Genomic DNA, 48949 nt, shown 5'->3' on the forward strand with positions numbered 1-48949 from the left:
AAGGACGAAACTACTATACTGTGAGGTGGAAAGGTGCTACTGGTACTATTCAAAAAGTTTCTGGGAAAGAAAGAGTCCCATGGAAAAAATGAACCGCAAGCCTCTACACTTGAGGTAACTATACATGAGATTCAAAAGGGAGACCTACGACTAAGGAATCAATTTATTGCTGATTATCAGCCCTATGTAGCTAAAGTAACAAGCAGGTTTTGCAAGAGATTTATTGATCCCGCAAGAGATGATGAATTTAGCATTGCCCTAGCGGCTTTTAATGAGGCTATTAATCAATACTCTTCGGTTATGGGCAGATCTTTTTTAGGTTTCGCAGAGACGGTTATCAGGCGAAGACTCATTGATTTTATTCGTAAGGAGCAACGCTTCAAAGGGCAAATCCCTTACAGCTCGTTTGATCAAGAAGATGATGAAGATAACTTAATGAATCCAATTGAGGTTCATCAAGCCATCGAAGCCTATGAGAAGCAGAAGGGTTTAGAAGAAAGGCGAAGTGAAATTATTGATTTTAATCGCTGCTTAAGTGATTTTGACATTAATTTCTCGGAATTAACGGATGCCGCCCCCAAGCATGACGACTCAAGGCAGATGCTTTTCGGTATCGGCCGCACACTTGCACAGGATTCAGAGCTTATGCGCACTCTGTTGACGAAACGACAGCTGCCAATTAAAGAGCTGCTCGAGCAAGTTCAAGTATCTAGAAAAACCTTGGAACGGAATCGTAAGTACATCATTGCCATTGCACTAATTTTTAACGGTCCATATCCGTATTTACGGGATTACTTACATATTCGCGATGAAGAAAGTTGAATGAAAGGAAGAACAGCGCATGAACAAGGGGATCGTAATGGAATTAAGCGAAAGCTCCATTATTGTAATGAATTCAAAGGGGCATTTTGATAAGTTACCAAGGGGGACGCGCAACTGTGAGTTAGGTGAAGAGATTCTCTACTCACCCGTGAAGCGTCGGTTACACGTTCCGCAAATGGCGGTCGTTTCAGCATTAGCTGCTGCTATTGTTGTGTGCTTTGTTCTCGTCACGACCTTGTCTGGTGGCGTGCCTGGCAATAGTGTTGTTGCGTACGTAACGATTGATATTAATCCAAGTGTTGAGATTGGCATCGATAATAATGAGATTGTTCGTGACCTGCATGGACTGAATACAGACGGTGAGAATTTGATTCAAGCGTTAGTGTTTGAAGGTAAATCTTTAGAAGATGTAACGTCTGATATTCTCGATAAAGCCGAACAAGGGGCATTGGCGAAGGGCGAAGGAGATATTATTATTTCCTCAACGGTTGTAGGAGCCAAAACAACGGTCAGTGACGAAGCTATTGCGACGAAGCTGAAGGCTCAGGTCAATAAACACATCGAAGACAGTCATCCGGACCAAGTGAAGAACTATGAAGTGCAAGCCTTCGCTGCGCCACAAGAAGTAAGGCAGGAAGCGAAAGCAAGTGGTGTATCTGCAGGGAAATATGCGATCTATCTAAATGCCATTGATAATGGTGCCAAAGTATCGCTGGATGACATCAAAACGACTTCTATTCATCAACTTGCCAAGGACAACGGTGGTATTCAAACGTTCGTAAAACCGGATAAACCGATTGATAAGTCTTCTTTGCAAAGGTTACTTGCTGACGAGAAGTCCGGTAAGCTTAGTGAACGAGCTGGGCAGACTTCCACTGCTGCCAAATCCGGTTCGGGTAATTCATCGAATAAAGATGACGATAATAACAGTAAAAATAACAATGGCAAAGGTAACAATGCAGGGAGTAATACCCCAGGCAAAGTAACGCATAAACCAACGCCGACACCATCATCGAAGAATGATCGTGACAAGAATGACAATAACGGTAGAAATAATAACAATAACAATGGTAAGAACAACGGAAATGATAAGAATAACGGCAACGATAAGAATGATAACGATAATAAGGATGATCGCAAACCGACCCCAAAGCCGGATCGTAAGGATGATGGCGACGATGGGAAGAAGCCTACGGTTACGAACAAACCAACTTCTACACCCAAGGCAACTCCAACTCCAACACCCAAGGCAACATCAACACCAAAGGCAACTGCGAAGCCAACAGTGAAACCAACAAGTTCAAGTAAACCTACGATGAACCCATTCCAGCAATCGAAGGATGACAACGGTAAATTCCCAGGTGTCAATTGGGGGGGCTGGGGTAACAACGATCGGAACGACAATGGGAGTCAAAATGAGGGAAGAAGATAAAGGAAGAGCACCTGAGGCATTTGTCTCAGGTGTTTTTGCATGTAAGTGACCTCGTTCACAGCATGGAAAGTAGAACGGACTTGTATTACAATATTGAAGTACAGAAGGAAGCTCTTGCGGGAGAGCATGAGGAAGAAGAGGAAGTAAATCTGGTAGTGTACCAGCAAACCTGAGGGGGAATAGGGCTTGAAATATTCAACATTTGGGAAGTCAGGCTATAAAGTGTCGTCATTAGGATTTGGCGCCATGAATTTGCCTAGCGTACCCTTGGAACAAGCGAGAGAAGCGCTTAATTATGCATTGGATCATGGCATTAATTACATAGATACTGCGGCAGCTTATAGGAATAGTGAGGAAATTATCGGGGAGTGCATCTCACACCGAAGAAAGGATTATTTCTTAGCAACGAAAACGGGAGCACGCGATTATGCTACTGCGAAAGCGGAAATTGAGCGAAGCTTGGTTCGGATGAAAACTGATCATGTTGATTTACTGCAAATTCACTATGTGAATAATGTAACGGAATATAAGAAAGCGATGGAAGTCGGTGGCGCCTACGAGGCTGCTCTTGAAGCTCAACGTGAGGGGAAAGTGCGATTTATCGGCATTTCTGGACATCGTCCAGATCTGCTTGTCAAATGGATCGCGAAAGAGCAATTCTCGCAAATATTATTTCATTTGAATTTGGCACAGCCGTTTGCTTTGGATGAGCTAATTCCCAAAGCAGCTGAGATGAATTTGATGCGTGTAGCGATGAAGCCTTTATCAGGTGGATTCATTCAACCAGTGGATCGGGCGATCCGCTATCCGTATAGCCAAGATGTGCATGTAACCATTTCAGGGATGGTTAGCGTCAAGGAAGTGCAAGAGAATTTGGATGCGCAACGGAAAGAGGTTGGCCCAGAGGAGCGCCGTGAACTAGAACAGCTTGCACTTGAGTTAGGTGAGCACGATTGCAGACGGTGCAACTATTGCTCCTGTCCGCTGGAAATCCCGATCCCTGACGTGATGATCGCGAGCAAGTTCAGGGAGAAATTCGGTTTGCTGCCGAAGGGGGATGGATTTTTCCAGCGTCATCAGGAAAAAATAACTAGCTGTGCAGACCATGATCCTTGTAAAGTGGTCCCGCTGTGTGAAGCGAAGTGTCCATACCAACTACCAATGTCATCGGTTGTGCAGAAGGCTGCTTCGTTTTATTAGGAGGAAGCTGCTATCTGGGACTCGGTAATGCTGCTGCATGACTACATGCGCGTCAGTTCAGGCCAATAACTGGAAAAAGTCCAGCTAATATTGACTAAAAACATCGATTTAGAGGAATAGATGGATGTTATGTAGTTAATGCAGCAGGATTGGCTTGGAATCGGCATATATGCAGAAAATAACTGGAGGTTTTCCAGTTAAATGGAATTTTCGGCGTGAAAGGAAGAAATTAACTGGAGTTTTTCCAGTTAGTTGGTGGCGCAATCGATAGGGAAGCAATACAGGGAAGCAATACAGGGAAGCAATACAGGAAATAGGTATCGCCTTGAGAGGCGAATAGTGGGAAGACTACAAGCAAGAATCGAAATATGGATGAGGGTAGGGATCATATCCTATGTTTACTAAAATAACAGACATTACAACGCGTGTGTACACCTCGTTGTTGGATAATACAGAAGGGGCAGACGCGATTCTTGTCTGCCTCACAGAAGCGGAGCTGCGCCAGGACGGCGTCCTCGGCCTGCCGCAGCTCGACCAAGCCCTTGAGCGCATGCGCGCAAAGGGCCTATTCACGGGCGCCTCAGGCGAGCTGGAGGCGCTGCCGACCCACGGGCTGCTGCCGTACGCGTACGTGCTGATTGCGGGGCTCGGCCCCGCAACCACGCGCGATACGCTGCGCGCAGCCGCGGTCTTTGCAGCGCGCATGATGCTCGCGCTGCAGTTCGAACGCTTGGCGCTGAAGCTGCCAAGCGGCTTCGACAGCCGGTCAGCCGCCTCGGCGCTGACCGAAGGGCTGCTCCTCGGTACGTACCGCATCGCGGCGTACCGCAAGAACGAGCCTGCGCGCGCGGAGCTGCGCCAGGCGGTGTTGCTCACAGAAGCGCCTGCGGATGCAGCGCTTCTGAAACAGATCGCAGCCGCCGAAGCGGTTGCGGAAGGCACGAACTATGCCCGGGATCTCACGAACCTCCCGGGCAACAAGCTTGTGCCGGCTTCCCTCGCAGAGGAAGCCATCAAACTCGCCCAGCACTATGGCTTCGCCATAGAAGTGCTGGATGAGCACGAAATCGCCGCCCGCGGGATGGGCGGCCTCACAGCGGTGGGCGCGGGCAGCGTCCACCCGCCCCGTATGATCACCCTGCGTTACACGGGTGATCCGGGCAATGCCGACGTGCTAGGCCTCGTAGGCAAGGGCGTGACCTTCGATACCGGGGGTATCTCGATGAAAAAGCCCGACGGCATGGAAGAAATGATCAGTGATATGGGCGGAGCCGCCACACTGCTCGGTGCTCTGCACGTCGTCGGTCAATTGAAACCGAAGGTGAATCTGGTTGTGGTCATTCCCGCAGCAGAGAATATGACGTCAGGTACGGCATACCGTCCAGGGGATATCGTCACGATGCTCAGCGGGCATTCCGTGGAGGTGCTGAATACCGATGCGGAGGGTCGTATTATTTTGGCAGAGGGGATCACCTACGCGAAAGCGCAAGGGGCGAACCGCTTGATCGATGTGGCGACATTAACGGGTGCGATTTTGATCTCCTTTGCAGATATCGCAACGGGGGCCGTTACGAATGACGATGAGTTCATAAAGCCATTTCTACAAGCAGCAGGAGATGCTGGCGAGAAAGTATGGCAGCTTCCGAACTATCCCGAATATCGTGCGATGCTGAAGAGTGACGTAGCAGATATCAAAAACGCGACATCCTCCGACCGCTGGGCAGGCGCGATTACAGCAGGTTTGTTTATCGGATACTTTGCTGAGGAAACGCCGTGGATCCATTTGGATACCGGTGGCACAGCTTGGCTGTGGTCGGCCAAAGGCATCGAGCCCAAAGGGGCAACCGGTGTTATGGTTCGTACGTTAGCTGCGTACTTGTGCGGCGAGCAGCTTACTTAATCTTTTTCAAATAAAAATCACCCACGATTGAGACTTCCTTACCTACTTGTTGCATGTAGGCTGAGATCTCAAGCGTTGGGTGATTTTATGTTTTGTGGCTATTAGGCGCCAACCTGTTGCCCCACAGAGGCAGGCTGTTTAAAGTTGGTTTGCAATAATTCTTGAATATCCGAAGTACGAATAAGTAGACGGTTTACTTCATTGGTTGTATAAGAGAGATGTTCGGTGCGCTGCTCGAGTTGGGCTAAGGAAATGCCAATCCAATTCTTCTTACGGCGATGCTTGAACAGGTCGTATTTGAGTACGGTAAGCGTTGCCGCAAATGGATCTGGCTTTACATACACATCTTTCATATTATCTGCTAAATTGAAGAAGAGCTGGCCGCCATTCCATTTGATATAACCTGGTTCAAAAAGGATCACGAGAAAATCAGTATCTCCGCCGTCCTTATTTTCCATGGAAATGAGGCGTACAGCGCCGTCCCCTTTGGGCTTAATATATTGATTCGAACGGATATCTGGTAAAAATGGCACGACAAGAATTGGGCAAACACTAGCGATATACAAATAAGTAGTTGACTCCAATTTCATAGAGAGTACAATGAAAATCAAAAAGAGCAACGAAGTTGCCAGCAAACCCCAATATTTAGGTTTCATAAGTTTACGATGATCCCGCCTGACATGATAGATTAGGTAGTCACTCCTATATTAACATAAGCGACCCATAGGTTGTAAACTATTAGATCCTGCTAACTTGCTAGACCGACAAAAGGAGGTTTATGACCTGTGAAATTATTCGATCCGAACGCGCGTAAGTCGAAGAAAAAAATGTCCACMTACCGTAAAAGCTTGCTAGTCGCAACATTTGAGGGCTTTCCAGCTGTTATTATTTTTCAACTGCTTGGCGGACCGTTCTTAACTGGTTACTTGATTTACTTGGGGGCAAGCTCGACCGAGATTGGCCTTATTCTAGCGATCACGACAGTCGTGAATATCGTGCAAATTGCGATGGCAGTTGTCATGCAGAAATTCCGAAATCGGAAGCGGATGCTGATTATTTTCGGATCCACGCATCGAATATTATGGGCTTGTGTAGGGTTAATCCCTTTTCTATTACCTCAAGAGTACTGGGTGATTACGTATATGATTCTGTACACGGCTGCGCATCTGGGGAATGCGGCTGGGGGAATTGTGTGGACTTCACTGATCAGTGATGCGGTACCTGGACCGATACGTGGGCGTTATTTTGGACTGCGTAATACCATTCTGGGCGGCGTGAGCTCGTTGGCGCTCTTCGTAGGCGGTCAGATTCTCGATAAATACCMGGGTGAGCAAGGCTTCAATTACATATTCATGATCGTAAGTGTTTGTGTAGTTCTTAATGTAATTGCTTACTTTTTGTACCCAAATCCACCTTTTGAGCCTTCAACGGCAACCAACCCAGTTGGAATGCTCCAGAAGCCATTAATGGACCGTGCGTTTCTTAAAGCGATTATTTTCCTAGCCGCCTTCCTCTTCGTGCAAGGATTGACCGTGCCTCTTTTCTCCTATGTCATGCTGAAGTTGATGAACATTTCCTACGGAACTGTTTCCTATATTACAGTGGTACATACCTTAGTCATGATGGCTAGCTATTATGTATGGGGAAATTTGAATGCGCGATTCTCAGCGCAAACCTTGCTATTATGGTCGTTACCGATCATTGCGTTAGCGTGTTTATTATGGGGAGCTATTGCTTTCATTCCTGCTGTTGTTGTGCTTTTCATGGTTCATATTGTGCTCGGGATTGGCTTGGGAGGCTTCAATCAAATGGTTTTCGCTTTTACAATTGGGGATACGCCAAAGAGTGAGCGTCCGATGTATATTGCGACATACTCGGCGATCACAGGCTTCGCGGCTTTCTTGGGACCTGTTGCAGGCGGGAAGATTTATGCCCTCATTGTGGATCAACCTGAGTGGGTGCAGGTGTATGGCGTATCCACGATAGTTGGCGCTATCTTGCTCATACTTGGCTTGTGGGTAGGACGTTATGTATTACGAACAGAGATAAGGAGTGGCGTTTAGGATGTCTAAAAAAAGAATCGGCCTCATCGGCCTAGGCGATATTGCACAAAAAGTATACTTACCGCTGCTTTCCGTCAATGAAAGGGTGGACCTTGTAGGGATTATGAGCTCTACCTCAGCGACTGTGGAGCGCATGAAGGCGAAATATAGGGTGCCTTTCGGGACGACGCAATTGGATGAATTGTTGGCGCTTGGGTTGGATGCTGTTTTCGTCCATAGTCCGACGTCGACACATTACGATATTGCGATGACATGTATGGCGCATGGTGTTGCGGTCTATGTAGATAAGCCGCTTTCGTATGCGTGGGCAGAGTCCGTGGAAATGGCTTCCTATGCGGAGCGCAAAGGTGTACTGCTTGCAGCGGGCTTCAATCGTCGCTACGCTCCCCTCTACATCGAGGCGAAGAATTGGTTGCAGGAAGCGGGCGGATTCGATATGGCCTCAGCCGTCAAACATCGTACCAAGCTGCAGGGACATAGCGCCAAAGAAACGCTGTATGATGATCTCATCCACATGCTGGATACGTTGCTTTGGTTAGGAGAAAGCTCTTACGAAGTGAGGGCCTCCCATCAACAGGTGGATGACAACGGTAAATTGTTGCATGCATCAGGAACGCTGGGCTTCGGTTCTGCAATAGGCTCCTATAGCATGGTCAGACTAGCTGGTGTTGATTTGGAGAAGGTAGAGCTGCACGGCAGCGGCAGATCCGTCGAGGTAACGAATTTGGAGTCAGCAGTCTTTTATGATAAAAATGCCGCTCCGCGCCTGCGCACCTTCGGCAGCTGGGATACGGTGCTGGAGCGCCGAGGCTTCGCTGGTGTCGTCCAGCATTTCTTGGACTCGCTGGATAATCCGAATGCTTGCGGCATTCGGGGGGATCTGGTGCTGGCTTCGCACGAGCTGGTGGAGAAACTGTCGGTGTAAGAGCAACTAGTGAAGCAGGAGAGTATGTTGGATTTTCGGAATAGAAATGCTGTATGCGTTACGTAGTTAGAAGCCCTCATCCTGTAGTTAGGGTGGGGGCTTTGATGTTAATAGAAGATTATGCCGATTACTTGTTACGGTAATTACGAGGGGTAATACCAGCAATTTTTTTGAAGGCGCGCCCAAAATACGAAAAACTATTGAAGCCGACAGCTTCCGAAATTTCGGTGATCGGCATTTTGGTGTTGGCAAGCAACCGCTTTGCGTGATGAATTCTTGTTTGGTTCAGAAAATCGGTTATCGTTAGGCCGATTGTTTTTTTGAACAAATGGCACAAGTAATACGGATTAATATACAAATCCTGGGCAAGCTTCTCGAGTGAAATATCCGAGGTGAAATTTTTGGATAAATACTTAACCGCTTCTTCAATTTTGGGATTAATCGTATTTCGTGCAATGGACTCCACTTCATGGTCTTCCCCGTTAAAAACAAGCCGGTGTATTTCCAAGAGCATTTCGTTGAGGTAAATCCGCATAGCCAGCAAGTCACCGGTATTCAGCCGCGCATATTCTTCGTGCAGCCGTTGGAGCAGATAGTCAAAATGGCGCAGTCGCTCGCCGCTCATCCGAATATGCCGATGCGAGTTGCTGCGATCAAATACACTGAGAAATCGTTCCCGGATTTCGGGTTCTAACAGTTCGGGCAAAAAGTGGATGGCAGAACGGGTACTAGGCGTTTGCAGCTTGGGTGAGCTCTTGTGAGACTCTAAGGAACTGATCAAGATCATGTCGTTTCCTTCAAGCGGATAAATATTTTCTTCAATTAGAAAGTAGCCGCTGCCTTCATGAAATAGATAAATTTCAAATCCAGCATGGGAATGAAAGTTCATATAGAAGTTTGTCTCGGTTTCCTTATATTTCATGTGAATGGGTAATTCTAGTAATTTATTGTTTACGAAAAAGTCGGTCGATTGATAGGTAGTATTCTCCATGTCCCAATCCCCTTGTGGTAGAATGCGCTCTCATTTATATTAATGGGTAAAAAACAATAAAGCAATATTGGTATGGTTTTACGCAATTGATCGAGAGATTTGCATCCGTTTTCATACTATACTTGGATTCAGAACCGCTAATAAGCGCCAATCGGAGGTGGCGACAGAGAGAAAGGCGGTATACAATCGAGGGAGCTGGACAGAGGATGGCTGTTGTAATGAAAGAACACATAAAAAATGCTGCAGATCGTGTGTATCGTTATATGACGGAAAGCAGATCGACCGACTGGGGTATGAACATTAATGAATGGGATTGGGTTCCAGGTGTAGGTACGATCGCACTGTTGCATTATTATGAGAAAACGGGCAATCAAGATGTGCTGGACTATTTAACCGGGTGGGTCAAACGAAATCAAGAAAAAGCAGGTCGTACAAAAGTTATCAATTCGATGGCACCATTTGCTATCTTTCCAAGACTGTATGAACTAACCAAAGAAACGTATTATCTGGATCAAGCCAAACAAATATCCCAGTGGATGGTGCAAGAGGCTCCACGTACACGCGAGGGAGCATTTGAGCATACTGTCACCGAGAAAGACAGCTTCCCTGAGCAAGTATGGGCAGATACAATATTTATGGCTGTTCTGCTGTTAGCTCGCACGGCGAAATTAACCAAGGATGCAGATCTTGCAGAACAGGTACTGGAGCAGGTCAGCTTGCATCTGCGTTTACTGCAAGATGAGGAGACAGGCGTTTTGTTCCACGGATGGAACTGTGTACAAGAGAACCATTTATCCGCAGCCAGATGGACGCGAGCGAATGCCTGGGTTTGTGTGGCGGTGCCTGAAATTTTGAAAGAAATTTCTGAACTCATCACCATACCGGCAGAGATCGGGGCAAGCTACAAGCGTATGATTGACGGTTTGATTGGTTATCAAAGCGGCAATGGTTTGTGGCACACCGTTATGGATCGTGCAGACTTTTACCAAGAGACGTCAGGTAGTGCGGGCATTGCTTGCGGAATTATACTGGCTATTCGCACTGGACTCCTGGATGAGACCTATCACACACACGTAACAAGCGCATTACACGGTGTATTGGGGAATATTAATACGGCCGGGGAAGTAAACAGCGTTTCCGGAGGCACACCGATTATGCCGACAATCGAGGCGTATCAAGGCATTGAGCGAATACCGACCTTGTATGGTCAAGGACTCGTTCTGATGCTGCTGGCAGAGTGCTTCGGTCTTGAGTAAATTTAAGTTATTTCTAGTTCTGGAGGGTTAGGCATGAATGTACAAACTTCCGCGTCATCTACGACCGGCCCCCGAAAACGCTCACTTCTGCGAAGCATGTACCGCTATCGCAGGTTATATGTGCTCGCGCTTCCCGGCATTATTTATTTTCTCTTATTTCACTACGTACCTATGTGGGGCGTGTTGATCGCGTTTCAAGACTACAGTCCTTTCCAAGGATTTCTCAAAAGCGATTGGGTCGGGTTCAAACATTTTGTGGACTTTTTCCAAGGGGACAATTTTCTAAGGCTCTTGGGAAATACGTTAATGATCAATTTAATGAAGCTTGTCTTTTTCTTCCCGGCACCGATTGTGTTGGCGCTTTTGCTCAATGAGTTGCGGAATGCACTGTACAAAAGGTTTGTGCAAACGATTGTCTATCTGCCTCACTTCTTGTCGTGGGTCATCGTCATCGGGATTTACTCGCTGATGTTCTCCTCAACCGGTTTTGTCAATGAACTTGTGGTTATGTTCGGAGGAACGGCTAAGAAATGGATGATGATGCCGGAGCTGTTTCAGATCACCATCGTGCTTCAAAACATCTGGAAGGAAACGGGCTGGGGTACAATCATTTTCCTTGCTGCGCTGAGCAGTGTATCGCCTGAGATGTATGAGGCTGCAGTGATGGATGGCGCGAGCCGTTGGCGCCAGCTGTGGAATATCACGCTTCCATCGATCCGTCCGACGATCATCATGCTGCTATTGCTGCAGTTGGGTCATATTCTTAACGTGGGCTTCGAGCAAATATTCTTGATGCTGAACCCGCTCGTACTGGATGTAGGGGACGTATTCGCCACTTATGTGTACCGGGAAGGTATTCTCCAAGGGGACTTCAGCTTTGCCTCGGCGGCCGGGTTGTTCAACTCTTTGGTAGGACTCATCCTGATTCTAAGTGCTAATAAACTAACCAAAAAACTAGGCGAAGAAGGGCTTTTCTAGAGAGGTGAAACCATGAGATTCAAACGAACATTTGGCGAGGTCCTATTTGACCGTTTCAACTATGTACTGCTTGCACTTGTATCGGCTGCCATGCTGCTGCCATTCGTCAATGTATTAGCTTCATCGCTCTCGAGCGGGGTCGAACTGAGCAGAGGCGGTTTAGTGCTCTGGCCACGCGGTTGGACGCTGGAAGCCTATCACTATATTTTCAAGCAAGGGGATTTAATCCAGGCATTAAGTATAACCGTGTTTATCACGGTTGTTGGAACAGCGTTAAACCTGGTCATCACGTTTACGCTTGCGTACGCATTATCCAAATCGCAGCTGCCATTTCGCAATCCGATTCTCATGCTCGTATTTTTTACGACGCTATTCAGCGGTGGGATGATTCCAACATTTATTCTAATCAAAAGCTTAGGTTTACTTGACAGCTTATGGTCGCTGATCATTCCTGGAGCGGCAAGCGCATTCAATGTCATCATCGTGAAATCGTTCATGCAGAACATTCCAGATAGTCTTGAGGAGTCGGCAACGATCGACGGCTGTACGGAGTACGGTACCTTCTTCCGCATCGTGCTGCCGGTGTCTATGCCTATCATCGCGACGATGATCCTGTTCTACGCAGTTGGCCATTGGAACGAATTTTTCCATGCCATTCTATATATCAATAACCCGGATAAATGGCCAATGCAAGTATTCCTGCGCCAGGTGCTCTTGGTCTTGAGTTCGTCGGAGCTCAATGCTTCCATGATCGATCAAAATGATATGATGCAGTTGGCAGAGCCAATCAAAATGGCTATGGTCATTGTCGCTACGCTGCCGATCGTGCTGGTGTACCCGTTCTTGCAGAAGTATTTTGTGAAGGGTGTCATGATCGGTTCCATCAAAGGTTAAGCATCACAAAGATAATCAAATTCGCGATCTATGCTAAGGGGGATTTTGAAAATGAAACAGCTATCTCAGAAAACGATTTATACTTGCTTTACCGTAATTATCGGGGGGGCCCTTATTCTTTCCGGGTGCGGCAAATCAGATACAGCTTCATCGAGCTCAGCTCCCACCAAGAATGCAACCACTACGCCAGCGAAGCCAGTACCGATTACGTTCTCGATGAATGTAAACACCGTGCCTGATGTTGATAACAATGATGGTATTAAATGGTTGAATGAAAAGTTTAACATGGACCTTAAATTTACACCGATTCCTAACTCGAACTTCCAGGAAAAGTTTAATGCGATGGTGGCATCGGGTGAGATGCCTGATGTGTTTACATATAACTATGATGCAACCGCAGTCAGGTTGATAAAGCAGGGAGCTGTAGCTCCGCTGGATGAGTACATTTCTAAATATCCGAACTTGAAGTATACGAAGCTTCACTATGACAATATCAGCTATAACGGCAAGGTGTACGGTATCCCGATTGCCCGTTCACTCCTGTCTGCGCCAAATGCACCGCTGATTCGCCAGGATTGGCTGGATAAGCTGAAAATGCCAGTGCCGAAGACATTGGATGAGCTTTATGCCACGATGCAGGCCATGACGAACAACGACCCTGATGGCAACGGCAAAAAGGATACGTACGGTCTTCAACTTGGTGAAATTACTGGACGTATCGGTGATTTCAACGGTCGGGAATTCTGGGGAGCGAGCGATTTGCTTTACAGCTTTGGTCTCGATGGCTCTGGTTGGGTGCTTAAGGACGGTCAACTTGCCATGAACGAAACACTCCCTGAGTACAAAACCTACCTGGACTGGCTGAAAAAAGCTGTTAGCGAAGGTCTAGTCGATCCGGATTTCGCCTTGAACAAAGCGAATCAGGCGCAGGATAAATTCTTCAAAAATGGTAAAGGCGGGATTACATTTGACTTCGTTTCGGTCATTCGTAACTTTACGACTACCGTTCCTAAGACTACGCMGGGCGCTAAGCTAACGGCCTTTGAACCACCTGTAGGTCCTACTGGTAAAAGTGGCGTTGTATCCGGACCAGGTAACGTCGGCGCCATCTTTATCAGCTCTGCAGCTGCCAAAGATGCGAATAAATTGAAAACGATTCTGCAATGGCTCGACTATGGTCCTTCCAAAGATAACGGCTATGTCGTAGCGGGAACACAGAAATTCAACAAGCTGCAAAACTTCGGTTTGGATGGTGTTACGTTCAAGACGAACCCTGACGGAAACGTCGAAGTGACGGACAAGGATAAGTTGGCTAAGCTTGGTGGCGGATACATTCTACCGACACAAGCGCTGCCAAGTCCGGAAAATACGAACTACACGAAAGATTCGGATGATCCAGAAACGTTGAAACTGGAAATTGCAGCAAATGATATTTTGATCAAACATCTAAAAGCGAGCCCAATTGCCGGACTTCAATCCACTACGGAACAAAGCACACCAGACTTGTATATGGAACTTGTAAAGGCGAAAGTTAAATATGTCATGGGCCAACTTAGCTCATCTGAATGGGATCAAGTGTTGAAATCATTTATGGACAAAAATGGAACCAAAGTAGTGCAAGAATATAACGAAGCGCTTAAAAATGCTAAAAAGTAAGACATCTCCCCCGGTGAAACGGGGGATTTTTTCCAGCTAACTTTTGTAAAGGAAGGGCAAGACACATGATGAACTCATCGATCAGACAGTTGTGTAGCGATATTGTGCAAAAGCAGTGGAACAATTTTGATATTCAGAAGCTCGCACTCAAAACGAGAAGAGGCCCGGCGTACAATTACCATACGAACATACGCAACGCCGAGGTTCATATGATTCGCGAATCGTTTTACTTTGCTTTATCGCTGCTGGACCGTCAGGCTGAAGGTGATACCGAGCTTGCAGCTGGAATCATTGGACGTTTGCTTGATTTCCAAGAACTAGATCGCAAACAGTCCAATTATGGGATTTGGCCCTATTATATGGAAGAACCCATCGCGGATATGGCCTCGCCAGATCGCAACTGGGCTGACTTTTGCGGAAAAGCGTTAATTCAAGCTTACGTAGATCATGCGGATAAATTGCCACAAGAACTGCTTACCCGAATAAGGACTTCACTGGAGGCGGCAGCAGTGTTAATTATGCAACGCAATGTGATGCCTTCTTATACGAATATTTGCATCATGGGTACCTATGTGTCGTTGCTTGCTGGCGAATTACTCGGGAATATGGAACTGTTCACTTATGGACGGAGCAAATTGGAGCTATTGCATGAATATTGTACGTTTCACGGCGCATTCACGGAATATAACAGCCCGACATATACCGTTGTCGCCATTGAGGATTTATCGCTCATGCTCAGACATATCCGTGATGCTGCGAGTCTGAACATGATTGAAGAACTGCATGACATGGCTTGGGCTTCCATTGCCGAGCATTATCATAGTGCTACCCGCCAGTGGGCTGGACCGCACAGTCGATCCTACGAAACGCTGCAAGGGAAAGGGCTGCTCTCATTTCTACAACTTGCAGGGCAAGGTCGACTTCAATTCCTAGAGGAGAATGAATTGGAGATTAGCGCGTTATGGGCACGTGTGGGGCTGAATATGCCCGAAGCGTTTGTAGCGTACTTCAAGACAGGACGTGCAGCTTCATTCACGGAGAAAGTGATTGTAAAGGGAGCAGCACCTGTTATTGCATCGTCATACCTAACACCTGCTTTTGCGCTGGGCTCCTTCAATCATTGCGATCTATGGAACCAACGCAGACCGTTGACGGCGTATTGGGGAGAAGCGGAACAGGCTACGAGTTTGCGCTTCCGCTGTCTTCACGACCAATACGATTTCAGCTCCGGCCTGTTGCACACGATCCAGCACCGAGGCCATCTGTTAGGCATTGCTCGGTTCTGCTCGGATCATGGTGACAAGCACTTTGTACTGGATCCGATTCAAGGAACCATACATGCGTCATCCCTGCTGTTCCGTTTCGAGTTTGGCGGAGACCGCAGTGGGCTGATGCTGCCGGATCAAGTGGATGTAGGGAAACCGTTGCTGATTCGTACGCCTCATGTGAAGATCGGACTCATGCTTCATGAGTGCCGCTTCGGAACGTACACCCCGCATGTTCGACTAACAGAAGATGACGCCACGACCTCATTGGAGATTGTTATGTATGAGGGTGAGGGCAAGGATTTGGCGCTTACCGAGCTAATTGAAGCCCATGTGTTGTTCGGTTTAGTTATCGAAAGCGCAGATTGTCCAGACGATGAATGGCTAGCCAAGCTCGCTGGCATGAAAGCGGTGAACCGTGATGGACGGTTACAGCTTACTTATGAAGATGCAGGTAAGAAACTGAATTTGGAGGCACCGACTGGTGTATGGCCATTCCGCCAATCCATGCTAGAGGCAGTGGGAAGCAAGGAATTGAAGATCGAAGCAGGTGCTCCGATCTGGTCAGTGTGAAAGGAGGAGCGGGTTGCCGCTCCCTCCAGAAACGAAATGTAAGCGCAACCAAAACAATATGGGAGGTCAATTATGCAGAAAAGTTCCTTGCGAAACAAAAGCGTACGGTGGTATTCGCTCGCTCTGGCGGGGCTGCTGTCAGCCGCATCCTTCTGTCCGGTGGTGACAGCTGCCGATAGTGCGGCGATGACACCAGATACCCCAATCTACTACGACAGGGTTGATAACGTATACCCAGACTTAGCTAAAAGCGAAACGATGTTGAGCTTTTTTCAGCAAAATCTGATTGCCAATCAGCAGCCTGATGGCCGATTTGATAATTACCCGCAAAAAGTATATGTCTCGGGCAGCAATCTGACTGCGGGGAATATTACAGATAATTATGGATTTGAAAAGGGTGCTTCCAGTGTGCCGCAAGGCTGGAGCCTGACGGATGGCGCTAGTGGAACACCCAATCAGGTGAATGTGACTTGGGAGCAGGATACATCTGTCGCATTGGAAGGCAGCGGTTATACCAAAATGGACGCGCAATCTTCGGGCAGCGCTGCTCTTGTTCAGCAAATAAGCAATCCGGTTCATGTGATGGTTGACTATACGGCACCTGCCGATGTGACAGTTACACCAGGCAGTTTGATGATTTTAAGCGCATTCTATAAGGCTGAACAGCTGGTAACATCGGCACTGGGACAGGGCATTTACGCGAAAGTGACGTTCTTGGACAATAACGGTCAAGCGATTGGTACGCCTTCTGTGTTCACTGGTGCAAGCGGTGCGGCAGGCTGGCAAGAAATTCGAGGACTTGTGACCGTTCCCTCGCAGCAGCCAGCTCGTATCGTCGTGCAAGCCGGGATGGATGATAGCAAGGGAACTGTGCTTTGGGATGGAATCCGTTTAATGCGCGTTGATACTTCGGCTGGCAGCGACCAGATTCCTTATGCGACCAAAGGCACGGCAGCTGTTCCTAATGCCGGGTTCGAGACTACAGCATCTTGGACGGCTGTTAAGGAAAACGGTGCTTCGACCATTACGGTATCAGGGACGGGTGGATACAGTGGAAAAGGTGGGCAGATCGTAACGTCATCAACCTCAGCGGTCGCTCTACTAAGCAACACGCTGTCCGCGTCAGGCAATGGTACACGGCAATTCGGCGGTGATTATCGTATTTTTAATGTGAAATATAAGACGGAACAGGGATTTGCCGCATCCGATGAGCAGGGTGTGGAAGCACGTCTCGTTTATCTCGATCAAAATAAACAGCAGATCGGCAGCACGAGCTTTTACGGCGCTCCGACAGCAGGGCAGTGGGGCGAGATCAATGGTATTTTCGATACACCATATCCCGTATATTATGTGCGGATCGAATTGCGCAGCAATCATGCCCAAGGCACTGTGACATTCGACAATGTCTCATATATCGGTGTTGACCAACAAGCTAGCAGTACAGAAGCTGGACTCGGAACGCTCGGATTGCTTGCTTTTAATTGGGGGCACACCGGAAAGACCGATGACTTGCTCGCGAAGCGGACACGTGATGGACTTGATTTTTATCTGAAAAATAGAATCATGACCATCGATAACATCGCGAACGCATCTAAATTGATGCCTGGCCAGAACAACAGCGGAGCGGCTTACCTGCCCTATAGCGTAAGTGGCGCAACTACAGGCGCGGACTACCCGACGACTGCCTTTGGCCTGCATAATTTGGCAACGGCCATTCAATATGGAGAGGGCTTGTTTACGGAACAGCAAATGGCGGATGCCAAAGCGAAGGCGTTATCGATGTGGACATGGCTCACACGGGTGTCTCAATTCAATACCCAGCAATCGATGAATCAATCGCTCGTTGCCTTGCTCGGCGGCATTCAAATAGCCAACTTGCTTCATGATGACAATTTGAAAAAGGAAATTCGTGATTACTACGCCATTGGCATCGACGGTACTAACCTTCCGTTAACATCAGGCGGAGTGCGTAAGGCGGCACGCCAAAATATAGATGGTTATAACATTTTTTATGAAGTAAACGGCTTTGATGTGAGTTATGCCGGTGTTTCGTTAAGTGATCTTGCAGGGATCCTGCAGGTGCTTCCCGATGGAGATACAGCATATAGCGATGTGAAGACGCTGCTACATCAAGATGGTCTGGAAATGGCAAGTTATTTTAATGTCAGAATGGCAGCTGACGGTTGGATATTTGCGGGTTCGCGCCATAACGAAGGCGGCAGCTCTGCCTATAATATGGGGAACTTTTCAGGACTCTCGTACTGGGGGCATGAGCTGCAGGCGGATCTTGGGCGCTTTCTGATCAAATCGTTCTCTTCACCGATAATGACTTACGGCGATACGGCGAACTTAGGACATATCGCGGTTCACGGACCGCTGCAAATGTATGAAACGATGGAGCACTATCCATGGGATCGCACGCAACAGCAGAAGCTTGAAACGAACAGTCTGCGAAAAGGAGACGTGTCGGCTTATTTTAAAACAGATGGCAGACAGCCGCTCAATATTTCCGTTTCGGGTACAGATTTCATGGAGAGTCTGTACGATACCGGCAGAAGCGATCCTGATAAACCGGGCTTCCCGAAAATCGATCGCGTGAATGGTTGGTACGTAAAGGCGGCAGATGGAAGCAGACAGTATGACGACGTGAAGCAGCTTACGACCAATCAAGTGCTCCCCAATTATTTTGTTCGGCAAGACGATGGAGCGAGCACTAATGGGCTCAACACGACGAAGCAATACTATATCACGGACGGGAAATCGTTATATAACGTGCTGGCTGTTCGATTTGGCTCCACACAAAGCTATCTATCGCTTGGTGAATTGATAGGGCTCCCCTACATGTCCGTTCCGAACCGATTGTATGCGCCAGGGACCACTGAGCTTGATCGAATTCGTATAAACGGCCTCTATGGCACGGATGGTACGCCGCTTCTTGACTTGACCAAAGATGCTGGCACCATAACAAGCCCAGCATTCGTTGCCGGATCAGCTAGAGTTACAGGCTTCCCGATGCTGAAAGCGGAGAACGCACCTGCCGGTGGCGCAGCCAAGCCGACATGGCTGTCAATTGCCGATGAAGGTGCATTAAGCGCAGGGTTTGTCACAACACCAGGTAAAATTATGGACGATTTGTATTCTAAAGCGCTGTGGGACCCGACAAATGTCCGTTCATCTGCGAATAATGGCAGTATTGTGCAGTTTGCAAACAGTGACAAGATTACGGTTCAAGTGACGGATAGCACGCTCGCCACAACGTATCAAGAAGGAGATTGGGTATACTTCGTCAGCAAAATAGAGCCAAATGCAGGTGCAACTGGGTTTACTGTGAAATCCGTTGCGAAATACGATGGACGAACAGATGTTCTTGGCTCGCTGACCGTTGAAGACGAAGGCATGAAACTCGTGTTGCACGATGGGCATTCCTTATTTATTGATAAAGCCGGAAAAACTGCTCTGATCGACGGCCATGCCGTACAAGGATCCGACTTATCACGATTACGCCAGCAGTTAGGCGCTACACAGGGAGGCGATCCGTTGCATTTTCCTTATGCCTTGGACTTGAATAACGATGGACAAATCAATACCGCCGATTTGGGGCAGCTTGGTTATTACATGCGGCCAACGAAGAATCAGCCTTAAGGAGGGTGAACAATGATAAAATGGAAAAAATCACATATTGCTGTAGCTCTGCTTGTCACTTTGACCGCAGCCTCCTTCGGGATAGTGCCGAGTCCCGCAGCAGCCGCTACAGTTGTGGGGATGGATGAAAATTTCAACTCGCTGCAGTCAGGGAACTTCTCGGCCACTAATTGGACACCGACCCTTACACCGGATGGATCCATTCAGGTTGTCTCTAACGGCGGAGATCTGTCGAATCAGAGTGTGCGACTTGAAAAAACAACTACAGCAGCTGCAGCTAATCTTACATTGGACCGAAAGAATTTGTCCGTAACGGGGAAAGCCGTCGTTAGTTACCGACTTAAGTCAGACGAAACGAGTGGAACGAAGTCGGCGCCATATATCTATGGCTCTACCACAAGTAACAATATGATCAGTCTATCTATTTCGGGTACGAATATTAACGCCTATAATGGAGCAACGAGCAGCTCAATTTTGTCAGGGTTTCAAGCAAATCGGTGGTATCATGTCCAGTTTATTCTAGATACCGCTACGAAAAAGTATGACGCATATATAGACGGCGTAAAGAAGGCGGCTGGATTTGCCTTCCGGGATACAACCGCAAGCACGGATACACTGAAACTCGTCCGCTTTTCCCTGGACAAAGCACAGAAAGGAACGATCCAATTTGATGATTTATTCGTGGATCAACTCCCAGATTCGATCGTTATGGAGCCCGACTATCATTTGACGGTGAATGCCGCTCATAGCTCGCAAGTTACAGCGAATTACAGCGATTATACGTTAAATGTGTCGGATAAAGCCTTTTACCGTTCATCCAATCCAGCGGTGGCGGCCGTTGATGATCAAGGCAACGTCACAGGAATTAGTCTGGGGACGGCTATCATTACCTCCTCTATTGGAGATGTGACCGCTTCGACGACGGTTACGGTTTCTACCGCTCCTGTGCTGAACGAAGTTCAGCTTGATCAAACCAATTATGTTTTGGAGGAAGGCGAACAGCAAATTTCGGTACTCACTGCCGTTTATTCAGATGGAGCGAGAATCGCGAACGGACTGCCAGGCGTTTCGTTTGTATCGAGCGACCCGATGGTTGCTTCTGTCGATGCCAGCAGTGGCAAAATGAGTGCGCTTCATTATGGCACATCGGTGTTGACAGCCACGTACGGGAATAAAAGCGCTACAGCAACGGTGACGGTTCTACCAATCCTTCAAGAGCTTGTCTCATTGTCTCCAGGAGTTGGTGGGATGGATCTTATTGTAGGCGGTACGGCCAGAAGTATTACACAAGCTGTTTATTCGGACGGCTATATAACCGATATTGGCAACTCTGCGAGATACACTTCGGATCATCCGACCGTGGTGGTGGTGGATGCTTCTGGTAACGTGCTTGCTATTTCAACTGGGCAATCCGTCGTAACCGTGACGTACGGCACCAAAAGCGTCGGATTTCCAGTTCGAGTCTCTTCCATCCAGCTGGACAGTAGGGCATATACATTAAAGAATGGGGCGACGCACGCGACCACGGTCAGCTTAGTCAGGCCGGATGGGAGTCCTGTCGACGTAACCGGACAGTCGTCCTTCCAAGCGGCAGACCCTTCGATAGTTAAGGTTGATGCCGATGGGAAAGTAACCGCGCTGCGCAGCGGTACGACGACAGTGACAGCCAATTATGCAGGAGCGGAGGTGTCTGCTATTGTCACTGTACAGGGCGATGTCGCTGCTTCCGAATTCACGCTTCAGACAGCCGCTTCGAAGGATACATTTACCGTGAAAATTATGGCTGGAAGTGATGCGATTCATGGAGCCTTAGGTCCCATTTATTCGGCGCAAGCGGAATTCGGTTATGATCCTGCCGAATTGCAGTTGCTTAGTATGGAGTCGGAAATGTTCGCAGGGACTGGCAATTCGCTGTCTATGACGGACAGTGTGTATGAGATCGCTGGGCAGCCCTCTGGCTTTCAAAGCATAATAACGCCAGAAAGCGGACGTATTTTGTATGCCGCAACAAGAATAGGCGACGTGGATGATGTCAATTCGGTTTCGGCAGCTGCTGCAAGTGAAGTTGTGACACTTGTCTTTCATCTGACGCATCCAGGCTTAGTTGCTCATTTACAGGTGGGCAATATGAGCGTTGGTACGTTGGTTAATGATAGCATCATTCAAGTGAGCCCAAGTCTGATTAGCGCTGAAGTCAAGCGCGATACAACGAAACCTGTTTGGCCAGAGCATAGTCAAGTAACAGCAGGGCAAGTGAGTACGAACAGTGCTCAACTAAGTTGGAGCAGCGCAACGGATGAAATTGAAGTTAGCGGCTATCGGATTTATAACGGCAGCCGATTGGTCGCTTCCGTTCCTGCTTCAGCAAGCACGTATCAAGTGACCAATTTGCAGTCTGCCACTTCGTATACGTTTGCCATCGAAGCAGGAAATGCTGCTGGCAACTGGACCAATGACGGGCCTGTCGTTACCGTGAGAACAGGTGGTACAGAAACACCGCCACCTACGCCATCACCAGACCAACCGGTGAAACAGCCTGAAATACCCGAGAAACCAAAGCAACCAGATCCATCAACACCAATCCTACCCGGCGCAGGCGCTTCCGGATCATCGAAATTTAAGGATGTCACCCCAAGCTTCGATTGGGCAGTGAAAGCTATTGATTCCCTTACCGAGAAGGGGATTATTCAAGGCACGTCGGCTGCTTCATTTGAGCCCGGTAATCAAGTCTCACGTGCTGATGTGATCACGTTGCTGGTAAGAGCACTTCATTTGAGCGCCGACTTCCAAGGTAATTTTAACGATGTTAGTCAGGGAAATTATTACTATCAATCTCTCGGAATTGCCAAGGAGCTTGGCATCATGTCCGGTACGGGTAATAATGAAGCGATGCCAACGCAAGCGATCACCAGAGAAGATTTGATGGTGCTGTGCGTCAGATCGTTGAATGCAAGCGGCAAGTTAAACATCCAATACAATGAATCGGTGCTCAACGATTATGTGGATAGTGCCAGCATTTCCGCTTATGCGAGAAGCAGTGTAGCTGCACTGATCCAACTTGGCATCGTAGAAGGTGACGGGAAAGGACTAAACCCTCGGGGAACGGCATCCCGAGCCGAAATGGCCGTTATTTTATTCAAGCTTTTAGAAAAAATGTCGATCACAACAAAATAACACGTTCATGCAGATAACAAAAGGCTGTTCCTAAAGTAGAATTATCTACTTCAGGAACAGCCTTTTCGCAAGTTCGGGACGATTATCCGCACGTACAGTTCAGAACCGGCTTCCGAGCGGCCAATGCCTCATCCATCCGGCTGACGACAGTTGTATATGGGGCATTTTTAACCAACTCTGGATTCTCTTCTACTTCTTTGGCGATGGCGATCATCGTATCGATGAAGCTATCCAAGGTTTGCTTGCTTTCCGTTTCCGTCGGCTCGATCATGATGCATTCTTCCACGCTGAGCGGGAAGTAGATCGTTGGCGGGTGGTAGCCGAAGTCGAGCAACCTTTTGGCAATATCGAGTGTACGTACGCCCAGCTTCTTCTGACGATTTCCGGACAGCACGAATTCATGCTTACAGAAGCGGGGATGGGGTACGTCGAAATAAGGCGTTAAGCGAGCTAGCATGTAGTTGGCGTTCAACACAGCGTATTCGGATACTTTGCGCAAGCCTTCCGGACCGAGCGTACGAATGTACGTGTAGGCACGAACGAGGATGCCGAAGTTGCCGTAGTAGCCTTTGACGCGACCGATAGACTGCGGATAGTTGTAGTCAAAATAGTAGCTGTTATCTTCGCGCTTGGCGACAAGTGGCGTTGGCAGAAACGGAATTAGCCGCTCTTTGACGCCGACAGGGCCAGCGCCAGGGCCGCCTCCGCCGTGCGGGGTGCTCATGGTTTTGTGCAGGTTGAGATGGACCACATCGAAGCCCATGTCCCCAGGTCGCGTGATGCCCATAATGGCATTCGCGTTCGCGCCGTCATAGTAGAGCAGTCCGCCTGCGGCATGCACGATTTCGGCGATCTCGACGATCTGTTCTTCGAACAAACCGAGTGTGTTCGGGTTCGTAAGCATGAGCGCGGCCGTATCTGAACCGACGGTACGGCGCAATTCGTCAAGATTCACGAGGCCGCGATCATCGGATTTGATTGTCACGGTTTGGAACCCAGCAACCGTTGCACTGGCTGGATTCGTGCCATGCGCCGAATCGGGACAAATGACCTTGGTCCGATGCTCGCCGCGGCTTTCGTGATAAGCACGGATCATCATAAGCCCCGTCCATTCACCATGTGCGCCAGCCGCAGGCTGCAAAGTTACGCGATCCATTCCCGTGATCGCTTCGAGATCATGCTGGAGATTGTACAAGAGCTCCATCGCTCCTTGTATCGATTCTTCCGGCTGATACGGGTGAATATGGGCGAAGCCGGGGAAGCGGGCGACGTCTTCGTTGATTTTGGGATTATATTTCATCGTACACGAGCCTAGCGGATAGAAACCATTATCTACCCCAAAGTTACGGCGAGAAAGCGCCGTGTAGTGGCGGATGACATCGACTTCATACACTTCGGGCAGGTCAGGTTCGAGCTGCCGCCGAAACTTGGCCGGAAGCAGTTCATCGATATTCACATCGGGAACATCTGATTCGGGTAAGGAATACGCGACGCGTCCAGGATGGCTCATTTCGAAAATAAGAGCTTTTTCGTTGTTCATACGAGTTCCTCCAATGCGGCTGCGAAGGCATCAATATCTTCGCGTGTTCGTTGCTCGGTGACGGCGATTAACATATGGCCGGCCAGTTCGGGATAGTCGCGGCCCAGATCGTAGCCGCCGATGATATTGCGCTGGAGGAGCTGATGATTCAGCTCCTCGATGTTCGTGCCGTCTGGCAGCTTGACGGCAAATTCATTGAAGTAGCTGCCAGTGAACGGCAGCTCCAGTTTGGATGACGCGGTGAGGCGATTCGCCGCGTAATGAGCCTTCTGGACGTTGAGTGTGCCAACGTCTTGAATGCCTTGCTTGCCCATCGTGGACAAGTACACGGATGCGCAAAGCGCGAGAAGCGCCTGGTTGGAGCAGATGTTCGACGTGGCTTTCTCACGTCGTATATGCTGCTCCCGCGCTTGCAGCGTAAGCACGAAACCGCGCTTGCCATCGCGGTCCACGGTTTGGCCCACGATGCGCCCCGGCATGCGGCGCATCCAGCTCTCCGCGACGGCGAAGTAGCCGCAGCTCGGCCCTCCCAGCGCAGCTGGAATGCCGAGCGGCTGGCAATCGCCGACGACGATGTCGGCGCCGAGCTTGCCCGGCGCTTCGAGCAGCCCGAGCGTGAGCGGATTCGCGCTCACGACGAGCAGTGCGCCCGCGCCGTGCGCGAGCGGCTCCACAGCCGCGAGATCCTCCAAGCAGCCGAAGAAATTCGGCGATTGGAGGATGACGGCGGCTGCGTCGCTCTCGAGCTTGGACGCGAGATCGTCCAGATCCGTGACACCTTCGGGGGTCACGGAGATCTCGACGACGTCCAAGTTCAGCCCGCGGGCGGACGTGCGCAAGACGGCGCGCGCCTCCGGGTGCACCGCGCGGGACACGAGCAGACGGCTGCGCTTCGTCGCGCCGCTGGCAAGCGCGCCGGCTTCGGCCAGCGCTGTTGCGCCATCGTACATCGAGGCGTTCGCCACGGCCATGCCGGTGAGCTCACAGATGTACGACTGAAATTCAAAAATCGCCTGCAATTCCCCCTGGCTAATTTCTGGTTGATAAGGCGTGTACGCTGTGTAGAACTCTGAGCGTGAGATCACATGATTGATCACCACCGGAAGGTGATGATCGTAGATGCCAGCGCCGAGGAAGCTGGCGTAGCGCTGGAAATCCGCATTGCGCCCCGCCAACTCGCGCATATATCGGAGTAATCCCTGCTCGCTGAGGGCATTCCCCACTTGCAGATCGCCCTGAAACCGCACCTGCTGCGGGATATCGCTAAACATCTCTTCCATGGAGGAGATGCCGATGGTCTTCAGCATTTCCTTTTGATCCTGCTCCGTAATAGGCAAATAACGATGTTTCATAACCGAAGATGCTCCTTCCGACCCGGATTCGGGAATTATTTCTTTTTGTGAAAAGGGGTAGAGACTACAGTTGCTTTCACTTGCGAGCCTCTGATTTCGACATACACATCCGTACCTAAATCGCTATACGCGGCATCGATCAAAGCTAAGCCAACATTGGTTTTGTACGTTGGAGATTGCGTACCTGTTGTTACCTCACCAATCTGTTTACCTTCGGCGTATACGGCGTAATGAGGACGTGGAATGCCACGTTCTTGCATTTCAATACCGACAAGCTTACGGGGTACACCGTTTGTTTTTTGCTTGAGCAGGGCATCCCGCCCTATGAAATCGCCTTTATCCAGCTTTACAAAAAAGGAAAGCCCCGCCTCAAGGGGCGAAATCTCCGAAGATAGCTCCTGTCCGTAAAGAGGGAGTCGCGCTTCAAAGCGAAGCGTATCTCGAGCTCCTAAACCTGTCGGGATGAGCCCATGCTCAGCACCAGCTTCGAGTAGATAACGCCAGAGCGTAATCGCATCCTTTTGATCAACATATAGCTCAAAGCCATCTTCACCTGTATACCCAGTACGAGAGAGCAGCGTTGTCACATCTCCTACCTTCACATCAGGGAGGAAATGAAAGGTTTTCAACGTCTGAATCGGTGCGTCTGYCAATTTAGCTAAAATGGTCAAAGCTTTTGGACCTTGCAGAGCCAGCAAGGCAGTCTCTTCAGAAACATTGGTCAGTTCTACCTGACCTGCAAGATGCTGTTGCAGCCAAGCGACGTCCTTCTCAATATTCGATGCATTGATAACGAGCATGTAGTCATCAGCGCTGAACTTATAAACGAGCAGATCATCAACCACACCGCCATTCGGGTAGCAGAGGAGGCTGTACTGGCACTGGCCTTCCACCAGTTTGGACACATCATTCGTCGTAACGCGTTGTAAAAATGCGAAAGCATCCGGGCCTTGAATACGTACTTCGCCCATATGTGACACATCAAAAAGCCCGGCCTGCCCCCTGACGGCATCGTGCTCCTTCTGAATGCCAGTAAACTGTACGGGCAGCTCCCAGCCGCCAAAATCAATGATTCGCGCGCCATATTCCGCATAAATCGGGAAGAGCGGTGTTCGTTTCAGCATGTAAATAACCTCACTTTCATTGGACTTATTTACCGTTGGTTATATTTCGGAAACACAAATAGGAGCAAAAAGTATGCAACACAAACATACCTTTTGCCCCTGTCCTTTATACCTGAGAGTTGCCTAGAACGGTAGAATCTATACATTCCATCGTTAAGTTTCCCCTTGGGTGTCCGATTTCCCGTGAATAACGAGTGTTCGAAGCTCTCCAGAGTCGCGTCCGATACAGGTCCTTTTGCCTGAGAGATTCACCGCTCCGGGCTTACTCCTTCGGCGCCGCCATTATGCTCAGCAGTCTCTCCCTGTATCCTCATTCGCCAATATTTAATTAGCCATATTTAACTTCATTATGTGTCTAAATTGGTGTGGATTGTCAACAATAACTTTTGATATGGAAGGTCAGTTGAGGGGCTGCATGCTCGTTTCACTGCTTCTGGGACGTCTATCTTGACTTTGATGTTCACAGTAGATTAAGCTAAAAGCAAAATTTGTAAGTGAGTGAGGCGTGGACTGATGAGCAACGTACAAGCCAATTTGTTATACACCAAAGAGCACGAGTGGGTAGAGAAGCTATCGGATACGGTGGTTCGCATAGGGATTACCGATTTTGCACAGGATCAATTAGGAGATATTGTATTCGTAGAGCTTCCGAAAGTGGGCGCTGCTGTAACAGCGAATGAGAGCATTGGGAGTGTGGAATCGGTCAAAACGGTTTCGGATATTTTCTGTCCGGTATCAGGCAAAGTAACAGCTGTGAACAGCACATTGGAAGGCTCGCCAGAGCTGGTTAACAATGCGTCGTTCGGTGAAGGCTGGATGGTTGAGGTTGAAATCTCAGGACCAGAAGCATTGGAAGGCTTATTGAGCGCTGCGGAATACGGCTCCTATATCGGTAACGACTAGGTTGTCTCAATGAAGATGTAAGTAGAACGGATGGAGGTTTTTCCATGCAATTTGGGCAAAAGCTGCCTCAGGATCCGAACGATCGTGTTCCTCCTGGGCAAACGCTGACACAAGGCTGGCCTGTGCTCCACTATGGGTCCGTGCCCTACTACAACGATATGAGCAAATGGGATTTGCGTTTGTTCGGTTTGGTGGAGGAAGATTTCACCATTTCGTACAAGGATTTTATGGCACTGCCGCGTAAGGAATTTGCTAACGATATTCACTGTGTGACCACATGGTCCAAGCTGGACAATGTATGGGAAGGCATTGCTGTGTCGGAGCTTATGAGTAAAGTGAAGCTGAAACCTGAAGCAACCCATGTGATGCTGCATGCGGAGCATGGCTGGACGACGAATCTGCCACTGGAAGATTTCCTGTTGGAGACGTCTTTTCTAGGCATCCGACATAATGGCGTGCTGCTGACACCTGACCACGGAGCACCCGTGCGAATGGTCGTACCGCATCTATATTTCTGGAAAAGTGCCAAATGGCTGCGTGGCATTGAGTTTATGGCGAAGGATAAGCCGGGATTTTGGGAGCGGAATGGCTACCATATGTATGGTGATCCTTTCAAGGAACAGCGTTACGATTTTGATTGACTATAAAGCCCACTAAAGCGATTGTGCTATAGTGGGCTTTTTTCGTGAATGGAGTGGGAAAGTTGAGTTAGAAGTTTGTCTTGCTGAGTCAGAAAAGTAAGTTGATCTGATGTGAGTTTCTTAAATCTCCTGTGCGCCAGGTGAATAGATGGATTTTCTGTAGTTAAATATTGGGATTTTCCTTATAAACGCAGAATAGATGGAAAACCTGCAGTTAATTTTGACCATTTTACCCGATCTGAGCAACAACGGCAATTTTAACTACATGTTTTACAGTTAAATCGAATATTCGAGGAAATTCCTCGAAAATAGCTGTATATTTTCCAGTTAAATCCCAGTTCCGCTCTCCAATTTCGCCTTCTCCCTGTAAGCAGTTGGGGAAAGACCAATGGTTCGTTTAAACATGCGCGAAAACATCAGGGGGTCTTGGTAGCCCACGGATAGAGCAATTTCAGCGATCCCGAGAAGCTGCCTGCGGAGAAGGCGGCAAGCTTTTCTCATCCGAACATCGGTCAAATACCGGTACGGGGACATGGACAGACGTTGCTGGAAAAGACGGCATAGGTACTTGGTGTCCAGCCCTACATAGTCAGCGATTTCGTTAAGACTGATGCGATCGGCATAGCGGGTGTTCATAAAGGAAACGGCATTACGTATGTGGTGTCCGACATCGGCTCTTAGCGGGGGCGCATCGTCCGGTATCGCGAGTGTACCGAATATTTGGTACAGCAGAGCGGTCAAAAGGAGCTCTTTGGCCGGTTCGTTGCGCAGGCTCATTAAATTGCCAAAAAGAGATTCAACGGACAGTGACGAGTCAGCCGTCCGAACAGGAGACAAGACGGTGAATCCGGCCAGTTCGACTAGACGGGGGGCCAATGTCCCGACGAAGCCGAACCACGAGTAGCGCCAGGGCTCATCCGATTCGGCACAATAGGAATGTACGGTGTCAGGCATGACAAGGAACAGCTCACCTGGGCCAATCGGTTCCGTTCTGCCTCCTGTTGAGTAAGTGCCGTATCCGCTGTGAATGTAGTGAAGGATATACATATCTCTTACAGAGGGTCCGAATGACATGTCAGGCAGGCAACTTTGCGTGCCGACCTCGAGCACCGCCAGATCGGTCAAACCGATCGGTTCTGTATAAATAAATTCCACGTTTGCTTTCGCCTCTTCCTCAAATAGAGAAGATATGCCATAAGATGGGGAACTCTGGCTATTTTGATTATAAAGGATGAACACTACAATTTACAGTAGGAGGGATTCAAATGGAGTATACTACATTCGGCCGCACCGGACTTCGTGTATCGAAACTCGGGCTTGGCGGCGCGCCCCTTGGAGGGGTTTTTGGACCTGCGGATGAACATGATGTCGAGAAGATGATCCATGAGGCCTTAGACAGCGGAATCAATTTTATCGACACGGCACCGAGCTACGGCAGAGGTCAGTCGGAGCTCAGAATTGGTAGGGCGCTGAACGGCGGCAGAAGAAATGAGGTTGTTTTGGCATCGAAGGCAGTGGGTCCGGGAGAATCGTTCGATTATGCGACGACGATTCGCTCCGTTGAGGATAGTCTGGAACGGCTTCAAACGGATTGGATCGATCTGCTGCAAATTCACGATGTGGAGCAGGTTCCTTATGAAACGATTGTAAGCGAAACGCTACCTGCGCTAGAGAAGCTGCGAGAAGATGGAAAGATTCGATTTATCGGCGTTTCAACAAGGATATTATCACTTCTGGAGCGTTATGTTCGGCTAAATCGCTTTGACAGCATCCAGTTTTATACGAGATATATGCTGATTGATCATACGGCGAAGGACTTACTGCTGCCGCTCGCAGCAGAGAAGGAAATCGGTGTTATCAACGGTAGCGTGCTCGGACTCGGCTTGCTTGCCGATACGCCGGCACTGTTTTTGAGGCCTAACCTCGTGTACGAGGCAACGAAGCGGATGGATCAGCTCCAGTTTTTGCGTAAAAGAGAGCCGCACGGTCTCGTCGAGCCAGCCATGCGTTTCAGTCTGTCGCATCCTGACATTCACGTTACCTTGACGGGGGCTGCCACATCGGATGTGCTGCGCACGAACTTGGCATTTTGCGATGGGCGGGGATTGGATCCAGAGGAACTGAAAACGGTGTATGACTTATTTCAGGGCAGAAGTTTATTTCCGGCGGAGAAGGAGGAAGCGAAGTGAACACACAAGGAAGCATGCTGCCAAGGATTGTAGCGGAGGAGCGAATGGTTCCTCCAGAGTGGGCGCTACAGGAACAGTGGTTGTTTGCTACGCTGAATCAGGCGGCGAAGGAGTTTGTGGCGCGTTACACACAGCCGGATGGAAGTCTGATCTGGCAGAAAGAATGGCCGGGTATGGACGGCTCGGATGACCCCTATGAAGGTTTCATGAATCTAGCGCTGCTCTACGTGTTAGGGGGCAGTCGTGAGCTCCATGAAGTATCGCGTAAGATTTGGGAAGGGATTACTTGGCAATGGACCGAGTATGGGCAAATTCACCGAGAATTCGATGCTTACTATGATTGGATGCATCACGGTGAAGGGTATTTATTTCTCTACTTTCTCGGACTAGCTGGCCCTGTTACAACGAAAGACAAGCAGAGAGCAGTGCGCTTTGCCAGTATGTATATGGGAGACGATCCGGAAGCTCCTAATTATGATAAAGCACAGAAGCTTATACGGTCACCATTGACCGGAAGCAAGGGTCCGCGTTTCACGGTGTCGGAAGAGGATTGGGTCACGCATCGCAGCATTCTCGACCATTATCCTGCACCATATGAAGATATTCCTGGTGTCGATTTTGCGAGCGGCAAATGCCCTTGGTCCAACGATGATGTATATCAGAACCTGATTGCGATGATGAATGAGCGAATGAACCGGGGAGACGTCCCGCTGAATTTGAATGCAACCGGACTGATTGCGCACGCATTCATGCATAATGGAGACACAGTATATCGCGATTGGGTGGTTGATTATCTCGCAGCATGGGAAGAGCGTACCCGCCATAACGGAGGAGTTATTCCCGACAATATCGGACTGACAGGCGTAATCGGTGAGTACAACGAGGGCAACTGGTGGGGAGGCTACTACGGTTGGAGATGGCCGCATGGATTTATGACCATCATTGAGCCGTTGACGAACGCGTGTATGAATGCCGTTTTGCTTACGGGAGACATGAACGAGCTTGAGTTAGCCCGTTCTCAGCTAGATGCTAACTGGGCGCTGCGGCGGGAAGAGAATGGCCAGGTACTCGTGCCGAATAAGCATGGGGATAACGGCTGGTACGATTGGCGGAAGGCACTGCCGAAGTACCCGGTCTATTTGTGGACGATGTCCATGGCCGACGAGGATTTAGAGCGGCTTGAGCGAATTCCGAAAGATCATGATTGGAATGAAATTACTGTGCCTGTCGTATCGGGAAGGGACAGCCGGACAGGAAGGGAAACGAAGCACTATATTGGCAATACAGAGCCTTGGTTCCAGTACATTCGGGGGCTCAACCCCGACTATCCGAAGCGGATATTGGCCGCCAATATGGAGCTGGTCGGTCGACAGCTGGAGCGAATGCGCTCGGAGCAAGGCGACCCGCACGGATGGAAAAGCGGCTTTGCTGACGGTGATTTTTCTAACATTCATATCTGGCAGGAAATGTGCCCGATTTATTTTGAGTCGCTAGTACAACTGACACTGGGAGGGCCGATGCATATCTCGCACGGCGGTCTACAGCATGCGCGAGTGCGCTACTTTGACTCACAGGAAAGACGGCCAGGTCTTCCGGTTGGTGTATCTGCGCTAGTGGAGGCGCTTACAACGGACGGCGTGACGCTGCAGCTCTGCAACACCAGCTTATATGACGAACGTGAGGTCGTCATTCAGGCAGGGGGCTTCGGCGAGCACGAATTCACTAGTGCCGAGCGAATCGACGCAGATGGGGGCCCGGTGCAAGGCTCGCACATGGAGCTCAAAGGCAAATGGCTGGCGATTCATTTAAAGCAAGGCGCCGGCATCAGGTTGAAGCTCGGCATGAAGCGTTACGTCAATACGCCGAGCTATGAGATGCCATGGCCGAATCCGTATGCCGCCGATCTGCTGGCTGGCCGTAAGGGGCAGGAAGGCGAAGTGCCATGTATATAGACAGCCACGTTCACTTTTGGAAGCCATCACGTGGTGATTACGGCTGGTTGAAGCCCGAGAATGAGCTACTCTATCAGGATTACTTGCCGGAGCAGTTGCTCTCGGAATTGGGCGCTTTCGGTGTGAAGGGGCTTGTAGCCGTACAGGCTGCCGTTACGGCAGAAGAATCGGCATTCCTGCTGGAGCTGGCGCAAGCCTGGCCGGTAATATCCGGCGTGAGCGGAGGGCTCGATCCGTTCTCGGATCTTTTTCACGAAGAGATCATGTCCTTGAAGGCTGATCCGCGCTTTACCGGCATCAGACTTGGCGGCAGCGCATTTCGTTCTGAACGGTCAGAGACCGATCAGAACAAACTACGGTTGGCCCTAACCACTTTGATGCAGGCTGGACTAACGCTGGATCTGCTCGTAAAGCCCCAAGACCTCTCAGATGTAGCATCGTATTTAGAGGAGCTGCCGCTGCTCAAGGCGGTCGTCAACCATCTGGGCTGCCCAGACATTCGTGGGCAGGGAATAGAGCCGTGGCGAATAGGCATGGAGCGGCTATCCCAGCTGTCCTGCGTGGCGGTTAAACTGTCCGGTATGATCACGATGGCAGGTGGATTTCATCCTGAAAGGCTTCGGCCATACATCGATCAGTTGCTTCAGTTGTTCGGCAGTGATCGGCTGCTGTTTGGCAGCGATTGGCCTGTGGCACTACAAGCAGGCGGCTATGGGGACGTCATCGATTTGTTCGAAGCCGTGCTTCCTGATGACCTTACAGAGGAGGAGAAGGGAATGATTCGCGCGGGCAACGCAAGCCGATTTTACCCGATACTAACATGATGAGAAGGATGTATAGGGCACAGGTGAAGGTAGGATGCGAAGCGAGCTTCTCACTCGCGTTAGCCGAAGCAGCTGAAGACTGGCAGGGCGAACTTCGCGTGCAGGGTATGTTGAGCTGCTCGATTTTCGCGAAGGGGAGCGGTGTATTCCTTTATTTCGAAACGGCGAGCGAATGCTTGGAATGGGAATGGCCAACAACGTGTCTGCAGATGCTGGAGACATGGCCGGGTGATGGAGGCACGCAGAGGTATGCAGTTCCGATTCTCGATATTTACCACGATGGGGAGCCGGAGACGAGGGAAGCCAGAGAAAATGGCGGCCGTGAGCGAATCGGGATGCTTGCGCGTCTGAACCCGTTGAAGTACAGCAGCTATATCTTCTATCATTACGCTTTGCAGGAGGAGAAACCGAGCTGCTTTAATCCGACCTATATGATCGGAGCGCACGAGAATCTGATCTTCTCCTATCACGAACGTCCGTCACCCGTGTTTGAGCACGGGGCGACGAGAAGGAGATGGCTTGCACCGATTGCTCCAGAGAACTGGCATGACGTGATGCAGTCACATTTTATCCCTTGGTCGGAGAGTGAGCAGGGGCTTGTGTTGTGGGAAAAGATGGACACTCTCTTATCATATTAATGACTGAACATATAGCGCATAAACATTCCTTCCAGAAGGGAACGTAGATGCGCTATTTTGCTGATTTCAGTTGGAAATAAATCTGAGAGGAATGTAGATCGTAAATAGCATAACCTAGTTCTCTTTCCTTAGGGTAGTTGTTAAAAGTAAATAACCCCTTATTGTTAAACTATCGTTTCCCGTTAACGTAATGATCTATCGTTCTCTTTATGCTCTTATCCATTCATTTATCTGATTGTCTCTCCATGCAATTTCAAGTTCCTGTTCCAGCTCTTTCAGAAGCACCATGACCTCAAGAACAGGAGAATCATCTCTGTTCGGTTACTGGTCCATCTAAAGAGATACTCCATGCGCTCTCGGAGCGGTGGCTTGGGCTACACGTGACTGCCACCAAATGAATAGAGGCGCTCCGATATTGGCAATGGGTTATCGATCTTAACAACGTATAGTTCGTCGGGGAGAGGCGGCTTGATACAATTGAAGTAAGCGAAGTGCTGCGCACCATTCGCATGCGTACTAGGAGGAGAAAAGAAGTGAAGAGGATATACGAGTTGGAAATCGAAAGTATCATACAGCAAATTGACAGAAATTTGGAAGACTACGGCCATCGTTTCCCACATATTCATCGGGATGGACGATATGCCGAACATTTCTCGGAGGACGGCAGCTGGACGGGATCATTTTGGACCGGAATGGTTGCGATGGCTTACCGATACACAAATAACCCGAAGTATCTAATGTACTTGCATGGCTACTTGTCCTTGTACCAAGAACGACTGGAAACCGGATATACGGACCATGACCTTGGTTTCCTGTATCAATTGTATGCAGTGGAAATGTACCGGTTGACCGGGAGCTCTAAGTATAAGGAATTGGCTGTGGATGCGGCCGACAAGCTGCTGGCGCGATACCATGTAAATGGGGGATTTATACGCGCTTGGGGGCCAGTCGAATCCGATATTCGTCGAGGCAAAATCATCATTGACTGCATGATGAATCTGACACTGCTGTATTCCGCTTCCGCGCTGACCGGCGACCCAAAGTACCGCGAGGCAGCACTTTCCCATGCGGAGAACTCACGTAAACACCTTCTGCGCCATGACTTCTCCACCTATCATACATTTGATTTCGATCCTGAAAGTGGGAATCCTATCGGCGGCTTTTGCGAGGACGGCTATGGAGACGAATCGACATGGTCGAGGGGACAAGCCTGGGGAGTTTACGGCTTTCAGCTTTCCTACGAGTTAGTCGGGAAAATGGAATTTCGAGATGCTGCTGCTGCGATGGCGGATTACTTTATCAAGCATACACCAGAGAGTCTCATTCCGCCCTGGGACTTCCGTCTGCCTGACGGGGCAATCCAACTTCATGATTGTTCGGCATCGGCAATAGCAATATCGGGTATGTTCGATTTGGCAGAATCGCTGGACGACACTGTTCAGGCCGATTACTATCGGAGTAGAGCGAACGATATGCTGCAGGCTCTTATGCCGTATTCAAGTGCAGGGGAAAAGGAACGAAACGGCATTATGTCATCCTGCTACGGAAGAACGGAAGAGGGGCAATTCCATATGTACACCATATGGGGCGACTTTTTCTACATGGAAGCACTCTTCAAAGCGATAGGCCTTAACTGGCGGATGTGGTCTTCCAGTAGATAATGGACGCACGTTGACAAAGAACATTGATACCGTTCGGCATAGAAGAAAACGATAGCATGTAACCACGGGGGGTCTACAAAAGATATGAAACCGAACCGCTTCAAGCTTCCATCCCGCAAACGTTCCAGCAGCATGATGATGGCGCTGTTCGGCTCTTACATCGCCGTGCTGCTGCTCGCAATTGTCATCGGTTCAATCCTGTATTGGAAAGCAAAAACGGTCGTGGAGCATACGGTAGACAACACCAACGCCGCCATGCTGGAGCAACTGCGTGAAGTGGCGGACGGACGTTTGAAGGAAATCGAGCAACTGGAGCAGCAGATTGCATTTCACCCGCGTCTCGGCTGGCTGTTTAATCACGAAGGCTCATTTAGTGATCAGGATGCCTACTCCATCATTGAATTTACGAACGATCTGCAGCGTTTCAAAAACTTAAGCAGGCTGATCCACGACTTTTACATCTATGATATCAACAACCGTCTCATTATCGGCCCTAACGTCAAGTCTACACCAGAAATCGTATTCGATCACGTATACCGGTTCGAAGGTAAAACAAGCGCTGATTGGGTGACAGAGTTAAAGAAACCGGCATTACGTTTCTATGAACCGGCGGCTTCTGTTCGGATGGATAATGGAAGCACGAAGCCGTTTATTGTTTATCGGCAATCACTGCCGTTCGGCGATTCCTCAACAGTTAAGGGTTCCTTGATTGTCATGATTGATGAGGGCCAATTCCGAAGCTTATTCGACAAGCTGGCATCCGTTAATCGTGGGGAGATTTATATCCTTGACCAACAGAACCGGGTTATTAGCTCAACAGCTGATACAAGAAGCGGAATCTCCTTATTCTATAAGAATATGGCGAACGATTACGGAAAGCTTGAGGAGATTATGGACGGACAATCACAGATCGTGACCTATACAACATCCGCTGTGAACGGCTGGAAATATGTTTACGTTGTCCCCCAGGCCGTGTTCCTCGATCAAGTATACGCTGTCAAGCGATGGGCGATACTCCTGCTTTCGCTCTGCGCGTTCGGAGGTGGAGCAGCCTCGTTATATCTTGCCTACCGAAATTATATACCCGTTCGGGATGTTGTTCGGATTATCCGTAAGTGGAGCGGATCCGAACAGGAAACTGGCATCGGTGAATTTGAGCTGATCCGATCGACGATTGAGTCGGCACGTCTGACGGAATCACAGCTGCGTGGCATGCTGGCTCAACAAGCGCCAATTCTTCGCGTCAACTTCTTGACGAGACTTATACGAGGATACGTGCAGCCTGCTGAATTGGAGCCGGAATCGCTGGCTTTTGTTGGCATTTCGTTCATTTCTTCGTCATTTGCTGTAATTCTGATAGATGCAGGTGATATAAGTGGCTTCGCGCAAGGTGGCGGGGAACGGGAATGGCCGTTTGTTGGTTTTATCCTATCTAATATCGCCGGTGAGCTTGTAGGCGAGCATCATCTCGGCTTTCCCGTCGAGCTCGATCGCGGCAGAGTTGCGGTTCTAATCAACCTGCGTACTGAACGATTGAGCATGGCCAAAGCGGAAATGCAAGAGATGGCAGTGAAGCTGACCGCATTGCTGGAGAGCCGCTTCCGGATAAAGCTGTCAGTCGGGATCAGCGGGGTAGCTAAGGATCCAGAGGGAATCGGAGAAGCATTCCGAGATGCGCTTAAACAGCTCGACGAACGGATCGTCCTTGCGCGGAGAACCGAAACGGACCGCAATACGGAAGCTTCGACGGAAGAATCCTACTTCTATTATCCGCTTGAGGTGGAGCAGCAGCTTGTCAATCTGGTGAAAGCAGGGGAGGCCGACAAAGTGGATAAGCTGCTTGACGCTTTGTATGATGACAATTTCACTACGCGCAGCATCTCGCCTGAGCTAGGTCGCTATTTGCTCGTTACTGCTACGGCAACAATGCTTCGGATCGTGCAGAGCTATCCGGATCTGAAATCGACTTTGGCAGAGCGGATCGCCTCAATCGAACGTGCGGCCGTTAGCGAATCCACGCATGCCGCATTTGCGGAATTGAAACAATCTTATCGAACCATTTGCCTTAATCTCAAGGAAAGGCGAAGCGATACAAACGAACTGTTGCAAAACGGCATCAAACAATATATCGAAGCCAATTTCGGCGAAAATATGCTAAGCGTCAACTGGATAGCCGATCATTTCAATCTGACTCCGCAATACATCTCAGCCGTATACAAGAAATCTAGCGGGCAAAGTCTGACTGACTATGTGGCCGAGGTGCGCATTCGCGAAGCAAAGAAGTTGCTCACGCATCAATCGATGACGATCGCGCAGGTAGCTGCGAAGGTCGGTTACGCTAATGATATCGGCTTCATCCGCTTTTTTAAGAAATATGAAGGGATTACTCCAGGTGCATACCGATCAAGTTTACAAACGGATAAATGATATGCGATTCCGATAGCCCGAAATCTTGCAATTGGTTCGTTAAACTTAGAAGTAGACCATACCAAACCTACAGAACGAGGCGATACAATCGAAGCAAGGTCGAACGCTTTAAGAGGCGGCCCAATTCGAATGATAAGGGGGAGTTCAATCGATGGAAAAAAACGAAATGAGCGTTCAAAGTGAATTACGAGACAGCAAGAAGGGGCGGAACAGGTTTAGTATCGTAACGGCATCCATGCTGGTGATTTCATTAGCAGTTCTCACATCAGGCTGTAGCGGGGATAAGAAGGAAGGAGGAGGCGCTTCACCTAGCGCTGCAGCATCTACAGCTGCTCCCGCAGCGCTGCCCGATGGCAAGATCGTATCCTCACCGCTTACGCTTAGCTACTTCGTTCAACTGTCTACAAATCGGCCCAGCGGCATGAACAGCTTAAATGATATGGAAGCATACAAAGAGCTGGAAAAAATCACAGGAATTCATGCGGATTATAAGCACCCGACAGCAGGACAGGAAGCCAACCAGTTCAATCTGATGCTTAGCTCTGGGGACTATCCGGACGTCATTGAATGGAATTGGAACAGCTACCCTGGCGGTGGACAGAACGCACTGAAGAATGGAGCGATCATCAAGTTAAATGATTACATCGATAAATACGCACCTAATTTGAAGAAACTGCTGGATGCGAACCCGGAAATCCGCAAGCAAATTTCGACGGACAGCGGAGAGATCTATTCGTTCCCGTTTATTCGCAATGATCCCTATCTGCTGACGTACTATGGACTCGCGCTGCGCAAGGATTGGCTTGACAAGCTGAAGCTGGAGGTCCCAACGACAATTGAAGAATGGCATACGGTGCTGAAAGCATTCAAGGAAAAAGATCCGAACGGCAATGGCAAGCCAGATGAAATTCCTCTGTTATTCCAAAAGGGCAAAATGAACTGGGGCAACGACATCCTGAACGCATGGGGAATCCGCAACGACTTCTATCTAGATACGGCGACTGGTAAGGTGCAGTATGGTGCTTTGCAGCCACAATTCAAGGAATTTCTCACAACGATGCGCAGCTGGTATAAAGAAGGCTTAATCGATCCCGATTATGCGGCGACAGACGATAAGCAGAAGAATGCTAAGGTAACCGGGGATCTGGTCGGTGCGACCGAGGTGACCGTAGGTGGTGGCATCGGAACGTACCTTGCAGCAATGAACGGCAAACATCCGACATTCGACTTGGTAGGGGCGCCTTACCCGACATTGAAGAAGGGCGACAAGCCGGTGCTCGGCCAGCAGGAGCCTATCTTCAACGGGCTTGGAGCGGCAATATCCAAGAACAATAAACATATTATCGAAACAGTCAAGTGGCTGGATTACAAATATGGTGAAAAAGGCGCCATTCTGTTCAACTTCGGTATCGATGGCAAGAGCTATACGATGGACAACGGCTATCCGAAGTATTCAGATGATGTCATGAAAAATAAGGATGGGCTTGCATTCGGTGTAGCACTGACGAAATATGCGATACCTTTCGGAGCTCCGATCTCCCAGGATAAGCGCTATATGGAGCAGAATGCTGCTTTGCCACAGCAGAAGAATGCATTGTCAACATGGATGAAGGCAGACAACCGGGGATGGCTGCCGACCCTATCACTCTCATCGGATGAATCGTCAAAGTTGGCAGCTGTTATGACCGATGTCCGAACGTACAATGATGAAATGTTTGATAAATTCATCATGGGCGCTGAGCCGATTGAGAGTTTCGACAAGTTCGTCGATAGATTAAACAAGATGGGGTTACAGGATGTTCTGAAAATTGAGCAAGCCGCATATGACCGCTACTTGAAAAGATAAAAAAGCTCGCCCCGGCCGAATGCCGTCAACCGGGGCGTTCCACATAAGTAATCGAATAGGAGAACATGGATATGAAAGCGTTATCATTTCAAGCTGTGACGAAGGATTTGGTGAGAAACAAATATATCTATCTCATGCTGCTTCCCGTCGTTGTCTTTTACATCGTATTCATGTACGCACCGATGTACGGCCTGCAAATTGCGTTCAAAGACTTCATGCCGACGAAAGGTATTTGGAACAGCGATTGGGTCGGTTTCAAGCATTTCGTTTCATTCTATAACAGCTACTACTTCTGGCGGATTGTACGTAATACGCTTCTGCTGAGCGTGTTCGATCTGATTTTCAGCTTCCCGGCGCCAATCTTGCTGGCGCTCTTGCTGAACGAACTGCGCAATAAGCTGTTTCGGAACATTGTGCAGTCGATCAGCTATCTGCCGCATTTCATCTCGATCGTCGTAATCGCAGGCATGATGGTCGACTTCTTGGCGAGTGACGGTTTGATCAACCAAATCACTTCGTGGTTCGATGTGAAGCCGATTTCTTACCTGCTTCTCCCACAATGGTTTCGTACCATATATGTATCGTCTGGTGTTTGGCAGGGCGTTGGTTGGGGTTCCATTATATATTTAGCTGCTATATCTGGTATCGATCCGTCGCTGTACGAGGCGGCGAAGGTCGATGGAGCAGGTCGGCTTAGGCAGCTGACGAATGTCACACTTCCGGGGATAATGCCGACCATTATGATACTGCTTATCCTGCGAGTCGGTCATCTGTTGTCGGGCGGCAGCTTTGAGAAAATTCTGCTGTTGTACAATCCGACCACCTACGAGACGTCTGATGTCATCTCGACCTTCGTCTACCGGCGAGGACTGCTACAGTTTGATTACGGCTTCTCTACTGCAATCGGCCTCGTAAATAATCTTGTAAATTTCGTTCTGCTGCTCACAGCCAACGCGCTGAGCCGGCGTATGAGCGAGCACAAACTCTGGTAGGAGGAGATCCGATTTGATTAGAACCCGACCTTTGGGCGAGCGGGTATTCGACCTAGTTAACGTACTATTCATGTTGGGACTGATAGCGGTGACGCTATATCCGTTTATGTATGCGGTATTTGCTTCAGTCAGCTCGCCGGCTGAGCTGATGCAGCATCGCGGTCTACTAGTTGCTCCCGCCGGCCTCAGTCTACAGGCGTATAAGCTCGTCCTGCGCGATCCGATGATGACCATCGGGTACGGCAACACTTTGTTCTATGTAATCTTGGGGACATCGCTTAATTTGTTGCTGACTTCATTCGCAGCGTATGCCTTGTCTCGCCGCAATGTGCTGTTTTCCGGGAAAATCATGTTTGCCATCGTATTCACAATGTTTTTCTCCGGCGGTCTAATTCCGACATATCTCATTATCAAAAACTTGCATCTTTTCGATACCCGCTGGATTATGATCCTTCCGACAGCTATCAATACGTGGAATCTACTCGTCATGCGCACCTCATTCCAGCAGGTGCCCGCTGCGCTTGAGGAGTCAGCGCGCATCGATGGCGCGAATGACTTCGGGATTTTGTTCCGCGTCTTTATTCCTGTATCGTTGCCGATTCTTGCGGTGATGACTCTGTTTTATGGCGTACAGCATTGGAATTCTTACATGGATGCCATGATTTATTTACGCGACCGCCACTTATACCCACTTCAGCTAGTGCTGCAGGAAATCCTGATTGCGAATAGTACGGAATCAATGACTACGACGGTCAGCGATTTCGACAAAGGCCTTGTTCAGGAAACGATCAAGTACGCAACAATTGTAGTAGCGACAGTGCCAATTCTGCTGTTGTATCCATTTCTACAGCGTTATTTCGTAAAAGGCGTGATGTTGGGTGCGATCAAGGAATGATAGTTAGGCGCTTTGATAAGTAATTTAATTTGTAAAAAGAAGGGATGAGGATTCATGGGACGATGGACATGGCAGAAGGGACTGCTTCTCAGTCTAATCATAGCAATCCTTACGATGCTAACTTACGTGCCGCAAAGCTGGATTCCAAAAGCGGAGGCTTTTGCTGATACAAGCACGATGAGTGACCAACAGTTTTTTGGTGTCTGGAACGCCGGAGCTTCAGCATGGACGACAGCAAGTAAAATCAACTATGCATATAGCAGCGCATTGCTCGGTGTAGAGAGTGCCGTAAAGGCAGGCAATTATACGCTGGCGAAGTCTAATTTGTTGTCATACTACCGGACACGTACGGGGCATGGCGCCTTTCCTTTGACGACGAGCGGGACCTTCTTGGCTGATTTGGTCAAGGACAACATTTTAACGGCTTATGGGGAATATCAGGAAAATACGTTTACAGTCGGCTCTGCAGACGCAATCCTATCGACGGATGTGACTGGAGGTGTCAAATCAGTGCTGAACAATGGTGCCAAAGAAGTCAATTATTACCTCATGGGCCGTTATAAGGATGATACGAAGCTAGCCCAATTCAACAGCAGGGAGCAAGCTTTGAACAAGCCTGTGCTAGAGCTGAAGATTGACGATGGTTCAACGCAGATACTTACAGTTACGAAGGATACCTATACACGGCCAGGGGCTTATGCCGATGTGAATTATGGCAGCGGCAATCTGCTGTATGTTCAGGACAGTGGCATTTCGGCGAGTACTCCTTTTGACGTAAACACAAGAAGGGCATACCTATCTTTTGATTTATCAGGTGTTACGGGCAACATTACATCAGCGACACTTAAGGTTTATGGCAAAATGGCGGCGGGCACCAGCTCGATGGATATTCTCGTCATCCGTACCGACAGCTCATGGGGCGAAACAACGCTGAAGTGGAGCAACCAAGCGGCCAATACGTTCTCCTGGAACGGCATCGCGGCCGGCCCGAATTGGACACAGCCTGATAGTGGGGCATTCAACGAATATAACTGGATTATAAGTCGGTTCCAGTTCATCGGACCATTGGCTGCTGCCTACGCAAACTCGGTGTCGGTGGGGGCGCCTAATGAGTTATATGCCAGCGAGACGCTTCGGTTAATGTTGGATTCTATCGGCACAAGCCATACGGGGGAGGGCTTCATCGATTCCTATAACTATCCGCGCAGTCTGGACGTCTCCTTCCGCACGTTTGTCTGGCCTCGTGTGTATGAGATTATTCGGAGCTCACCCTCGTTGGATGCAGATGCGAATACTGCGCTCTTAAAGCAGCTATGGCAGACAGCACATTGGCAGGCGGTTGACCCGGCGGGCTATACAGGCTTCAACTGGGCTGTCAACGAGACGAAGGGACTATATGCAACGACGGTTTATTTTCCAGAATTTGCTGAATCCAGTCTGTGGAAATCGACGGCTGACCAGCGGATGGACAGTCTGATCACGTCACTGCTCACACTTGACGGTGGGTATGCGGAAGGGTCTTACAACTATACGATGGTGTCCCTGCAATCGTTCTATGATATGAAGCGTTTGGCTGATCTAAATGGTACGGAGGTAACGCAGACCATGCGCAACGGTATCTTGAAGCTAGCGCATTTCCAAATGGATTCGACGCTGCCGAATGGGTATGATCCTGTCTATGGAGATGGCCATTACGCCAGCTTCGCCGCCACACTCAAGCAGATCGGCAACGATTTTGGCGACGAAGAACTGAAGTATGTCGGCAGCGTGCTTGACTCGGTAAGAATCGGCTCGCTGCCTAAGCATACAAGCAGCTACTATCCGGATAACCTGTCGGTTACGCTTCGTTCCGGCTGGGATGCTGATGATTCATATATGTACTTCACAAACCGTGCGGGCCCGCACGGACATCCGGATCAGAACGCGGTCATTGCCTATGCTTATGGTAAAGTGCTGCTGACAGATACGGGGGTAAACTCCTATCTGAGCTCAGATCCGGTCTCGAATTGGCAGTTCAACAGCACCGAATCACACAATACAGTGCGTATCAACGGGCTGTCACAGAACAAGTACAAGGATATCTCCAGTGTAAACAAGGATACGATCGACCGGTTTCGAACTAACGGTTCCTTTGATTTTACTGAAGGTACGACATATGCGACACCGGGCTTCGCCCATACTCGAAGCGTTCTGTTCTTAAGACCGGATTACTGGATCGTATCGGACCGGGTGGTAGGCAGCGGCACTAACAGCTATGAAGTGAACTGGCATATGCTGCCTGGGGCGAATGCGACACTTGATCCGGTTACGAAAAAGATCAATTCCCATTTTGCCAGTGAGCCGAACATCCAGATCGTTCCCGCAGACCCAACGGCGCTTACGACTGCTTCGCTGAACGATGGCTATTACGACCGTACAAGTGTCCCAAATATGAAATTCGGCAAATATGGGAAATCCGTCTCAGGCGACGCTTCGTTTGATACGGTGCTGTACCCGACCGATACTGGGGTTGCCCGCAATGTGCAGGTCACACGGCTCACAACGACGCCTTCGGTTGCGGCTGAGACCGCCAGTGCGCTCAAGATCGATCTGAATGCGGGAGCAGGAGGCAATACGGCATATTATTACTTATCCCATGAAGCTTCAGCTATGAAGGAGCGTTCGTTCGACGAATATGCCTATGACGGTAAGCTCGCATATATCGAGAAGCTGTCGTCCGGCACATTGGTATCTGCTTCAATTGCAGAAGGCAAGACGTTGAAGAGAGGCGGGGTCCCCCTTATTCAATCTGAGGATCGGGTGGATGATCTAGGTGTGAAGTGGAACGGAACGACACTCGACTTAACCGGCAGCAATCTAGTACTTGACAGCAGTCCGGTCTCAGCAATCGCGATCTATGCACCTGCCGTATCAAGTGTAACAGTAAATGGAAAATCGACAGCCTTTGAGCGTAATGGCGACTATATTTTCGCTGCTCGTGCAGCCACATCCGTGTCTGCGGCTGACCGTGATTTTGAAGGAACCCAAGGCGCTGGCGGCTGGTTCTATGAAAAGGACGCGTTTGCGAGTTCGCCGCTTACTTGGGCCACCGCTGGTACAGGCACAGGCACGGTAGGATCGGATACATTCGCTTCTACTTCGCTCGACAGCCAGTGGCAGTGGGCGAAGCCGCCGACGGCGAACTGGTCATTGACAGCAGCACCGGGTAAGCTGCGCATTATTACCGAGCCCGGTGATACATGGGCGGGAAGCAATAACCAAAAAAATATTCTGCTGCAGCGTGCTGCATATCCGGATTACATTGCGGAGACGAAGGTGTCCTTCAACAATACGGTCAACTATCAGTCCGGAGGACTTATCCTGTATGTCGATGACGACAACTATATCAAGCTGGACCGGGCTTACAATAGCACGAATGGTGGGAAAATCATCCGGTTTATCCGCGAATACCAGAAGGACCCACAGACGATATTCCGCGATTCTGGTATTTTCGCCGCAGACACATTCGGCTCATCGGATGTTTATCTGCGACTTAAGAAGGTCGGTCCGATCTTGACAGCTTTCTACAGTGGAAACGGAACCGATTGGACACAACTTAGCGGCTCTTTCCATATCCCTTTGGACGCACCCCGAATTGGACTTGCAGCTATGAATACGAACACAGCTGTTACTGCAAACGCGGATTTTGATTACTTCAATGTCACTCAGCTGCTTTCACCACATTGGTCTGGCGACAGCAGCGATCCAACCTTTACCTCGAACTATGTTATACCGGGCTCATCAACTGATGCTGTGCAGAAGTGGGTTGCGCCAACAGACGGTACCGTACAAGTAGCGGCCCGTGTAGCGAGTCATGACACCTATGAGCAGGGTGACGGCTTTCGTGTGAAGCTGTTAAAGAACACAGCCAATGTATGGCCAACCTCGGGCTGGCAGACGGTCGATAAGGCAGACACAACCGGGTATGCCATATCCGAGACCATCACGGTTGCAAAGGGTGACGTGCTTGCATTCGTAACAAACCGAAACAGTGATGCAGCATACGATGTAGCGGATTGGAGCATTGAACTGACGATGTCACCTGGTGTTAACCTCTGTCTAGCGACTTCGAAGGTACGACACCTAACACAGGTTGGACGCCGCTTAATACAGGTCGTTGGGCAGTCAGTGCAAATGGTAGTGGCAATGCCTATTCGATTACAGCGACCGGCTATGCGGTGCAGGGCGGTGGGCGACCCGGCGAATATGCACTGCGTGGTGATTCTGCAGCGGACCGGTATAATCTGACATTAAAAGCCAAGCTGGGGGATGATGTCACGATATCTCCCAATGCCAACGCTGTTGTCTTATTCGATTATCAGGATGCGAACAATTACTATTTCCTCCAGTTGGACAATGGCGCTGCCAACGTGAGGCTTTACAAGGTCAAAGGAGGTTCAGCGGCCACATTGGCCGATTCAAACGGCATCGACTGGCTGAGTGACAATGCCTTCCATACCATAGCTATTGAACGTGATGGGAGGAACGGATCCATCACAATCCGCTTCGATAACATTACGATGATAAGAGCATCAGATTCTGAATTCCAGGGAGGCTTGTTTGGCATAGGCTCCATGAACGGCAAAGCTTCCTTCGATGATGTCCGCCTCGTCAACATAGGCAACCGGACTGATGATTTCGGTCAGACGGCTCTCAATCCGGAGATGGATACGCGAGGAGCCGGCGAACTGGAGCTTGACCGCTGCTCCGGGCAAGCTTAGGATCTCCGCTGTCACCACATCGGATATATGGAAAACAGGCAACACCCAGAAAAACTTGCTCGTCCAGTCGGTTCCTTACGAAGACTTTGCGCTGACAACCCGTCTTTCCTTCAACCCGACTGCTGACTATCAAAGTGCCGGTCTGCTGGTTTATACGGATGACGATCACTACATCAAGGTCGAGCGTGCTTATAACGTCGCTGAGGGCGGAAATGTCTTTCGTCTCATAAGGGAGAACGGCACGACAAGTACAGGAAGACAGATCACATCGGATCCCATTAGTAGCAATCTGGTTTATTTGAAGCTGGTCAAAGCAGGTAGCAGTTTTACTGGTTACTTCAGCGTGGACGGAACATCATGGACGATTATCGGTGTACCAGAAACCATACAATTGGCGGCCCCTGTGCTGGTGGGACTGCATGCTCAGCGAAGTGGCGGCGCGGCGGCGATCAATGCCGACTTTGACGACTTCCGGATTTCACGTTAAATAAGTCCGACCGCTTCAATGGTACGGATCTTGGCAGCCAGTGGACCATTTTGAATCAAGTCAACGGTCATACGAGCCTGAGCGCGAAGCCAGGAAGCTTCCGGATTACTAGTGATCCTGGGGATCTCTGGGCAACCAGCGGTACGGAGAAAGATATACTGCTGCAAACGCCAGCCTCCAACGACTACACCATTACGACGAAGCTCGCATTTATGCCAACCGTGAATTACCAGAGCGCTGGTTTGATTGTGTACTCGGACGACGATAACTATATCAAGGTTGAACGGGCATACAATGCCGGTGACAAGCTACGAATTGTGAAGGAAACCGGTGGTATCGGCACGCAGCAGACAACAGCTGTACCGACGACAGCGGGAGGCAGCATTTACTTAAAATTGGTGAAGTCTGGCACGACATACACAGGCTACTATAGCATCGATGACTTAGTCTGGACACCAATTGGTTCGGCTGTAACGGGTGTTACGCTCCCGAATCCGAGGGTAGGCCTTCACGCGCAGCACAGCGGCTCGGGAACGCCGGCAATCAACGCCGACTACGATTATTTTGAGATTCAGCCTTAGCTATAAAACCAATAAGATCGTCCTCATTCCTAGCCCTTTCGCTAGGCGGGGGGGCGATTTTTTTTATTCAGTCAAAATGGGGTGTTAACCTCAAATGCTACTTCCAATTGTTGTTTGATTACTGTTGCTAAGATGGATTTGCATACTCCAAGCAAGCTAGTGCGCCTAAATGGAAACTGATTGAATTAATGATTGAGTTGAACTTACCTTCGATAAAAGTTATGCTGCACGCTTCTCTCCACAAGGTCCTTGGGGATTCACTCTCCCAAATCTCGACGGGTCTATGCCCTCACATTCCTTCGTCCTAAGGACAACCAACTCAATGGAAATATTAAGTCATTCAAAAAAGAGCATAACGATTCTTTACTGATCGTTCTCAATATGTTATATTAATTGAGGGAGGGAGATGGGAATGGCGAGAAGCAAGGAGTTTGAAGAGAAAAAGGTCTTGGATAAGGCGATGCGGCTCTTTTGGGAGCAGGGGTACGAGAAAACGTCCATGACCGAGTTGGTTGAGCATATGGGTATTCATCGAAGAAGCTTGTATGATACATTTGGAGATAAGCATAATCTGTTCCTGAAAGCGATGGATCGGTTTGAAGACAAAATCAGCGCCGCGCTTGCAGGAGGGATTAAACGATCCAAGACCGCATCGGAGGCATTACAGTTTATTTTTGGTTTCATGATCGACGGGGATGAGGACTCGCCAGCCGGCTGCTTAATGGTGAATTCGGCCGTAGAATTGGCGGCGCGCGACGTCGAGGTGGATAACAAGTCCACGAAAGCATTCACGACAGCAGAGCAATTGCTCAGGGAGATTATTATTTGGGGACAACGTGACGGTGAATTCACCTCCACATACAATGCTGAGGAATTGGCGGAATACCTGCATAATGTATGGATTGGGTTAAGGGTAATGGCAAGAACCTCGGCTTCCAAAGAAAAGCTTCACCGTATTACTCATATTTCGATGAAGCTCTTGGAAGAATAAGGGTAATTGTGGTAGTCAGTTCAGATGTGAAGTCTCCCTTCTGCTAATCCATGCTCTTTGTGATCGAGTTATCTTACGTCTATTTTAGAATGAACATTCTCAAAAGTAATGGCCGAAAGAAGCTCTAAAGCATAGTTTACAATGAAGTTTATCAGCGCAGTTAAAACAACAAACAACACAACACACAAAAACAACAGAGTAAGGCACGCAGCATTTTTTTTTTTTTTTTTTTTTCTACGACTGACCAATTGACTAACAGGTAATTCCAAATCCTCTGTCGAATTAGTTAATAGCTAATTTGACGGAGGTCTTGCTCTATGCCATTACCAAAAAACCGAATCATTCCTGAAAAGAAAGTTTACTTTCACCCTGAAA

General features: G+C 49.1%; 34 protein-coding genes, 1 pseudogene and 1 riboswitch. Of the genes and pseudogenes, 29 read left to right on the plus strand and 6 right to left on the minus strand.

Annotated features, from left to right (window positions below):
- Positions 1-33: 33 nt before the first annotated feature.
- The 4 genes from sigI (at position 34) to AB4114_RS13415 (ending at position 5354) form a co-directional block, all read left to right on the plus strand.
- A complete protein-coding gene (gene sigI / locus AB4114_RS13400) occupies positions 34-822 on the plus strand; it encodes an RNA polymerase sigma factor SigI (protein ID WP_441988905.1) in 789 nt (262 codons plus the stop codon).
- A gap of 19 nt (positions 823-841) precedes the next feature.
- Positions 842-2254: an anti-sigma-I factor RsgI family protein gene (locus AB4114_RS13405; protein WP_441988906.1), complete on the plus strand. Its 1413-nt coding sequence runs from the start codon at positions 842-844 to the stop codon at positions 2252-2254.
- Between the two features lie 186 nt (positions 2255-2440).
- Entirely contained in the window at positions 2441-3454 is a 1014-nt protein-coding gene (locus AB4114_RS13410) for an aldo/keto reductase (RefSeq protein ID WP_441988907.1), read from the plus strand.
- Between the two features lie 394 nt (positions 3455-3848).
- The gene (locus tag AB4114_RS13415; protein WP_441988908.1) at positions 3849-5354 is read left to right on the plus strand and encodes a leucyl aminopeptidase; all 1506 of its coding nucleotides are present in this window, start codon (positions 3849-3851) and stop codon (positions 5352-5354) included.
- Between the two features lie 101 nt (positions 5355-5455).
- Here the strand turns inward: AB4114_RS13415 and AB4114_RS13420 are convergent, their stop codons facing one another.
- The gene (locus AB4114_RS13420; RefSeq protein ID WP_441988909.1) at positions 5456-6010 is read right to left on the minus strand and encodes a hypothetical protein; all 555 of its coding nucleotides are present in this window, start codon (positions 6008-6010) and stop codon (positions 5456-5458) included.
- A gap of 129 nt (positions 6011-6139) precedes the next feature.
- Here AB4114_RS13420 and AB4114_RS13425 point away from each other — a divergent pair, with 129 nt between their 5' ends.
- Both AB4114_RS13425 and AB4114_RS13430 read left to right on the plus strand, forming a co-directional pair.
- Positions 6140-7417, plus strand: a complete 1278-nt coding sequence (locus tag AB4114_RS13425; RefSeq protein ID WP_441988910.1) for an MFS transporter — start codon at positions 6140-6142, stop codon at positions 7415-7417.
- A gap of 1 nt (position 7418) precedes the next feature.
- Positions 7419-8342, plus strand: a complete 924-nt coding sequence (locus AB4114_RS13430; protein WP_441988911.1) for a Gfo/Idh/MocA family protein — start codon at positions 7419-7421, stop codon at positions 8340-8342.
- A 127-nt stretch (positions 8343-8469) separates the two neighbouring features.
- Here AB4114_RS13430 and AB4114_RS13435 read toward each other — a convergent pair whose 3' ends face one another.
- On the minus strand, positions 8470-9333 hold the full coding sequence (locus tag AB4114_RS13435) for an AraC family transcriptional regulator (protein ID WP_441988912.1): 864 nt from the start codon (positions 9331-9333) through the stop codon (positions 8470-8472).
- 218 nt (positions 9334-9551) lie between these two features.
- On the opposite strand from AB4114_RS13435, the gene AB4114_RS13440 reads away from it, so the two are divergent.
- The 7 genes from AB4114_RS13440 (at position 9552) to AB4114_RS13470 (ending at position 22771) form a co-directional block, all read left to right on the plus strand.
- Positions 9552-10589, plus strand: a complete 1038-nt coding sequence (locus tag AB4114_RS13440) for a glycoside hydrolase family 88/105 protein (RefSeq protein ID WP_441988913.1) — start codon at positions 9552-9554, stop codon at positions 10587-10589.
- A gap of 33 nt (positions 10590-10622) precedes the next feature.
- A complete protein-coding gene (locus AB4114_RS13445; protein ID WP_441988914.1) occupies positions 10623-11567 on the plus strand; it encodes an ABC transporter permease in 945 nt (314 codons plus the stop codon).
- 12 nt (positions 11568-11579) lie between these two features.
- Positions 11580-12461, plus strand: a complete 882-nt coding sequence (locus AB4114_RS13450; protein ID WP_441988915.1) for a carbohydrate ABC transporter permease — start codon at positions 11580-11582, stop codon at positions 12459-12461.
- A 51-nt stretch (positions 12462-12512) separates the two neighbouring features.
- On the plus strand, positions 12513-14117 hold the full coding sequence (locus AB4114_RS13455; protein ID WP_441988916.1) for an extracellular solute-binding protein: 1605 nt from the start codon (positions 12513-12515) through the stop codon (positions 14115-14117).
- Between the two features lie 65 nt (positions 14118-14182).
- Positions 14183-15955, plus strand: coding sequence for a hypothetical protein (locus tag AB4114_RS13460; RefSeq protein ID WP_441988917.1), 1773 nt, complete (start codon positions 14183-14185; stop codon positions 15953-15955).
- 72 nt (positions 15956-16027) lie between these two features.
- On the plus strand, positions 16028-19597 hold the full coding sequence (locus AB4114_RS13465) for a hypothetical protein (protein WP_441988918.1): 3570 nt from the start codon (positions 16028-16030) through the stop codon (positions 19595-19597).
- Positions 19598-19609: 12 nt separating this feature from the next.
- Entirely contained in the window at positions 19610-22771 is a 3162-nt protein-coding gene (locus AB4114_RS13470; RefSeq protein ID WP_441988919.1) for an S-layer homology domain-containing protein, read from the plus strand.
- Between the two features lie 82 nt (positions 22772-22853).
- Here AB4114_RS13470 and gcvPB read toward each other — a convergent pair whose 3' ends face one another.
- Genes gcvPB through gcvT form a run of 3 tightly spaced genes read right to left on the minus strand, consistent with a single transcriptional unit; the run spans position 22854 to position 26793 of the window.
- A complete protein-coding gene (gene gcvPB, locus AB4114_RS13475; protein WP_441988920.1) occupies positions 22854-24311 on the minus strand; it encodes an aminomethyl-transferring glycine dehydrogenase subunit GcvPB in 1458 nt (485 codons plus the stop codon).
- Complete coding sequence (gcvPA, locus tag AB4114_RS13480; RefSeq protein ID WP_441988921.1) at positions 24308-25663, minus strand: aminomethyl-transferring glycine dehydrogenase subunit GcvPA; 1356 nt, start codon at positions 25661-25663, stop codon at positions 24308-24310. The genes gcvPB and gcvPA overlap by 4 nt, the downstream gene beginning before the upstream one ends.
- 35 nt (positions 25664-25698) lie before the next feature.
- On the minus strand, positions 25699-26793 hold the full coding sequence (gene gcvT, locus AB4114_RS13485; protein ID WP_441988943.1) for a glycine cleavage system aminomethyltransferase GcvT: 1095 nt from the start codon (positions 26791-26793) through the stop codon (positions 25699-25701).
- A 211-nt stretch (positions 26794-27004) separates the two neighbouring features.
- Positions 27005-27101, minus strand: a riboswitch (glycine riboswitch).
- Positions 27102-27300: 199 nt separating this feature from the next.
- Here gcvT and gcvH point away from each other — a divergent pair.
- Positions 27301-27690, plus strand: coding sequence for a glycine cleavage system protein GcvH (gene gcvH / locus AB4114_RS13490; protein WP_171633049.1), 390 nt, complete (start codon positions 27301-27303; stop codon positions 27688-27690).
- Positions 27691-27734: 44 nt separating this feature from the next.
- The gene (locus AB4114_RS13495) at positions 27735-28331 is read left to right on the plus strand and encodes a sulfite oxidase-like oxidoreductase (protein WP_441988922.1); all 597 of its coding nucleotides are present in this window, start codon (positions 27735-27737) and stop codon (positions 28329-28331) included.
- 327 nt (positions 28332-28658) lie between these two features.
- Here AB4114_RS13495 and AB4114_RS13500 read toward each other — a convergent pair whose 3' ends face one another.
- A complete protein-coding gene (locus tag AB4114_RS13500) occupies positions 28659-29570 on the minus strand; it encodes an AraC family ligand binding domain-containing protein (protein ID WP_441988923.1) in 912 nt (303 codons plus the stop codon).
- Positions 29571-29596: 26 nt separating this feature from the next.
- Between AB4114_RS13500 and AB4114_RS13505 the strand changes: the two genes are divergently transcribed.
- The 14 genes and pseudogenes from AB4114_RS13505 to AB4114_RS13570 all read left to right on the plus strand — a co-directional run bounded on the left by AB4114_RS13505 (position 29597) and on the right by AB4114_RS13570 (position 48574).
- Positions 29597-30520, plus strand: a complete 924-nt coding sequence (locus AB4114_RS13505; RefSeq protein ID WP_441988924.1) for an aldo/keto reductase — start codon at positions 29597-29599, stop codon at positions 30518-30520.
- Entirely contained in the window at positions 30517-32472 is a 1956-nt protein-coding gene (locus tag AB4114_RS13510; protein WP_441988925.1) for a hypothetical protein, read from the plus strand. The genes AB4114_RS13505 and AB4114_RS13510 overlap by 4 nt, the downstream gene beginning before the upstream one ends.
- Positions 32463-33296, plus strand: a complete 834-nt coding sequence (locus AB4114_RS13515) for an amidohydrolase family protein (protein WP_441988926.1) — start codon at positions 32463-32465, stop codon at positions 33294-33296. The genes AB4114_RS13510 and AB4114_RS13515 overlap by 10 nt, the downstream gene beginning before the upstream one ends.
- A 23-nt stretch (positions 33297-33319) precedes the next feature.
- Positions 33320-33934, plus strand: a complete 615-nt coding sequence (locus AB4114_RS13520) for a hypothetical protein (RefSeq protein WP_441988927.1) — start codon at positions 33320-33322, stop codon at positions 33932-33934.
- Between the two features lie 533 nt (positions 33935-34467).
- Positions 34468-35595, plus strand: a complete 1128-nt coding sequence (locus AB4114_RS13525) for a glycoside hydrolase family 88 protein (protein WP_441988928.1) — start codon at positions 34468-34470, stop codon at positions 35593-35595.
- An 84-nt stretch (positions 35596-35679) separates the two neighbouring features.
- Entirely contained in the window at positions 35680-38022 is a 2343-nt protein-coding gene (locus AB4114_RS13530) for an AraC family transcriptional regulator (RefSeq protein WP_441988929.1), read from the plus strand.
- A gap of 151 nt (positions 38023-38173) precedes the next feature.
- A complete protein-coding gene (locus tag AB4114_RS13535) occupies positions 38174-39868 on the plus strand; it encodes an extracellular solute-binding protein (protein WP_441988930.1) in 1695 nt (564 codons plus the stop codon).
- Between the two features lie 71 nt (positions 39869-39939).
- The gene (locus AB4114_RS13540; RefSeq protein ID WP_441988931.1) at positions 39940-40860 is read left to right on the plus strand and encodes an ABC transporter permease; all 921 of its coding nucleotides are present in this window, start codon (positions 39940-39942) and stop codon (positions 40858-40860) included.
- A gap of 16 nt (positions 40861-40876) precedes the next feature.
- The gene (locus AB4114_RS13545) at positions 40877-41755 is read left to right on the plus strand and encodes a carbohydrate ABC transporter permease (protein ID WP_441988944.1); all 879 of its coding nucleotides are present in this window, start codon (positions 40877-40879) and stop codon (positions 41753-41755) included.
- A 54-nt stretch (positions 41756-41809) separates the two neighbouring features.
- On the plus strand, positions 41810-46042 hold the full coding sequence (locus AB4114_RS13550; RefSeq protein WP_441988932.1) for a CBM96 family carbohydrate-binding protein: 4233 nt from the start codon (positions 41810-41812) through the stop codon (positions 46040-46042).
- Positions 45973-46515 (plus strand): hypothetical protein, encoded by a 543-nt coding sequence (locus AB4114_RS13555; RefSeq protein WP_441988933.1) that lies wholly within the window; start codon positions 45973-45975, stop codon positions 46513-46515. Before AB4114_RS13550 ends, AB4114_RS13555 begins: the two co-directional genes overlap by 70 nt.
- On the plus strand, positions 46490-47002 hold the full coding sequence (locus AB4114_RS13560; RefSeq protein WP_441988934.1) for a DUF1349 domain-containing protein: 513 nt from the start codon (positions 46490-46492) through the stop codon (positions 47000-47002). Before AB4114_RS13555 ends, AB4114_RS13560 begins: the two co-directional genes overlap by 26 nt.
- A gap of 17 nt (positions 47003-47019) precedes the next feature.
- A pseudogene (locus AB4114_RS13565) lies at positions 47020-47583 on the plus strand (DUF1349 domain-containing protein); the annotation flags it as partial.
- 412 nt (positions 47584-47995) lie between these two features.
- Entirely contained in the window at positions 47996-48574 is a 579-nt protein-coding gene (locus AB4114_RS13570; RefSeq protein ID WP_441988935.1) for a TetR/AcrR family transcriptional regulator, read from the plus strand.
- Positions 48575-48949: the final 375 nt, after the last annotated feature.

It is taken from the genome of Paenibacillus sp. 2RAB27 (assembly GCF_052115445.1).
In the GTDB taxonomy this organism is placed as follows: Bacteria; Bacillota; Bacilli; order Paenibacillales; family NBRC-103111; genus Paenibacillus_E.

Excerpts from the sequence above, each read along its gene's own strand:
- AB4114_RS13405 (WP_441988906.1), top strand. The coding sequence starts at position 842 with ATGAACAAGGGGATCGTAATGGAATTAAGCGAAAGCTCCATTATTGTA.
- AB4114_RS13415 (WP_441988908.1), top strand. The coding sequence starts at position 3,849 with ATGTTTACTAAAATAACAGACATTACAACGCGTGTGTACACCTCGTTG.
- AB4114_RS13420 (WP_441988909.1), bottom strand. The coding sequence starts at position 6,010 with ATGAAACCTAAATATTGGGGTTTGCTGGCAACTTCGTTGCTCTTTTTG.
- AB4114_RS13430 (WP_441988911.1), top strand. The coding sequence starts at position 7,419 with ATGTCTAAAAAAAGAATCGGCCTCATCGGCCTAGGCGATATTGCACAA.
- AB4114_RS13435 (WP_441988912.1), bottom strand. The coding sequence starts at position 9,333 with ATGGAGAATACTACCTATCAATCGACCGACTTTTTCGTAAACAATAAA.
- AB4114_RS13440 (WP_441988913.1), top strand. The coding sequence starts at position 9,552 with ATGAAAGAACACATAAAAAATGCTGCAGATCGTGTGTATCGTTATATG.
- AB4114_RS13445 (WP_441988914.1), top strand. The coding sequence starts at position 10,623 with ATGAATGTACAAACTTCCGCGTCATCTACGACCGGCCCCCGAAAACGC.
- AB4114_RS13450 (WP_441988915.1), top strand. The coding sequence starts at position 11,580 with ATGAGATTCAAACGAACATTTGGCGAGGTCCTATTTGACCGTTTCAAC.
- AB4114_RS13460 (WP_441988917.1), top strand. The coding sequence starts at position 14,183 with ATGATGAACTCATCGATCAGACAGTTGTGTAGCGATATTGTGCAAAAG.
- AB4114_RS13465 (WP_441988918.1), top strand. The coding sequence starts at position 16,028 with ATGCAGAAAAGTTCCTTGCGAAACAAAAGCGTACGGTGGTATTCGCTC.
- AB4114_RS13470 (WP_441988919.1), top strand. The coding sequence starts at position 19,610 with ATGATAAAATGGAAAAAATCACATATTGCTGTAGCTCTGCTTGTCACT.
- gcvPB (WP_441988920.1), bottom strand. The coding sequence starts at position 24,311 with ATGAACAACGAAAAAGCTCTTATTTTCGAAATGAGCCATCCTGGACGC.
- gcvPA (WP_441988921.1), bottom strand. The coding sequence starts at position 25,663 with ATGAAACATCGTTATTTGCCTATTACGGAGCAGGATCAAAAGGAAATG.
- gcvH (WP_171633049.1), top strand. The coding sequence starts at position 27,301 with ATGAGCAACGTACAAGCCAATTTGTTATACACCAAAGAGCACGAGTGG.
- AB4114_RS13495 (WP_441988922.1), top strand. The coding sequence starts at position 27,735 with ATGCAATTTGGGCAAAAGCTGCCTCAGGATCCGAACGATCGTGTTCCT.
- AB4114_RS13505 (WP_441988924.1), top strand. The coding sequence starts at position 29,597 with ATGGAGTATACTACATTCGGCCGCACCGGACTTCGTGTATCGAAACTC.
- AB4114_RS13515 (WP_441988926.1), top strand. The coding sequence starts at position 32,463 with ATGTATATAGACAGCCACGTTCACTTTTGGAAGCCATCACGTGGTGAT.
- AB4114_RS13530 (WP_441988929.1), top strand. The coding sequence starts at position 35,680 with ATGAAACCGAACCGCTTCAAGCTTCCATCCCGCAAACGTTCCAGCAGC.
- AB4114_RS13535 (WP_441988930.1), top strand. The coding sequence starts at position 38,174 with ATGGAAAAAAACGAAATGAGCGTTCAAAGTGAATTACGAGACAGCAAG.
- AB4114_RS13540 (WP_441988931.1), top strand. The coding sequence starts at position 39,940 with ATGAAAGCGTTATCATTTCAAGCTGTGACGAAGGATTTGGTGAGAAAC.
- AB4114_RS13550 (WP_441988932.1), top strand. The coding sequence starts at position 41,810 with ATGGGACGATGGACATGGCAGAAGGGACTGCTTCTCAGTCTAATCATA.
- AB4114_RS13570 (WP_441988935.1), top strand. The coding sequence starts at position 47,996 with ATGGCGAGAAGCAAGGAGTTTGAAGAGAAAAAGGTCTTGGATAAGGCG.